Here is a 57,671-nt window from a genome sequence, read left to right as displayed (position 1 = left end):
CGTTCTCCCAGCGCCTGCTGCATGAAATCGCGCCAAATGCGCGCGGGGATCGTGCCGCCCGATACGCCCTTCAGCGGCGTATTGTCGTCATTGCCGACCCATACGCCGACCACGAGATCCTTGGCGTAGCCGACGAAAAGCGCGTCACGGTTTTCCTGGCTGGTCCCGGTCTTGCCGTAATTCGCCGCCTGGAGACGCGCGCCGCGCCCCGTGCCGCGATTGACGGCACCGCGCAGCAGGGTTTCCATATTCTCGTGGACGCCGTCGGACAGGCTGCTGCGGCCATTGATGAGACCGTCGAACCAGCCTTCTTCCTTGGCCTTGAACGCCGTGGGAACCACCGGGAAACGATTGCCCGCCACACCGGCATAGGCTGCCGTCAGTTCCATCAGGTTCATGCTCGACGTGCCGAGCGCCAGACTGGGATCGCCTTGCGGCAGCTGCGCCGTCACGCCCAGCTTGCGGGCCATGTCGATCACCGCCTTGTCACCCACTTTCTGGAACAGGCGCACGGCCGCGACATTGCTGGAATGGGCGAAGGCATCGGCCAGCGTGATCGTCTGCGAATAGGCGCCGCCTGCGTTCTGCGGGCGGTAGTAGCCGATCTCGAAAGGCGTGTTCTCTATCGTATCGGTCGGCTTCCAGCCGTCATTGAGCGCGGCGAGATAGACGAACAGCTTGAAGGTCGAGCCCGGCTGGCGCTGAGCCTGGGTCACGCGGTTGAAGGGCGACTTGGCGTAGTCCCTGCCGCCGACCATGGCCACGACTTCGCCGTTGGGACGCATCGCCACCAGCGCGACTTGCGCCTTGCCCAGCGGGGCATTCTCGATCGCGCGCCGCGCCGCGGCCTGGAGCCGGGAATCGAGCGTTGTCTTGTAGGTCTGCGCGGCATAGCTGGCTTCATCCAGGCCCCGTGCCTGCGGCAGCGCCCAGTCGGCGAAGTAGGTGCCCGTCGGCAGGTCGTTCTGCGAGCGCACGTCTAGGCGCGGCGGGCGAATGGCGCGGGCCTGCGCGGGTGTCATGTACCCGGCATCCACCATGGACAGCAGCACCACTTTCATGCGCCGCTCGGCAAGCTCGTAATTGTTGGTCGGTGCCAGGCGCGAAGGTGCCTTCATCAGCCCGGCCAGCATGGCCGCCTGCGCGGGCGAGAGGTTCTCGGGCCGGCGATGGAAGTAATGCAGCGAAGCGGCGCGCAGCCCATAGGCATTGTCGCCGAAGTAGGCATTGGAAAGATAGCGTTCGAGGATCTCGTCCTTGCTCAGCCAGGCCTCCAGCCAGAAGGCGATCAGCACTTCCCGCGCCTTGCGGGTCAGGCTGCGTTCGGACGTGAGGAACGTGAACTTGGCGAGCTGCTGCGTGATCGTGCTGCCGCCCTGGGTGCTGCCGCCGCTGACATTACTCCACATGGCACGGGCGATGCCGCGTGGATCGATGCCCCAATGGCTGTAGAAGCGGCGATCCTCGATGGCGATGAAGGCCTGGGTGACGTGGACCGGCAGTTTCTTCACTTCGACCGGCGCATCGACGATCGCCCCGTTTCGCGCGATCGGCGTGCCGTCTGCCGCTAGCAGCGTGACCTGCGGCGGCGAGATCGGTTGCAGCGACTTCGACAGCGGCGCGGTGATCGCCAGCCAGCCGATCGTCAGGAAGAACAGCATGAGGACGGCGGCAAGCCCGCGCGAGAACCACCACCAGCGGGACCGCCGCCGGCGAGGCGGACCGTCCGATGGCGAAGTTGGGTTCGGGGATTGAGAGGAAAAGTCGTCCTGACCCGGCCCGCCTTCCGGCAGCCTTTCCAGGTTATCCAACGTCAAGGCCATGTTCTTCGGCTTCGCCTGCAATTCCCGTCGATCGGGCCCACTGCGGGCCGGATTTCGCCAATACGGGGTTCCGTGGCAGCTTGCGAGGCAAAACTTGTCGCAGAATCGACAAACCGCCGAGCCACCTCGACGACGAACGACGCCCCTTCTCCTTCAGCATCGGGGCTACCCAGCACGGATAGTTACGGACCTCTCCTAGGGCTAGCCCGCTGCCAAGACACTGGCATTCGGTATTATAAGGTCCTGTAGATACATTCCCGAGGCAGTGCCCGGTACGCTTCCTTCATTCCGCTTGAAGAAGGGAACGAGCGTGACGGCACTTGCAAAGATCGAAGCCCCCAGCCGCGAAGACCGGCAGAACCACGCCCTGCTGACGCTGGAGCAGAGCCTCGCGCTCGACAGCGAGACCGCAATGGGCCTCTACGCCGCCCACCTCAACAAATACATGCTTGAGGTCTTCGACATCCTGGGCCTTGCGCATATGGATATCGAGAGCGCCGAGGGACCGGTAATCACCATGCGGAACGGCCGCAGGGTGCTCGACTACTCCGGCGGCTTCGGCGTGCTGGGCCTGGGCCACAACCACCCGCGCATCATCGCCGCCGAGCGCCTCTGCCACGATCGCAAGGTGCTGGACTGCATCAAGATCGCGCCGCACAAGCTGCAGGGCGCGCTGGCCTACAATATCTCGCGCTTCCTGCCCGAGCCGCTCAATGTTTCATTCCTAGCCGTCTCCGGCACGGAAGCCAACGAAGCGGCGATGAAGATCTGCGAGCGGGTGCAGACACCCAAGGGCAAGACCAAGTTCCTCTGTTTCAAGGGCGCCTTCCACGGCAAGACCCACGGCCCGCTCTCGCTGACCTCCGCCACCGACGTGCAGAGCGGCTTCATCATGGGCGTGCCCAAGGAAAACGTGGTCTTTGCCACTTACGGAGACATCGCCTCGGTTCGCGAGGTCATAGCGCGGGAGCGGATGCAGAAAGGCAATCGCATCATCGCGAGCATTGTTGAGACAATCCGCGGAACCTCCTGCCATGTTCCCGAGCCCGGCTTCCTGACCGAGTTCGCTGAGGTCTGCCGCGAGAACGACATCCTGACGATCTTCGACGAAGTAAAGGTCGGCATGGGACGCACCGGCAAGTTCTGCGCCTTCCAGCACGAGGATGTCGTCCCCGACGTGGTGACCCTTGCCAAGACCCTGGGCGGCGGCAAGCGCGAACTGGGCGCGATGGTGACTTCCCAGGCCCTGTTCGACCAAGCCTATGGCAACAAGAACGACTGCAACCTGCACAGTTCCAGCTTCAGCGGCATGGGCGAGACATGCGCCGTCGGCATCGAGACACTGAACGTGCTGGAAGACGAAGGCCTGATCGAACGCGCCGACCATATTGGCAGATACTTGCGAGCAGGACTTGAGAAATTGCGTGAGAAATATCCGCGCAAGATCGTCTCCCTGCGCGGTAAGGGTTGCTTTCAGGCAATCGAACTCAATTTCGGGCAGCAAATCGCTGAAAAAGCTATTGATATTCGTACGAACTCGCTTTTCGTGACGTATGAGACCGTCCTGATCGGCGCCATGGCCCGCGAGCTTTACGAGCGCCACGGAATTCTGGTGCATTTCCAGCCCGGTGCGCGCGACCTGTTGCATTTCATGCCGCCCTACATCGTCAGCGAGGTCCAGGTCGACAAGCTGATCGACGCGCTGGATGACGTGCTGGAACGCGGCGTGGCCGACGCGACGGTGCGCTTCGTGATGAAGAACATCAAGCGCGTGCTGGGCTGACGCCATGGCCACTCCCGCAGACAGCCTCCCCCTCGGCACACGCCGCTTCCACCCCGTTACGGCACCTCGACAAGGCACCCGCAGCACCTCCAGCGGAGGCTGGTTCGCCTGCGCGCTGCTGGTGCTCATGTCGCTGGTGCTCTACCGGCTGGGCAGCCACCACGGCATGACCGTCTGGCCGGACAGCACCCGCTACATGGGGATCAGCCCGGTCCCCTACGACGCACCGGTCTATCACTGGATGCTGGTCCTGCCCCACGCCCTGGGCGTGCCCTTGCTGACCGCCGCTGCGGCCTGGGCGGTCGTGACGCTCTCGGCCAATGTCGTCCTGATCTTTGCGCTCATCCGGCGCGCGGCGGGCGACTGGCGGCTTGCCGTGCTCGGCACCGCACTGATCGCGCTGGCGCCTCAGTTCGTGTCGCTTCACGCGGCCGTGATATCGGAACCGCCATTCATCACGTTCGTTCTGCTGACCCTTTGGTTCACGCTGGACTATTTCGAAGGCGGGCGGCGGCGCGACCTCCTGATCGCCTCGCTCATGCTGGGCATGGCAACCCTGACGCGCTTCACCGCCCCGCCGCTGGGCCTGGCGATCGTGCTGGTCATCCTGATGGACCCGCGCCCCTCCTTCGCCCGCCGTATCGCCGACAGCGCATTGCTCGCGATCCCCGGCGCCGCGCTGTTCTTCGCCTGGGTTGCGATAAGCACGCTGACGGTGGGCCACTCGATCGGCCGCGAGCTGCGCTTCTACGGCAACATGGGTCCTGACCAGTGGTGGGCCAATCTCGAGACCACCGCCGCCTGGATCCTGCCCGATGCCGTTCCGCTCGCGATCCGCGTGGCCCTGCTGCTGGGCGTGCTCGGTTTCGCGGGCTGGCAATTCGCCCGCCAGCTCGCCGCCTGGCGCAGCACGCGCCTAGACATCACCTGCGAGCTGCGCATTGCCTTCTCGCTGATGCTAGGCCTGTTCTTCGTGGGCTATCTCGCCTTCGTCTGGCTCTCCACGGCGCTGGAAGCCAATCTCCAGTTTGTCGGGCGCTACGGCTTTCCCGCCTATGTCGTGCTGGCCATGCTGGTTACGACCCAGGCGAGCGGACTGGACATGCGGCCCGGCCGGGCAAGGACGGCGGGTCTCATCCTGACAGCCTTTGCCCTGCTCCTCCTGGCCAGTCACGGCCTGCGCACGGGCGTGCGCACGGAGCAGGTCTTCCGCGAAGGCAACGGCTTCCTGAGCGTCGAATGGCAGGCCTCGCCAACAATGGCAGCCGTGCGCACACTCCCTGCCGGGGCGGCACTCTATTCCAACGGAGCGGATGTCGTCGCCCTGCTCAGTGACAGGTCTGCCCAGATCGTCCCGATGGAGCGCCTGCTGCGCACCAACCGGCCCGATCCCCGCAACCCGCCCGAGGCCCAGATCGCGCGCATTAGGGCGCAGGCCAATGCAGGACTGCCGGTCTACCTCATCGTCCTCGATCGGATCGACTGGCGCTTCTACCTCGCGAGCGAGGACCGCCTGAAGCGGGAACTCGCACTCGTCCCCGCGGGCGAATTTACCGACGGCCGCATCTACCGCGTCGCCTCCACGGCGAGCCGGTGAACACTCCACTCCCTCCGCCAGGAGATACCGGAAAATGCCATCGTCTGACATGACCTCGTCCCAGACCACTGCCGGTGCCACCGCGCTCACCCGCAAGACCGCGCGCCTGCGCGACTATCTGAGCCTTGCCCGCTTCGATCACGCGACCAAGCACGTCTTCGTGATCCCCGGGCTGATCCTGGCCTATGCCCTGCGCGAACCCTCGCTACTGGACGCACCGCCCCGGATTGTCATCGGCTTCGTGGTGGCGATCGCCATCGCCTCGGCCAACTATATCATCAACGAGTGGCTGGACCGGGAATTCGATGCCCATCATCCCAGCAAGCACCACCGCACGGCCGTGTCGCTGCAACTCTCGCCCGTGCTCGTCTACGCCCAGTACGCCGCCTTCGCGGCCTTCGGCCTCTTTCTCGCCTCGTGGCTGGGCACGGCGTTCCTCACCGTTTCGGTGATCTTCCTGATCTCCGGCCTGGTCTACAACGTCCAGCCCCTGCGCTCCAAGGACCGTCCTTTCATGGACGTCATCTCGGAATCGGTGAACAATCCGATCCGCCTGACGCTGGGCTGGCTGATGATGGACCCGTCCAGCATGCCGCCCGCCAGCCTCCTGCTGGCCTACTGGACCGGCGGTGCCTTCCTGATGGGCTCCAAGCGATTGTCGGAATATCGCGACATCACCGCGCTGGTCGGGCTGGAAACGCTCACCCGCTACCGCAAGTCCTTTGCGGGCTATACCGCCGAAAGCCTGGTGGTGAGCTGCCTGGTCTATGCCATGCTCTCCTCCTTCTTCCTTGGCGTGTTCCTCATCAAGTACCGCGTCGAATATATCCTGGCTTTCCCGTTCATCGCCGGGCTGTTCGGCTGCTACCTCTGGCTGTCGATGCTGCCGGACTCCATCGCCCAGCGGCCGGAGCGCATGTTCCGGTCCCGCCGCCTGATGACGACGCTGGCGGTGACCGTGGGCGCGCTGCTCGCGTTCTCCTTCATCGACCTGCCCAGCCTCGCCAGCCTCAGCAACCGCAGCTTCACCCCGGTGGACATGCTGCCCCGCCATGGCAAGTAAGGGGGTGGAAACGGTGACCGTCGTGGCCTGGAGCAAGGTGCGGCTCGTGGTGTTCGACCTCGACGGCACGCTCTACGATCAGCCGCCTCTTCGCCGTGCCATGGCGCTCGAACTGGTCAAGCACAGCCTCCGCCGCCGCAGCCTGCGCACGGTGGAGACGCTGCGCGCCTATCGCCGGATCCGGGAACTGCTCGGCCGGGTTCAGGGGGATGACTTCACCAACGAACAGTTCCGCCTCACCGCAAGACGCTGCGGCTGCTCGGAAGGCGAGGTTCGCGCGCTGGTAGAGGAATGGATCGAACGCCGCCCGCTTGCCCACCTGCCGCGTTACAAGGCGCGCGGGATCGACAGCCTGTTCTCGGCGCTGCGGGCGACTGGGCGGCGAATCGCGGTCTGGTCGGACTATCCGGCGATCGACAAGCTGGCCGCGCTCGGCCTCAAGGCGGATCATGTGATCTGGTCGGGCGACCAGGGCGTCGGCCGTCTCAAGCCCGATCCCACCGGCCTGCTCGCACTGCTGGAGGAAGCGGGCATCACTGCCGAGGAAACGCTGGTCATCGGCGACCGGATGGACCGCGATGCCGCAGGCGCCGCCGCGATCGGCGTCCCCGCCCTCATCCGCAGCGCCCATGGGGGCGGCAAGGCGATATTCCGCCGCTTCGACGATCCGCCTTTCGCGCCCATCCTGGCGGAGGCTTGTCATGCGTGACCGGGAAATGGCCCGGCCGGATGCCGTCGGCCGTTGCGTGGGCGCGCTGGTGGACGTGCTGATCGACGAGACCCGCCCTGCTCTGGAAACCTGCGAACGCGACATCGTGAAGGACTATGTCCGCGCGACCCTTGCTGCCATGCCCGACTACTTCCGCCTCGGCTTCCGGGTACTGGCGCTGGCCTTCGAACTGGCCCCGCTACCTGTTCACGGGCACCGCTTCACGCGCCTTGCCGCCGCCGAGCAACGCCGTCATGTCGATGCCTGGCGAAGGTCCCGGATCGGGCCGCGTCGCTCGATGATCGCCTTCTATGCGACATTCGCCTGCTACGGCCTCTATTCGCTCCCTTCCGCGCAGGACTGCGCCCCGGCTACGAGGATCGCGGCGTGAACGCGGGTAATCAGATCGAAACGGAGATCCTGGTGATCGGCTCGGGTCCGGGCGGGGCGGTGAGCGGCACGCTCTTTGCCGAGGCCGGGTGCCACGTCACCATGGTGGAGGAAGGCGATCACCTCGCGCTGGAGGCAGCGCCGCATTTCTCGCGAGAGGAGATGCTGCTCAAGTACCGCAATGCCGGTGTCGGCGTCGCGCTGGGCCGGCACAAGCTCGCCTGGGTGGAAGGACGCTGCGTGGGCGGGGGGAGCGAGGTCAATCGCGGCCTCTACCATCGCACGCCGGGATATGTGCTCGACGACTGGCGTCGCCGCTTCGCCGTGCATGACCTCGATCTTGCGGGCATGACCCCGCACTTCGCCGCCTGCGAGGCCGTGGCCCGCGTGGAATATGCCGGAAATGCCGCATCGGACATGTCCCGCCGCCTCCAGCAGGGCGCGCAGGCGCAAGGCTGGCTGGCGATCGAGGCGCCGCGCCTCTATCGCTACGACCACGATCGCGGCGGCGGGGTAAAGCAATCGATGTCGGCCACTTTCGTCCGGCGCTTCATCGAGGCCGGCGGCACCCTCCTCCCCGCCACACGGATCGCGCGTCTGCGGCGCGTGAACGGTCACTGGATCGCGGAAGGAACCCGCCGCAACCCGGACGGCACGCGCCGCGCCGTGACCTTCCGCGCCCGGATCGTGGTCGCCGCCTGCGGCGCGGTCCAGACACCTGCCCTGCTCCGCCGCTCCGGCCTGTCACACAATATCGGCGACAGCCTGCGCTTCCACCCGATGGTCAAGGTCGTGGCCGAATTCGACCACGACGTGAACCACCCCGACGACTTCGACCCGGTCCATCAGGTCAAGGAATTCGAGCCGCGCTTCGGCATGGGCTGCTCGATCAGCACCCCGGCGATGCTGGGCGTCGCGCTGTCGGGACGGGCGGACCATTGGAACCTCGTGGCCGAGCGCTGGCGCCGCATGGGCATCTATTACGTCCAGTCCGGCGGCGGCACCGCCAGCGTGCGCAACCTGCCCGGCTTCGAGGACCCGATCGTGCGCGTGCGCTTCTCCAAAGGCGATCTCTCGGTCCTCGGAGAAGGCCTGCGCCGCCTATGCGAGGCCCTGTTCGCGGCCGGAGCGCAGCGGATCTACCCCTGTCTCGCGGGCTATCCCGACCTCCATTCGCCCGGCGATCTCGCGCGCCTGCCGAGCGTGCTTGAGGCGAGCGACGGCAACATGACGTCCGTCCATGTCTTTTCGTCATGCCCGATGGGGGAGGACGACCGCGTCAGTGCCGCAAATTCCTTCGGCAAAGTCCACGGCGCGGACGGTCTCTACATCAACGATGCCTCGCTGCTTTGCGGCCCCACCTCGGTCAATCCGCAAGGCACGGTCATGGCCGTCGCCCATCGCAATGCGGCGGAGGCCCTCACCCGCCGGTTCCACTGAGAGCCCGTTTGAAAAATGCCCTGAAGGGCATTTTTGAGCGGCACCGGCCCTCTCCCCCACCCTACCAACCGCAGGATACTACCGTTGGCTGGTAGGGTGGGGGAGAGGGCCGGTGCCGCAAAATTCGCATTTCGCGAATTTTCAAACAGACCCTAACCACTCCGGCGCGTGATCTCAACGCGCCTTCAGGACCATGAGCGGCGACTGCCGCCGCATCGAGACCAGCCAGACCAGCGCGAACAACGCCGTCGGCAGCCAGAGCAAGAGGTGCGCCAGCAGGATCGTGGCGGTGGCCTGCTCGGCGGGGACTTCCACCGCCCGGTAGGACAGCATTCCGAAGAATTCGTAGGAACCGAAATGTCCCGGCAAGGCCGGTACCAGGGTGCCCAGGGTCGAGAAGGCGAACGCCGTGAGCGGCTTGAGCCAGTCCGGCAGGCTTCCGCCCAGACTGAGCCAGGCGCCCAGCATGACGAGGCTTTCGAGCAGCCAGAGCGCGAAGGACAGGAGGACCATGCCGAAGAGGCGCCCCGGATTGCCGCTTGCGCGTACCGCACCGGCCACGGACCGCGCGGCCTCGGCGATCCGGCCCGCCAGCGGCAAGCCGCAGCGGCGTTCACCCCATACTGCAGCCGCCTCGATCGCCGCAGGGGACAGCAGCACGAGAAAGCTAGCCGCCACGGCCACGACCAGCACGAGGCGAAACTGCATCACGATCTCGTCCGGCAGCGCGGTATCGACAAGGAACAGCGCCAGCCCAGCGACCATCAGGATCGATACGAGATCGAGCACCCGCTCCACCACCATGGCGCCCAGAACATGGCCCATCGGCAGCGAAAACCGGCGATGGAACCAGTAGATGCGGAACACGTCGCCCAGCCGGAACGGCAATATGTCGCTGATCCCGAAACTCGCGACGAAAGGCGCGACACTCGGCCCCAGCGCCACACGGCGCCCACCCGGATCGAGCAGCATGCGAAACCGCCAGGCGCGCAGGAGGAAGTCCAGCCCATAGGCGAAAAGCGCCAGCAGGAGCGGGGGCCAGTTCGCCCGTGCCAGCAACCCGCCCACTGCCGCCATGTCCACCGAAGTCCAGAGCAGCACCAGGAAAGCCGTGCCAACCAGCACACCCAGCCAGAAACGCAGCCTGTTCCCGCCCGTTTCCGTGCTTGACATCGGATCGACCGTCACGCCCCCGTCCTTCACCGGCGTCCTTCAATCGCGCTCGCTGATCTGGGACTGGTATTGGATATACAGCGTCGCCAGCGTCGTGCGGCTCGATATGTCGAGCTTGCGGTAGATATTGTGGAGATGGATGCTGACCGTGCCCTCGGTGGAGCCGACCATCCCGGCAATCGCCTTGTTCGAAAAGCCCCGGCAGACCAACGCGCTGATTTCCTTCTCACGCGGCGTCAGCCCCGCGATCTCGCCGCCGATATCGACGCCGCCGCCGCGCTTCGCCTTGGCAACGAGGTCCTCCGGCAACCACTTTCGCCCCGCCATCACCTCGTGCAGGCAATCGAGCAGGCTGTCGGACGCGTAGTCCTTGAGCAGCAGCCCCCGAACGCCCAGTTCGAGGGCCTCGGCGATCTGGCGTCCGGTCATCGTTGCCGACAGGAAGATCACCCGCACCGGCCAACCCGCCTCCTTGATCGCACGCAGGATGGCCAGTCCGCCGACGTCCGGCATCGACACGTCGAGTACCGCCACGTCCGGCCGAACATCCCGGATAACCGCCAGTGCGCGCGTGCCGCTGCCGGTCGCCTCGACCAGATCGACTTCCCCGGTCGCCTGGAGAAGATCGGCCAGACCCCGCAGCAGGAGGGGGTGATCGTCGGCAACCAGTACCCGGCAGGTCTGCAGTTCGGTGATCGTCATGCGGCTTCCTCCAGCGGGATGACCATGGTGACGCGCAGCCCGTCCGGCCGGTCATCCAGTGCGATCGAACCGCCGAGCTGGATCGCCCGGCTTCGCAGGGAAGCCGGACCGATCCCGCTGGCCGCCGGCCCCAGCCCGCGACCGTTGTCGGCCACCCCCAGTTCCAGCGCGCTGCCCACCCTGCGCGCTTCCAGGGCCACGCGGGTCGCCGCGCCATGCCTTACGGCATTGGCGGTCGCCTCGGAGAACAGCGCGATCACTTCCTCTACGAGATTGCGCGGGAGATGCGTCGCGCGGCCGTGCCAGTCGAACGCCACCGTCACGCCCCATTTCTTTTCGAGGATGTCCGCCTGCCTGCGCAGGTCCGCCACCATGTCGGTCGGCTGGTCGCCAAAGACGTCGCGCTGCTCCTCCACGAAACGACGGATGCGCCGCTGCTGCTCAGTGACCAGTTCCTCGATCCCTTTGAGGTCCTGCGCCACGGCGGGTTCGCGCGCCGCCAGGCTGCGCAGTTTCAGGCTGGTCGCGGTCAGGTCCTGAAGCACGCTGTCGTGCAGATCCTGGCCCAGACGGCTGCGTTCCTCGGCGCGGGCGCTGTCTGCCCGGCGCGCCACCAGTTCGACATGCTCCAGTTCGGAACCGGTGCGCGCGGCGATGATTTCGGTGAGCGCCAGGGCGTCCTCCGGCCTGCCGTCCGGGTCCACCGCGATCAGGGCACCACGAAAGCGCAGTCCCGAGAACCCGGACCGCACCGCATAGTCATGCGGGCGCGGACGCGGCAGACGGAGCGTATCGAGCACACGGGTAAGCCGGGTCATTTCGTCCGGCCCGACCAGGCTGGCCCGCGTGCGGTCCATGAAATCGAGCTGCGCCTCGGAAAACAGGCTGCGGAAGGTATCGGGATCCAGCGGCAGCAATTTCAGCCGCCCCTTGCGCCAGTGGGCGATGAAGCCGGTCGGTTCGTCCTGCTCGCGCCAGATCAGGATCAGGCTTTCGCACCCGGTGACCGCACCGGAATGGCCGCAAAGCTCAGCCAGCCAACCCCGGCGATCGCCCACGCCCGCGTCCATCGGCCAGCTTGCCAGCCGCGCCAGCCGTTCCCGGCTGCTTTCGCGGTAGGCCCCGAAATAGCCGAGCATGACCGCGCAGACCAGGAAATAGACCGTGCGGATGATCAGCACGTTCAGTTCGGATTCCCCGTCGAGAATGTCGGGAATGCCGATCGCGAAGAGCACGACTTCCAGCATGACCGCGCCGACCATCGCCCCCATGAAGCCCCATCGCACCGTCATGGCCAGAAGGGTGAACGGCAGGAACGAGAAGAACGGACTGGTCAGTTCGTTGGTCAGGAAAGCCAGCCAGCCGAGAATGGCCGTATCCAGGATGTGGATCCCGAAATGCACCATGCTGTCCACCGGCCTGCGGATCGGCACGGCCACGAGAAGGATCGCCATGACCAGATAGGCCGCCAGCACGTCCTGCGCCTCGGCGCGATAGCGGATCGGCTGTGTGGGATCGAGGTAGATGGCGATGAGCGCGAACACGGCGGTCACCAGACGCCCGTAGCTGATCAGCCGATTGGGATCGGTGATCAGCAATGCGTTGCGCACCCGGCTGAGGCCGGATGCCGTTGCTTCGAAAGTCCGCCCCATTTTGCCTCAGATCCCTCACGCAACGCGGCATGACGGCCGGAAGCGTCGGAAAAGACTACGAAGCTGATGCAATTCCGTCGAGTCAGCCTTCCTGCTGAGAGACCTGCGCAAAGGGGGGACCGGCCTTATCGAAATGCCCAAGGGCAAGACCGGAACTGGGGAAAGACGAGATTGACGAAGCGGATCCGGCAGCCTATCGCCAGCCCAGCATCAAGAGTCGGGATCGCGCCCGGCACCAACCTGCTCCCGAGCAAGGTGGTACCTTCGCAGACAAGCGAAGGGATGTGGCCGGACCGGCAAAAAACGGGTTATCCAGCTGCATCGCCGTCGTTCCTTCCCAGGCTCTCCAGGCCACCACGCGCGCATTCGCGTGCCAGAAGGAATGTAGTCCATGTCCGACGCTCTCCCCGCCGATACTGCCAGGCGCCATACCATTGAGGAGGGTCCTACCCAGCAGTTCGCCAGCGACAACTACGCCGGCATCTGCCCGGAAGCGTGGTCCGCGATGGAGCAGGCCAATCGTGGATCGGCGACCGCCTACGGCGAGGATGAATGGACCCGCCGCGCCGCCGACGCCTTTCGCGATCTCTTCGCCAGCGACTGCGACGTCTATTTCGCGTTCAACGGCACGGCTGCCAACTCGCTTGCCCTGGCGGCGCTTTGCCAATCCTATCACTCGGTTATCTGTTCCTCCTCCGCCCACGTCGAGACGGACGAATGCGGCGCGCCCGAATTCTTCTCCAACGGGTCCAAGCTGCTCGTCGCGCCCAGCCCCGACGGCAAGCTGACGCCCGGCGCCATCCGCGCACTCGCCACGGGCCGCAGCGATATCCACTTCCCCAAGCCCCGCGTCGTCACCATCACCCAGCCGACCGAGACCGGCCAAGTCTATACCGTGGGCGAGATCGAGGCGATCTCCGCCACTTGCCGCGAACTGGGCCTCAAGCTGCATATGGACGGCGCCCGCTTCGCCCATGCCTGCGCCGCTCTGGACTGTACGCCGGCGGAAATCACCTGGCAGGCGGGCGTCGACGTTCTCTGCTTCGGCGGCACCAAGAACGGCATGGCCGCAGGCGAGGCGGTTATCTTCTTCGACCGCGCCCTTTCCGAGGACTTTTCCTATCGCTGCAAGCAGGCCGGGCAACTCGCCTCGAAGATGCGCTATCTTTCGGCCCCCTGGATCGGTGTGCTGGAAAGCGGCGCCTGGCTGAACAATGCCCGCCACGCCAATGCCTGCGCCCGGCGTCTTGCCGCTACGGTCGCCGGTATCGATGGGCTGGAGCTGATCTTCCCGGTAGAGGCGAACGCGGTGTTCCTCGCCGCCCCAGAACCGGTGCTCGATGGCCTGCGGGCCAGGGGCTGGCGGTTCTATACCTTCATCGGCGGCGGCGCGCGGTTCATGTTCGCCTGGGATGCCGATCCCGTACAGGTGGACCGTCTGGCCGCGGACGTCATCGAACTGGCCGAGCAGGCGACAGCGTCCGTCGCCGCCTGAGCGCACCCGAAGCCGTCCTCGATGAGCGGCGGCTTCGGGGCGATACTTCAATTGTTTGTTGCTAATGCGATTGATATCATTAGCGGAAATTTCGGGAGTGGAGACTGACGGAAACCGGATGCCGATCGGCACCGGCTTTCCATGGATGAGTGATGGGTGGCGCCATCTGGGTTCGGGAAGCGACACGAGTGACGCGGCAGGTTTTGTTTCAGGTCCACTGGTTCCTCGGGATCACGGCAGGCTTCGTGCTGGCCGTGATGGGTGTCAGCGGCGCGATGCTGAGTTTCGAGCACGAGATCATGCGCGCCCTCAGCCCAGGCATCGTCACCCTTGCGCCGGGCACGACAATATCGCTGTCGCCCGACGAAGTGATTGCCCGCGCCTCGGCCCAGCGCCCCGGGCGCGCCGTCGAGCGCCTTACCGTCGAAAGCGATCCCCATGCGGCCTGGACCGTCCAGTTCGCCGCCCGCGACGGCGAGCGCCGTGGAGAGCGCAGCTATATAGACCCGCGCAGTGGGATGTTGCTGGGCCAGGCGACCGGAACCGGTTTCTTCCGCACGGTCGAAGACCTGCACCGCTGGCTGGCCCTGCCCGGCGGTCCCAACGGCATCGGCCGCCAGATCACGGCCTTCTCCGCGATCGCCCTGGTGTTCTTTGCCATTTCAGGCCTCTACTTGCGCTGGCCGCGCCGCACCTTCGACTGGCGCGCCTGGCTAGTGCTCGACCTCAGGATGAGCGGGCGCAATCTCTACCGCGCACTCCATGCCGTCATCGGTGGCTGGGTTGCGCTGGTCTACCTACTCAGTGCCCTCACCGGCCTCTGGTGGTCCTACGACTGGTATCGACAGGGGGTGCTCTACACCCTCACCGGCAAGACCAGCCGGGAGGAAGGCGGCCATGGCGGCGCGAAAGGCGAGAAGGCGGAAATCGCCGATACCTCGTCCGACGCGCCCAGCCTCTCCCGCGCCTGGCCTACCGTGATGACGGCCATGGACGGCCGCTACAGCTCGGTCGCGATCACCCTTCCCAAAGACAGCGCCGAACCTGCCACCTTCCGGGTGCTGCTGGCCGATGCCCGGCACGATCGCATGACCGACGATCTCAAGGTGGACCTGACCTCGGGCAAGCTGCTCAAGGCCGATCGCTATGCCGATCGCAAAATGGGCAAGGTCATCACCACCAGCATGTACGAACTCCACCGAGGCGCCTTCTTCGGCATCGGCGGGCGGATCCTGCTGCTGCTGACCAGCCTGACGATGCCACTGTTTACGATTACCGGCCTGCTGCTCTATTTCGCTCGCCGCAAACGCAAGCGGGCGCTTGCGGAAGTGGCCTCCGTCCATTCGGACCATGCACCGGCAAGCAGCGGCAACGAAGACATGCTCGTCGCCTTCGCCAGCCAGACAGGCGGCGCCGAACGGCTTGCGCGCCAGACGGCATCGGCGCTCGGCGGCGCGCGGGTCCTGCCGCTGTCCGCCGTAGATGAGGCCGTGCTGTCCGAAGTCGATCGCGCCCTCTTCGTGGTGAGCACGTATGGCGAAGGCGAGCCGCCGGATCCCGCGCGCCGCTTTGCCCGTCAGGTCATGGCGACGCCGCCCGGTGCCGGGCATCTCGAATATGCCGTGCTCGCCCTGGGCGACCGCGAGTACCCGCAATTCTGCGCCTTCGGCCATTCGGTGGATCGCTGGCTCCATGCCGGTGGAGGCCGCCGCCTGTTCGACATGATCGAAGTCGATGGAGAGGATGCCGATGCCCAGCGGCAGTGGCAGCAGCAGCTTGCCGCGCTCGGTGCGGAACCCGATCTGCCGGACTGGGAGCCTGCGGCCTATACCTCGTGGCGGCTGGCCTATCGCCGCCTGCTCAACCCGGGCAGCGCCGGAGGCCCGGCCTTTCTCGTCGGCCTCGAAGCCAGCGAGGGTGTCGTTGCCGAGTGGCGCGCCGGAGACATCGCCGAAATCCTGCCCGGCACCAACGACCCGGCGCGCGTTGCCGCCTATCTCGCCGATTGCGGGCTGGACGGCGGCGAGATCGCCAATAGCCGCCCGCTGGCAGAGCATCTGGCGACGGCGCTGATCCCGGATCATCCGGTCGCGGATGCCGAGGAGCTGCTGGCAGCGCTCCGCCCCCTGCCGCACCGTGAGTATTCGATCGCCTCGATACCCTCCGACGGCCGCCTCGACCTGCTCATCCGGCAGGTCGACAGGAGCGACGGCACCCTCGGGCTGGGTTCGGGCTGGCTGACATCCTTCGCGCCGGTCGGCGCAGAGATCGCCGTGCGCCTGCGATCCAACGAAGGGTTCCACGCATCGCCCGCCTCGGGCGCAGGACCGCGCCGGATGATCCTGATCGGCAACGGCACCGGACTTGCCGGCCTGCGCGGACACTTGCGCGCGGCGGAAGCGGAAGGGCAAGGCGGACACTGGCTGCTGTTCGGTGAACGCAGCCGCGACCATGACGCCCTTCTGCCGGACGAAATCGAAGGCTGGCTGGCGCGCGGTACGCTGACGCGGCTCGATCGGGCCTGGTCACGCGATGCCGATTGCGGCCGCTACGTCCAGCACCTCTGCGCCGAGGCCGAAGCGGATCTTCGCGAATGGGTGGAAAACGGCGCGGCGATCCTCGTCTGCGGCAGCCTTCAGGGCATGGCCCCGGCCGTAGACAGCGCCCTTCGAACCGCCCTTGGCGACGAGCGGCTGGAAGCCATGGCCGAAGCAGGGCTCTATCGCCGCGACATCTATTAGGATCTTAGAGACTGTTAGAAAATCCGCCGCAGGCGGATTTTGCGGCACCGGCCCACGCCCCCACCCTACCGCCCGCAGGATACTACCGTTGGGTGGTAGGGTGGGGGCGTGGGCCGGTGCCGCAAAAAATGCCCTTTGGGGCATTTTTCAAACGGGATCTTCTGCTCGGGAAACACTCCGAAACATTTTAATCATGGAACAGCGGCCCTTTCCCGAGCACTATGGGTATGCGTCAACGCAAGCGGAAAGGTACCGGCGATGGTCCGTAGGCGTAGCATAGCTCCAAGGTGGCTGCTGCCGTTGCTGCTGATCGGATCGATGGTCGCGGCTGCAATCGCGGCGGTGTTCGTCATCACTCTGGAGTGAGTATTCGCCGGTGACGATCCGCGCCAGGAGCACAGATTGCCGCATAATACGCCTCTCGTCGCAACGGTCGTCGCCGGTCTGGTCGCGGCTTTTGCCATGGGTGCCCTCGCCCATCGCCTGAGGATTTCGCCGGTCGCCGGTTATCTGTTCGCCGGGGTGCTGGTCGGCCCGTTCACACCCGGCATCGTTGCCGACAGCGCCCTCGCCAACGAACTGGCGGAACTGGGCGTGATCCTGCTGATGTTCGGCGTCGGGCTGCATTTCTCGGTAAAGGACCTCCTGTCGGTCAGGAAGATCGCGGTGCCCGGCGCCGTGATCCAGATCGCCTTCGCCACGGCGCTGGGCGCCGGACTGGCCCTATGGCTCGGCTGGAGCCTGGCCGCCGGTCTGGTTTTCGGCCTTGCCCTTTCGGTGGCAAGCACCGTCGTCCTGCTGAGAGCGCTCCAGGTCGGCAACCTGATGGACACCGAACGCGGCCGCATCGCCGTCGGCTGGCTCATCGTCGAGGATCTCGCCATGGTGCTGGTGCTGGTCCTGCTGCCGGCTCTCGCGGGTTTCGCGGCGGGCCGCGCCCAGTCGAACGTCGATCTGGCCTGGATGATCGGACTGACCCTCGCCAAAGTCGGCGGGTTCATCGCCCTCATGCTGATCGTGGGCAAGCGCGTGATCCCGGCCGCGCTGCACTGGGCCGCGCATACCGGATCGCGCGAACTGTTCCGCCTGGCCGTCCTGGCGATCGCGCTGGGCGTGGCTTTCGGTGCGGCTTACGTCTTCGATGTCTCTTTCGCGCTGGGTGCCTTCTTCGCGGGCATGGTGATGGGCGAAAAGCAACTCAGCCGCCGTGCCGCCGAGGAAACGCTGCCGCTTCGCGATGCCTTCGCCGTGCTGTTCTTCGTCTCGGTGGGCATGTTGTTCGATCCCGCTGTGGTCGTGGAGCACGGCGCCGCCGTTCTGGCCACGGTCCTGATCGTCCTCGTCGGCAAGTCGCTGGCGGCCGTGGCGATCGTCAGGCTCTTCGGCCATCCCACGCAAACGGCGCTGGCGGTGGCCGCGGGCCTTGCCCAGATCGGCGAGTTCTCGTTCATGCTGGCGGCGCTCGGGGTCCGCCTCGGCGTGCTACCGGAGGAAGGACGGGACCTGATCCTGGCCGGGGCGATCTTCTCGATCCTGCTCAACCCGCTGCTGTTCCGCTGGCTCGCCGGCCGTCACAGCCTGGTCAAATCGGTGGCCGCGGCCGAGCAGGAACGCCGCGCTCCGGCAGGATCCGGCGAAAGAGTGGTCCTCATCGGCTACGGCCGCGTCGGCCGACTGGTCGCGGAAGGGATCCGCAAATCCCCGCGTGACCTCGTCATAGTGGAAGAGCGTGCCGACCTTGCCCGTGCGGCGCGCGAGGCGGGGCACGATGTCGTCGTGGGCAACGCCTCCAGCGACGACGTCCTCGATAGCGCGGGTATCCATGAGGCGACGAGGCTGATGATCGCCATCCCGGAAGGTTTCGAGGCCGGTGCGATCGCGCAGCGCGCGCGTCAGCTCAATCCCGAGATAGAGATCCTCGCCCGCGCCCATTCCGACGAGGAGGTCGAGCATCTCGAGAAGATCGGCGCCGATCATGTGGTGATGGGCGAGCGCGAGATCGCGCGCAGGCTGCTGGAATTGCCGGGTACGGGACCCCGTCGGAAAACCTGATCGGCAGGCCCGCTGGATCCTCCTTCTGGACACGCCATTGGTGGATTTTTCCTAATCTATCCGGGCGCTGTCAGCGCAAGCGTGTTAGTTGCCGAAACCATACGGCTTAGCACTTCAAACATCGGAAGAAGGCCGGGCCACTCTCAAGAGCGCCTTAACACTCCGTGACGTTCCTGTACTTTGATACAGGGGCAGAATGCGGAGATAAGTCATGGAAAAGCCCGATGTCTTCACCGGAACCGAAGGAGAGAGCGACCGCCGCTCGTTCCTGACGGCCTGCGGGAAATACTCGCTGCTGGTGCCGCCGACCATGACCATGCTGCTGTCCACCACGTTAACCTCACCCGCAATCGCCAAGTCCGGCGGCAGCGCCGGTGGGGGCGGAGGTGGCGGTGGAGGTGGCAGCGGAGCTTCAGGCGGCGGTGGAGGCGGTGGCGGCGCCGGGGGTGGTTCCGGCGGCGCTGGTGGCGGCGCGGGCGGCGGCGGTCCCCTCGCCCGGGCGGACAATATCTGCAACACCGGCGAAGCTTCCACCGAGACCCTTGGCGATCGCAACCAGCTCGCTTCGGTTCAGGATCTCGACGTCCGCGCCCGAACCTGGAAGGCAACGTGCTGCAGCGATCTCGAACCCCGGACGCGCCGACCTTTCCTGGCCCGCGTGCAGGCCCGTCTCGGCAAGGCCAGCGGCAATGTCGCCGCCTCGAACTGCCAGCGCGTCTGAGCGGTAATGTCGATCCGTCCTAACGCTCGCGCATGGCTTCCTTCGCCTTGTTGATGGGCTTCATCAGGTATTGCAGCACGGTCTTGCGGCCGGTCCTGATCTCCACGGTCGAAACCATGCCCGGCATGATCGCGTATTCGTGCCCGTTCTTCGCCCGCAATGTGGAGCGCTGGGTCCGCACATAGACGCGGTAGTAGACCTGGTCCCGGTGGACTTCGTCCTGCAGCGTATCCGGCGATATCCGGTCCACCGTACCCGCCAGCGTTCCATAGATCGAAGGATCGTAGGCCGTGATCTTCACGGTAGCGGGCTGACCGGGGCGGATGAAGGCGATGTCGCGCGGCGATACGCGCGCCTCGATCAACAGCTGATGTTCCAGCGGCACGATCTCCATGAGCGAGCCGCCCGGCTGGATCACGCCGCCGATCGTGGTGACTTCCAGGTTCTTCACGATGCCGCGCACGGGTGAATAGAGCACCGTGCGATCAAGCTGGTCCCGGCGACCGCCGATCACCTGGGTAACCTGATCGAGTTCGGCACGGGCCTTGGCATAGTCCGCGCTGGCGTCGATGACGTACTGGTTGCGCAGCGAATCCAGCTTGGCCTGGATTTCGTTCTCCTGGCGACGAAGCTGGATGATTTCCACCTGATTGGCGGCGCCAAGGTCCACCAGCGGTTCGGTCATGGCCAGTTGTCGGCGCGTCAGGGCCAGCGACTGGCGCAAGCTGGCCGTGGCGACATCCAGGTTCTGCCGCCGCGAGCGCATGAGTTCCATCTCGCGCGCCACCAATCCGGGCGTTTCCCTGACTGCCGCCGGGAAGTTCGGACTGCCGCCGTTGATTTCCGCCTCGAGACGCGCGGCGGTCGCTTCCAGCGCCCGCGCCTTGGCTTCTGCTTCACCCAGCATGGAACTGAAGCGCGCGCGGTCCAGCGTCGCCAGCTTTTCATGAGGGCGCACGATATCGCCCTCATGCACGAAGATGCCGTTGACGATGCCGCCTTCCAGGCTCTGGATCACTTGCGAACGCGAGGGCGGCGTGACCTTTCCGGGGCCTACCGCCACTTCGTCTAGCACGCCGAAATAGCTCCAGACGAGGAAGGCCAGGATGCCTACCGACAGGATCGGAATGATCCGCAGGCGCCCGACGGTGCGCAGCCAGCGGCTGTCCTCCTCGCCGCGCAATCCTTCAAGCAGCCCGCCGCCGGGCGTGGCCTGCAGGGAACCCGTCATGCCTGCTTCTCCCGGATTCCAGTTGGCCCCGCCAGTGCGCGAAGCACCGTCTCCTTCGGCCCGTCCAGCGCGATGCGGCCGGAATCGATGACCACGATCCGATCGACAAGCTCAAGCAGACCCGGCCGATTGGTGGTAACCACCAGCGTCCTGCCGCGCAGCCATTGCCCGAGATTGGCAACCAGCGCGCGTTCGCTGATGTCGTCCAGCGGGGCGGAGGGTTCGTCCAGCAGCAGGATGTTGCTGTTGCGCAGGAGCGCGCGGGTCAGCAGCAGGGTCTGGCGCTGCCCCCCGGAAAGCCCGGCCCCGCCCTCCTGAAGCAGCAGGTCGAAGCCCTGAGGCTGGTTCTGTACCAGCGGCAGGCCGCCGGTTACGGCCAGGGCATGGAGGATCTGTTCGTCGCTCACGCCCGGCGCGCCGATCATCAGGTTCTCGCGGATGGTGCCCAGAAACAACTGCGCGCCCTGTCCCAGATAGGCCGTGTCGCGGCGGATATCGACGGGATTGATCAGGGTAATGTTGGTGCCGTCCAGCAGCACTTCGCCGCTTGTCGGCCAGGCCAGACCCGAAAGCAGGCGCAGCAGGGTGGACTTGCCCGCGCCGATCCGCCCGAGCAGGGCCACGCGCTCGCCCGCCCGGATCGAAAGGCGGTCCACCTTCAGGGCGAGCGGCCCATCGGGGTCGTAGGCGAAAGTCAGATCCTTCACCTCGTAATACCCCTGGAGTGCCGAGCGCCGCAGCAGCCCCTTTTCGGGGTCGTGGTCGACCGGCTTCTCGAACAGGTCCTCCAGTCCCTTCATCGCCACTTTGGCATTCTGCCAGCGCGTGAAGATCTGCCCGAACGGCACGAACAGCACGAGCGCCCGGCTGGTGAGGATGGAGCAGGCGATCAGCGCGCCCATCGTCATGTCGCCGTCCATCACCTTGAAGGCACCCGCCACCACGACGGCTGTATAAGCCAGTTGCTGAAGGGTCTGCGTCCAGTTCACGAAAAGGGCGGAGAGAAAACGCTGCTCGGCACCGACGCGGGTTCCTGCAAGGGTGAGCCGTTCCCAGAGCGACTGGAAGCGTGCTTCGGCCTGGGCCGACTTGATCTCGTCGATACGCTCGATCGATTCCACGAGGATGGCGTTGCGCAGCGCGCCTTCGCGCATGCCTTCGGTGGCCAGCCTGGCCAGCGGGCGCTGCAGCAGCAGGCCGGGCAGCAGGATCAGCGCCGCCGCGCCGATCAGCACGAAAGTCAGTTGTCCGGCAAGGAACGCGAAGAGGACCAGGAACAGCAGGATGAATGGCAGGTCGATCATTGCCGAGACGGTCGTGGAAGTCAGCATCTCCCGGATCTGTTCGACATCGCGCAGCTGCGCGATCAGCGCGCCTGTCGACCGCGGCCGGGCATCGCCGCGAATGTCGAGCGCGCGGGCGAAAATGCGCGAGGATATCGCCATGTCCGCGCGCCTGCCGATCCGGTCCACCAGTTGCACCCTGGCCGTGCGCAGCAGCAATTCGAGAAACAGCGCCAGCCCCGTACCCAGCGCAAGGACCCAGAGCGTGGGGATCGACTGGGCCGGGATAACACGGTCCCACACCTGCATGGCAAACAGCGACGTCGCGAAAGTCAGGAGATTGCCGAAGACCGATCCCAGCACCACTTCGCCATAGCCGCGCCGGTCGGCCATGATGATATCCCAGAGCCACGACCGCGTCGGCGCCCGCAGGAACTCGTCAAGCCGGGCATCGCGCGAACGGGTGGACAAGGGTTCGACGAAACCCACTTTCCCCGTCGTCCGGCTTCGGAAGGCTTCAATCGGGATCTCCACCGGCGCATCGTGGCGCATTCCCGGCATGGAGACGCGGGCGCTGTGTCCGTCGCGGGCGTGGAGGATCGCAGCGCCCTGGTCGTTCAGTTCGACGATGGCGGGAAGCAGGATCTGCGGAACCTGGTCGACCGCCATGGTCACGATCTGGAAATCCAGACCCGACAGGCGGGCGGCATGAACCAGCGTCTTTTCCGCGTCCATCCCTTCCGACCAGTACAACCGGTTCGCCAGTTCCTGCGCCCCCACCGGAACGCCCTTGAGCGTACCGAGGGCAGCGACGGCGGCCGTCCAGGGCGGCGAAACGATCTCGGCACTGTCAGCCATCGAAGTCTTCCTCCTCACGCAGGCGGGCGGGCAGGCCGAGCGACGGACGCAAGGTGCCGCTGACGTTCTCGAACCGGACGCGTGCTTCCATGATGTCGTATTCCGCAACGATCCGGGCGCTGGCGGCGCGGTAGATCTCGAGCTGGGTGTTCAGCAGTTCGGTCAGTGTCCGCTTGCCCAGCTTGTATTCCTCGAAGAAGATGCGGCTGGCGGTGACGGCCTGTTCCTCCTGGTGGGCATAGGCGGAGATGCGCGCCCTGCCCGCGCGGATTTCCTGCCGGGCCGATAGCGCCTTGCCCCGCGCTTCGAGCACGGCGGCGTCTCGCGTGGCTTCCGCCGCGCGGCGGTCTTCCTCGGCCGCTTCGATCAGGTAGTGGTTGCTGCGACGATAGAGATCGCCCGTCACCGTCACCATCCCCGCGAAGGAATTGTCGCGCGTGTTGTAGGTGTAGTTGTTGCGGGTATAACCGAGCTGAAGACCGAGCCGGGGGTAGCGCTCCGCCTTGGCCTGCCCGATCTTGGAGGCCGCCGCCTGTTCCGCTTCCTCGGTGGCGACCACGGCGGGAAGCTTGTCGTAGTCCGGCTCGTCGTCACCCGTTTCAAAGCGGGATACCTGGGCTGTGGGATCCTGGTAACTCTGCGGCAGGTCGCCGATCAGGTTGAGCAATCCCGACTGAGCCACCGCCAGCGCGGTTTCGGCCTGGATCGCTTCCCCCCGCGCGCTTTCCACTCGAACGTCGGCCAGCATGAGATCGGACTTGTCCGAGACACCCGCATTCACGCGCAGCCCGATGAGGTGGCGCAGGCGTTCAAGCTCGCCGACCTGCTTTCGCGCCTCGATCGAGAGCAGTTCGTAACGCTTCACCTGGAGAAACGCGAGGGCGCCCTGTTCCGCGAGCTGATCGGCGACGGATTCCAGCTCGTATCGCCGCTGCCGCATGGTGGAGCGGGCCGCGCCGATCTCTCCCTTTGAGCGGCCGAAATCCCAGACCTGCTGCTGGAGGTAGACGCTGGGGCCCGCCATGTTCTCGTTCAGGCCCGAGGTATTGCGGCCGGAGAGCATGTTGGGGCCGAGATTGGCCTGATAGGAGACTTGCGGATACCAGGCCGACTTCGCCGCACCCAGATCGGCGCGCCCCCGCGCAAGTGCGGCATTGGCGCGGGAAACTTCCGGGTGGCGCAGCAACGTCAGGACCACGGCATCGGAAAGGTCGAGCCGCGCCGGAACCGGCGGTACACCGGAATCCTGACCTTCCATCGAGGCCTGATCCACCGGCTGCAATACGGGCGGCGACGACGCCGGCGCCGATGAAACGGGCGCGGCAGTCGGCACGACCGGCTGCCCCTGCCCTAACGGTGGCAATTCACCCGCGGCGATGGTCTCGTGTTTCTGCTCTTCCGCATGACATCGGCTTCCCATGATACCCAGGGCGGCAATCCCCACCGCCCCGGCGAACCTCCACTCCGTAATCGCCATGCTCCCCTTTCATTATTGAGATCGGTGGCAGGATTTCCGGTCAGACGATGACCATCACCGGGTGGTCGACGAAGATATCCGTCGTCCCCAGCGAGTAATGGTTGTAGGCCTCGCCGCCGATCAACGTCTGGCCCTGGAACACCGCGCCAGTCATCGTGACGCTGTCGTTCGCATCGCCGTTGATGGTCAGTTGATGGCTGCTTTCCGTCGCCCGGATCACCCCGGCCTCGGTCAGGTTTATGCGCCGTCCCGCATCGCCGATGCCCAGGTTGATCACCTCGATATTGCGGATGTTGGTGGCCGTTCCCAGGTCCAGGACCTGCCCGGTGCCGCTGTCTATCAGCAGGGTGTCGGTTCCCGTTCCGCCGTCGATCAGCGTGTCGGCCGAGTCGTAGACAAGGGTATCGTTGCCCGCGCCGCCGTTCAGCGTGTCGGCGCCCGCACCGCCGCGCAGGAAATCGCTGCCGTTGCCGCCGTTCAGCACGTCGTTTCCGGCATGGCCATAGAGGCGATCGTTGCCCGCGCTTCCGGTCAGCGTGTCATTGCCGGTACCGCCCTCGAAGACGTTCGCAGATCCGCTCGCATTCAGGAGGCTGAGATCGAGCAGCGTTCCGGTCGAGGACGTGGACGTCAGGTTGGTGGTATCGGTGGCGCTGATGCTGATCGAATTGAGCAGGTCCACGCCCAGCGTCGATACGTTCTGCTGGAAGTGGACGGTGTTGAGCAGCTCGTTCACGGCAAGATTGTCGATGGCACCGCCACCGATCGCGGTGATGGTGAGAGTGGACGTCGGCGCGACGATGCCGAGCAGGCCCGCGGTGTTGTTGACTGCGATCTGCAGGCCGAGTTCGGCGGCGAGTGCCGTCGAGGCGGTCAGGGTATAGGCCCCCAGACTGAGCGCCAGCAGCGGCGCATAGCGCACCTGCACGCTCCTGAGGTTGTTGTTGGGATCCACCGCCGTCAGCGACTGGGTATTGAGGTCGATCAGGCCGAGCGCCTCCACCCCGACCAGCCCCAGCAGCGAGGTGCCGCTGGCCTGGACGATTGGCGCCTGCGCCGGGATCGCGGTGATGCTTACCGTCTGCGAGGCGCTGCTGCCGATGTTCCCCGCCGCATCGACGACGCGCGCGACCACACTGTGCGATCCGACCGCAAGCGTGCCCGCACCGTAGAACCAGGTCGAGCCGGAGGAACTGGCGTTTACCCAGGCGCCGCCGTCGATGCGGATCTGTACCTGCTCACCCGTGCCGAGCGCGGCGCTCAGCGTGCCGCCAATGGTGGGCGAGGTATCCTGGGTGCTCCAGTCTCCCAGCGTGCCGGTGTCCGTCGAAAGCGTAGTGAAAGCGATCGTCTGGACCGGGGCCGCCGTATCCACCGTCATTCCATAAGCATTGGAAGCGGTGCTGGCATTACCGGCGCCGTCAACGGCGACGGCGGTGAAGTTGTGCGCGCCATTGGCGATCGCGGCGGACGGGGTGAAGGTCCATGCGCCGAGCGCGTTCGAGGTCGTGCTGCCCAGCAGCACGGTGCCGTCGTAGACCAGAACCACCGTATTGGCGGCAGCCGTGCCCGTCAGTTGCGGCGATGCGTCGTTGGAGATGCCGCCATTGGCGATCACGCCGGTCGTGGGAGCGACATCGTCGACGATGCTGGAGATGACGGGCGGCGGCGGCGCCGTGATATCCACCGTGACGGTGAAAGGCGCCGATGCCGTGCCGGGGTTTCCTGCCGCATCGGTGGCGATGGCCGTGAAGGCGTAAGTGCCCTCTGCCAGTGCGGTCGGCGGGCTGAAGCTCCAGTTGCCGGTCGCATCGACTTGCGCGGTGCCGATCGTCGCACCGTTGGCCAGGATCGTCAGCGTCGACCCCGCCTCCGCCGTGCCGCGCAGCAGCGGGATGGTATCGTTGGTCGTGCCGCCGTTCGCCACCGCGCCCTGAACCGTGCCGATATCATCGGTCACGCTGGCGATTACCGGCGCATTCGGGGGAGTGATGTCCACCCGCACCGTGTAGGCCGCCGAAGCGGCGCCCTGATTGCCGGTGGCATCGGTCGCGCGGGCGGTGAAGCTGTGGTTCCCTTCCCCGAGCGGCCCGGTCGGGGTGTAAGTCCAGGCACCAGTGCCGTTTGCGCTGACGGTCGTTACGAATTGCCCGTTATCGTAGATCGACACGCTGGAATTGGCCTCGGCCGTACCGGCGAGCGTCGGCATGGTGTCATTGGTGGCGCCGCCGCTTGCCACTACCCCGGTGCGCGGCAGGGCATCGTCGGTCACCGTCACGATCACCGGCGCAGGCGGCGGCGTGGTATCGACATTGACGACATAGGCCGTGGATGCACCGCTGAGATTGCCTGCCACGTCCCTCGCGGTTGCGGTGAAGCTGTGCGCCCCGTCGGAAAGCGGCGAGAGCGGCGTGAAGCTCCAGGCGCCCAGATTGTCCGCGGCCGTGGTGCCGAGCAAGACGCCGTTGTTATAGATGAAAACAGTGGCATTGGCTTCCGCCGTCCCGGTCAGCTGCGGAAGGGCATCATCGGTCGATCCGCCATTGAGAACCGGGCCGCCGACACCGGCGTCGTCGATGGCACCGCCGATCACCGGGGCAATGGGTGCAGCCGTGTCCACCGTCAGGTTGAAGGCGGCAGTCGCGCCGCTCTGGTTCCCCACGGCGTCAGTCGCCGTGATCGTCAGAGCGTGATCGCCGGACGCCAGAGGCGTGGTAGGCGTGAAGGTCCAGGCCCCGGAGCCATCGGCCTTGACGGTGCCCAGCAGGGTGCCGTTGTCGAAGATCGAGACGTTGGAATTGGCCTCGGCAGTGCCGGAAAGCGTCGGCAGGGTATCGTCGGTTCGCGCACCCGTGGTCAGCGCCGCCTGGATCGGCCCTACATCGTCCGTAACTGCAATGAGCGAGGGCGTCGGCGGCGGCTGGATGTCCACATTGACGGTAAAGGCGGTAGATGCCGCGCCCGCAGTTCCCGCTGCATTGACGGCAACGGCGGTGAGCACATGCGGGCCCTGCCCCAACGGATTGGTCGCCACGGTCCAGGCGCCGGTGCCGTCACTGATCGTCGTACCGACGAGCGTCGTGCCCTCGTAGATGTTGATGGTGAGGTTGGCCCCCGCCGTGCCGCTGAGGGTCGGCGTGGGATCGTCCGTGGCGCCGCCATTGACGATGGGGTCGGTGATCGCTCCCACATTGTCGGCACCGCCGGTGATGACCGGCGCCCCCGGCACCGAAGTCACGATCGTCAGTGCATAAGGCGCCGAGGCATCGCTGACATTGCCCAGCGCGTCGGTTGCAGTGACCGTGAAGCTGTGCGGTCCTTCGGCAAGCCCGGTAGGCGGCGTGAATGTCCAGACCCCGCCCGTCGCGATAGTGGAGCCGAGGAGGACGGCACCGTCGTAGACGTTTACTGTCGAACCGGCCTCGGCAATGCCCGAGAGAGTGGGCGTTGTGTCGTCGGTTCCACCGCCACTTGCGACATTACCGAGAAGGCCACCTGCATCGTCGTCCGCCCCGGTGATTGCGGGAGCGGCGGGCTCGGTGGTGTCGATCACAGGGGTGGCGGAGGAGGAGAGATTGCCCGCAGCATCGCGCGCAATCACCGAAACGACGGACGCCTCGTTAAGCGGCGAACCAGGTGTGTAGCTCCAGTTCCCTGCGCCGTCAGCCTGGACCGTAACGGGGGAATTTCCGCCGATCGAGATATCGACAAAGGCGTTCGCCTCCGCAGTGCCGACAAGGGTCTGGCCGTTGCTCGGATCGACCACTGGCTGTGCGGGGGGCGTAAAATCGACGGTGAAGGAAATCGCATTGCCCGCAATACTCTCCACGCCAGCCGAAGACGTGGCCGTTGCCGAAAGACTGTGCGGTCCTTCGCCGAGCGGAGAGGATAGCGTGAGGCTCCAGTTGCCGGTCGTAGCGTCGCTGGTCGTCGAGCCGACGAAGGCTCCGTTGTCGTAGACCCTGATGATGGTTCCGGCTGCTGCCGTACCCGAAACCACAGGAAGGGTTTCGTTGGTAAAGCCGCCGTCACTGACCGGCCCGAGGTTAGGCCCAGTATTGTCGTTGACTTGCACTATGACCGGAATGGGCGGCGGCGTGGTATCGATGCCATAATCGACCACGACCGTGTCCGGCCCGGAATTATTGCCCGCAGCATCGGTGGCGATTGCCGTCAGCGTCTCAGCATTCGCAGCCCGAGGCGTGAGCGTGATGCTCCACTGCCCCAGATCGTTCACTGTGGTGGTGTACGGCGTGGGGTTACCCGGTTCCGTCAGGGTGATCGTCGCCCCGGCTTCCCCGGTGCCTATTACCGTCGTGCCGTCTGTCGTCAGCATGACCGGGGCATCCGGCGCGTCGGTATCCACGATGATGGCGTAGTTGCCGGACAGCCCGCTCACGTTTCCAGCCGCGTTGGTGGCGGTGACCGCAAATGTGTGCGGCCCGTCATCCAGGCTTGCGGAAGTGAAGGACCAGTCACCGGTCGGCCCGGCGGTGGTCGTGTCCACCGGCAAACCGTCCACGTAGAGCGTGATCACGGCGTCGGGGTCAGCCGTACCGGAAATTACCGGCGTATCGTCATTGGTACTGCCTCCACCGCTGATCGTACCCGGTGTAGGTCCGTTGTCGGCCACCTGGCCGATGACCGGGACGCCCGGCGTTCCGGTCAGTACCGAGAAGACGAACGGCGCACTGGCGGCTCCGAGATTTCCGGCAAGGTCGGTCGCCGTGAAAGTGATGCTGTGCGGGCCGTCGAGCAGCGGAGACGAAGGCGTGATCGTCCAGTTACCGGCACCGTCAGCCTGCACCGTGCCGATCAGGTTCTGGCCGTCGTAGACCCGCACGGTCGCGTTGGCCTCGGCGGTCCCCGTGAACACCGGCAGAGTATCGTCGATCGTGGCATTGTTGGAGAAAGTGCCGTTGACGGTGCCCTGATCATCCGTGGCACTGACGAGCACCGGCGCTATCGGCGCGGACTGGTCCACATTGATGGTGGTGACCGAAGAGGCGTTCCCCGCCGCATCGATTGCCGTCACGGCGATCGGGGTATTGGCGGGCGTGGTCCCCGTAATGGGGTACGTCCACAAGCCGGTGCCGTCCGCCGTCACCGTGACGGGCGCGGCCGCCCCGATGACGATACTGACGGTCGCACCGGCCTCTGCCGTACCGCTCAACGTGCCGCTGCCGTTGGTGGGATTGACCAGCGGCGCAGGCGGAGGCGTGCCGTCTACCGTGAACACGAATGGCGCCGACTGCGGGCTGCTGCTTCCGGCCGCGTTGATCGCGCTGACGGTGATGCTTTGCGGCCCGTCCGCCGTGACGGTCAGTACATAATTCCATGTACCGGTCGGGGACGCCGTTACATTGGTTACGAAAACGCCGTTGCTGTAGATCGCGACCGTGGCGTTGGCGTCCGCCGTGCCGACAAGCGTGGGATTCATGTCATTGGTAAGACCGCCGCTCAGCACGGGTGCGGTATTGCCCGGCACGTCATCGTTGGCCTGGGTTATGACCGGAATGGACGGGATCGCCGTATTGACGGTGACCTGATAGCCTGGGGAAAACGCGCTGGTATTTCCGGCGGCATTGGTGGCGATAGCCGTGAAAGTATGGGGCCCGTTGCCCAGCGCTCCGGTGAGGGCAAGGCTCCAGTCGCCGTTGCCGTCGGCCGTTGCCGTGCCCAGGATATTGGAACCGTCGTAGACGGTCACTCGGGCATTGGCGCCCGCCGTGCCGACGATCACCGGCAGCGTATCGTCGGTTACACCCGCATTCCCGACATTGCCGACGATCGTGCCGACATCGTCCGTCACGCCGGTTATCAGCGGCGTCGCCACAGGGCTGACATCCACGGTGACGAGGTATGGCGCAGAGGCCGAGCCGACATTGCCCAGCGTATCCGTCGCGGTTGCCGTGAAGGAATGCGGCGTCGCGCCGAGCGGGGCGGTGGACGGAACCTGGAAGGTCCAGGCGCCCGTGCTTCCCGCCGTGACGGTACCGATCAGCACGCCGAAGTCGTAGATCCTGACCGTCGCGCCGGCCTCGGCCGTGCCGCTGATTTCCGGCAGGACATCGTCGGTCGTGCCTCCATTGGCAACCGGATCGGTCTGGCCGCCGACATCGTCGGTCACAAGGTTGATGATCGGCGCCTGCGGGGGCGTCCGGTCGATGATGATGCTGTCCGAACCCGAGACGTTGCCTGCCTCGTCCACCGCCGTCGCGATGACGGTCACGCCGTTCTGCAGCGTTCCGGCGGGCGTATAGGTCCAGGCGCCGAGATTGTTGGCCGTCGTCGTGTCGTCGACGGTGCCGTCGCCGTCGAGATCGAGTTCGATGAGGGCATTGGCCTCGGCCGTCCCGGTGAGAACCGTACCGGCGCTCGGTGCGATCACCGGAGCCGCAGGTGCGGCCGTGTCGATATTGAGCGTGAACGAACCGGAGAGCACACTGGTGTTGCCGATCGGATCGACCGCCGTTGCGGTGAAGACGTGTACACCTTCCGAAAGCGCGGAGGTGGGCGAGAACGTCCATCCGCCGCTGCCGTCCATGGTCGCCACGCCGACGGCGACGCCGTTGTCGTAGACCGTCACGGTGCTGCCGATCGCCGCCGTGCCGGACAGCACGGGCAGGACGTCGTCGGTGAATGCGCCGTCCAACAGCGGATCCTGCAAGCGGCCCACATTATCGGCTGCGGAAACGATGCTTGGTGCGGCCGGGGGCGCAGTGGAAATGGTCAGGACGAAAGGCGCGGACGCCGCGCTCGGCACGCCTGCCGCATTGGTGACCGTGGCCGTGAAGCTGTAGGTGCCGTTACCCAGCGCAGCGGAGGGCGTGTAGCTCCAGACGCCGAATGGATCGGCCGTGACGGTGGTGACGAATGCGCCGCCCAGAAGAATGGAAACCACGGCGTTCGGATCCGCCGTGCCGGACAGGACCGGCAGGGTATCGTCGGTGGAGGCACCCGTCGCCAAACTGCCTTGCACCAGGCCGACGTCGTCGAAACCGGACGTGAAGACCGGCGTGGTCGGGACCACACTGTCCACGGTCAGCAAATAGGGCTCGGAAGGCGTCCCGATATTCCCCGCCGCGTCCGTCGCGACGACGATGATGCTGTTGCTGCCCTGCGCCAACGGGGCAGTCGGCGTGAAAGTCCAGGCCCCCGTGCCGTTCGCTCCAGTGCTGCCAAGCAGTACGCCGTTGCTGTAGATGGACACCGTCGAATTGGCCTCGGCGGTTCCGGTCAGGGTCGGCTGGGTATCGTCGGTAATCCCTCCCGGGGCGATCGGCCCCTGCGGCAGGCCCACATTGTCGGCGATCTCGGCGATGACAGGCGCGGCAGGCCCGGCATTGTCGATGACCAGCGTGAAGCCGGCCCCCGGCCCCTCGTTGCCGACCGCATCCGTAGCCGTGACCGATAGCGTATGACTGCCCTGCCCGAGCGGCGCCGTGGGCGTAACCGTCCAGGCGCCGGTCCCGTCGGCCTGCGCCGTGCCGATCACGGTCGCGCCGTCGTAGAGCGTGATCAGGGCGTTGGGTTCGGCAGTGCCGGTGAAAGTCGGCTGTCCGTCGTCGGTCGAGGCGCCGCTGACGAGCGGCCCCCTGTTCGCACCGACATCATCGGTGACCGCGCTGATGACCGGCGCGATCGGCGCATTCGCGTCCACCGTTCCAAGCGCGGGCAACGAGGTGTTCCCCGCGCTGTCGGTCGCCGTGACGGAAATCGGACCACTGCCGAGCGGCGCGGAAGGCGTGTAAGTCCAGACGCCCGAGGCATCGGCCTGGGTGGTATCGTCGAAGGTCCCGTCATTATCGAGGTCGAGATTGACGGTCGCATTAGCCTCTGCCGTGCCGGTGATGGTCTGGCCATCCGAAGGATTAACGACCGGCGCCGCGGGCGGCGCGGTATCGACGGTGAGCGTAAAGGCCGGAGACGGCAGACTTTCATTGCCGGTGCCGTCGGTGGTCGTGACGGTCAGGCTGTGCGGGCCATCGGACAGCGGCGCGGTAGGGGTGAAGCTCCAGGTCCCGGTTCCGCTCGCATTGGTCGTGCCCAGAAGTACGCCGTTGTCGTAGACGGAAACCAGTGCATTGCCTTCCGCCGTGCCGGTCAGCACTGGCTGGGGATCGTTGGTCGCATCACCGTCTGCCAACGGACCCTGCGCCGGGTCGGCGCCATCGGTCACCGCGCCCAGCACGGGGATGGGCGGCGGCGTGGAATCGATGCTGTCCTCTACCGTTACCGTTGCGGGGCTGGTCGCATTGCCTGCGGGATCGACGGCGATCACGCTGACCACCGTCCCATCTCCCAGCGGTGCAGGGAACGTCACGCTCCAGCGGCCGTCCGTACCGGCCGTCGCGGTCTGTTCCGGCGTGCCGTCGCCATTGGTATCGACAAGGACGGTCGCACCGGCCTCGGTCGTCCCGCTCAGCGTAGTGCCGTCTGTGGGATTCACCACCAGCGTTGCCGGAGGCGAGAGATCGATCACGACGCCGTAGAAGGTTGAAGGACCGCTGATGTTGCCCGTCTCGTCCGTCGCGGTAACGGCGAATTCGTGCGGACCTTCGGCCAGGGCGCCCGTCGTCAGACTCCAGTTGCCGGCCGGATCCGCCGTCAGGGTGCCGATCAGCGTTGCGCCGTCGTAGACCCTAACCGTGGAGCCCGGCTCGGCCGTCCCGTTGATCGTCAGGGTCGGATCGTTGCTGACACCGCCGCGCGCGACAAGGCCGGTGACGCCTTCGGCATCGTCCAGCACTTCGACAATGCCCGGCGCCACGGGCACGCTGGCATCGACCGTTACTGCGGCAGGTGCCGAGGCGTTACCCGCCGCATCGCGTGCCGTGACGGTAATTGCCGTACCGTCAGGGATCGCGCTGCCGGGCACGTAAGTCCAGTTGCCCGCGCCATCGGCCTGCACGAAGGCATCCGCCGTGCCGTCGCCGTTGGTATCGATCTCGACCGTCGCACCGACTTCGGCGGTTCCCGAAAGCATCGTACCATCGGTGGGCCTCAGCGTCGGCGCCCCCGGCGCGCTGGTGTCGACCGAGAAGAGGAACGGCGCGGACGGCGCACCGCGATTGCCCGAGGCGTCGATGGCCACGAACGTCAGCCTGTGCTGTCCTTCGCCCAGCGGGCTGGTCGGCGTGAAAGTCCAGGCGCCGTTGAGCGCGACCAGCGCCGTGCCGATCTGGGTCTCGCCATCATAGACGGCAATGGTGGAACCGGGCTCGGTCGTGCCGCCGAATGTCGGCGTGGTGTCGTTGGTCGCCCCACCTTCGGCAATCGGGACGATCACCGGAGATGCATCGTCGCTAGCCCCCGAGACGACGGGAGCGGCGGGCGGCGTGGTGTCTATCCCGTCATCGACGGTGGCAGTTCCCGCACCCGAGGTATTGCCCGCCGCGTCCGTTGCCGTGGCGCTGACGACCGTTCCGTCGCTTAGCGGGCTTGGCAGCGTGACGCTCCAGCTGCCGTTTTCGCCCGCCGTTGTCGTCGCATCGGCAACGCCGTCGCCGTTGGTATCGACGCCGATCGTCGCGCCCGCCTCGGCCGTGCCGGAAATCGTGGTGCCATCGGTCGGACCGAGGACCGGCGCCGCAGGCGGCAGCGTGTCGACAGAAAAGGCATGGGGCGCTGAAGCCGCGCTCTGGTTCCCGGCGGCATCGACGGCGACGAATGTCAGGCTGTGCGGCCCTTCGCCGAGCGGCGTGGCGGGCGTAAAGCTCCAGCTGCCATCCGGGGCGACGACTGCCGAACCGATCAGGATTCCGTTATCGAAGACATCGACCCTGGAGCCAGGCTCGGTCGTGCCCCCGAAAGTCGGGGTGGTATCGTTCGTGGCCCCATCCGGCACGATAGTGTCAGTGACCACCGGCACCGGCGGCGGCGTCAGGTCCACGCCGTTGACAACGGTGACGCTGCCCGCACCGGAACTGTTCCCCGCCGCATCCGTGGCGATGACGCTGACCACGGTGCCGTTGCCCAGCTGCGAGGGCAGAGTGACGCTCCAAGTGCCGTCCGCACCCGCGGTCGTCGTCTGGTCGGGAACACCGTCGCCGTTGACGTCGATGGCAATCGCCGCGCCCGCCTCCGCGGTGCCGGAGATCGTCGTGCCGTCGCTAGGGTCGAGCACGGGAGCGGCCGGGGGCGCTGTATCGATGGTGAAGGCATATGGCCCGGAGGCCGCGCTCTGGTTTCCGGCCGCATCGGTTGCGGTGAAGGTCAGGTTGTGCGCGCCTTCGCCGAGCGGAGCACCGGGTGTGAAGCTCCAGGTGCCGTCAGGCGCGACGACGACCGAGCCGATCTGCGTGCCGTTATCGAAGACACCGATCGTGGCGCCGGGCTCTCCGGTGCCGCCGAAGGTCGGCATTGTGTCATTGGTCGCGCCGCCCGGTTCAACGGCCTGCGTTACCGAAGGCGCAGCAGGTGGGGTGGTGTCCAGGCTGGTGTCTACCGTGACGGTTCCGGCAGGCGATGCATTCCCCGCCGCGTCCGTCGCCACGACGCTGACGACGGTGCCGCCCGCGAGGCCCGCAGGCAAGGTTACGCTCCAGTTTCCGTCCGCCCCGGCGTTGGTGGTCGCATCCGCGACCCCATCCCCATTGGTGTCGATGCCGATCGTGGCCCCTGCCTCGGCCGTGCCGGAAAGCGTGGTACCGTCGGTCGGGTTGACGGTCGGTGCGGCAGGAACGCCGGTGTCCACCGTGAAGCCGAATGGCGCGGTCGCGGCGCTCTGGTTACCCGCCGCATCGGTCGCGGTGAAGGTCAGGCTATGGGCGCCGTCGCCAAGCGGTGTGGAGGGCGTGAAACTCCAGTTGCCGTCCGCTCCGACGGTAGCCGTGCCGATGCGGGTGCCGTTGTCGAAGACGGTCACGGTCGCGCCGGGTTCGCCGGTTCCGCGGAAAGTGGGCGTGGAATCGTTGGTCGAGGATCCCGCGACCAGCGGCCCGGTTACGGGTGCGGCATCATCACTGGCGCCGGAGAATACCGGAACTGCGGGCGCCGTGGTATCGGGCGGGGGATTGCCCGTGCCTCCGCCGTTCCCGCCCCCTCCGCCGCCGCTCGCCGCTGCGGCCACGCCGCCGCCGACTGCCAGCGCGCCGAGCCCGATGAGCAGGCCATTGCTGATGCCGCCGCCTGCTGCAGCACCGCCGGCCGCGCCCGCCGCTGCGGAGCCTTCCAGAGGCGCGAAATCGTAGCTGAGCGCTTCCGTGGAGAGATCGCCCGGCGCGACGCAGGAGGCATCGCCCAGGTTGACCAGCCATTCCGACCCGCTGGCAGGATCATCCAGAAAGAGTTGCCCGAGATCCTGCGGAGAACAGCCGAAATAGCCTTCGAGACGCAGCGTGGATCCGTCGGCGAACTTCAGGATCAGGTCGTCACCCTCTCGAACCATCGATGTGACCGAACTGGGCGGGGCAGCGATCCTGACGTTGGAATCCGCAGGAACGGGTATCCGGGATTCACCATCGCGTGCGACGGAAGTGGTTGTCGCCTTGGTGGCGCGATTCACGATCTCGACCCGCTTGTCCATCTGGCTGCTCCCAACATGGATGCACCACCGCAAGGTAGTGCAATCGTTGATCACGAAGACGGCCCGCAGACACGGACGAGAAGGAGGGGTGAAATCAGTAAGGCAACAGAACTAACCAAATCCCGTTCAAGTCAATGCAGCGAACTTATCTGCACGAACAGGATCTATACGCCCCTCCAAACCATCAATACGTCAGCGACCCAATCCCATGGCAATGAATAACTCAGGCAATCTCACCTAGTTACGCCCTGCAACGTATCCTGTAGCCCGATGTTTCCCGCAATGGCGAAACGACTTGTCGCAAATGGTGGACGTCTCGACGCCGCGCCGCGCAACATGACGCAAACCGGCGCGTTCCGGGCGCATGGGTAAAGCCCCCATAAATGGGCCGACGCAGAAGCTTAATAATTGATTATGCTTGATTAAATCGAAATGCGATTTTCGCGGACAGCACTTTGGCGCAACATTTTACATCCGTTCCGACTTCAAAAAACCAAGCCAAAACGGTTTTTGTTTCCGCCACTTGCGGGCGCGCATTTGGGCCCTCACAGCATCTCAGCGCCCCGTGTGGCGCACTGTCTGAGGTCGATAGCGAAGCAAACGGCAACGGGTCGGGCGGAGACACCGCCCGACCCGTTGATTCGAATTACCGGGAACCCGGCTCCTCAGTCGGTGGTGACGAGCTTGCGCGTGCGCCGATAGAGCCCATGCACCAGCACGAAGAACAGCAAAGTGCCGCCGACAAGCGCCGGTACGGCAAAGCCTTCGCCCACGAGTGCCAGCGGCGCATCGCTGCCCGAGGCCGCGACGATGCCGGCGAACCCGACGCCCCACAGGCTCTCGCCGACAATCAGGCCGGTCGCCGTGAGCACGCCCATCCGCTCCGCGAACTCGGGATCGCGCTGCCTGGAAGCCCATCGATCGTAGAAGAACCCGAGCACCGAGCCGATCACGGTCGGCAGGATGACGCTCATGGGCAGATAGATGCCGATGCCGACGCCGAGCGGCGGCAGGCGCAAGCGGCCCATCGCGCCCAGCACTTCATCCAGCACGATGAAGGCGACGCCCGCCGCTGCGCCCCAGCCGATCATCGTCCAGTTGAGATTGCCGCCCAGCACGCCCTTCGCCAGGGTCGAAATCAGCGCCGCCTGGGGTGCAGGCAAGGCATTGGGGCCCGCGTTGGCCGCGCCGGCAAAACCGAAGGCGGTGTTCAGGAGATCGAGCACGGGCGGGATGACCAGCGAGCCGAAGACGACGCCGATCACCAGCGCCACCTGCTGCTTCCACGGCGTCGCGCCGATGAGCTGGCCGGTCTTGAGGTCTTGGAGGTTGTCGTTCGAGATGGTCGCCACCCCGAAGACGATGCCGGTGACGATCAGGGCATAGGCGACCAGCGCATCGGTGGTTCCCGGAGGCTGGTCCCGGCCGAACAGCCCGACCAGCATGAGCGAGGCCGCCACCACCGAGAGAATGCCGATGCCGGAAACCGGCGAGTTCGAGGCCCCGATCAGGCCCGCCATATAGCCGCAGACCGCCGCGATCAGCAGGCCGATCACGAGAATGAACAGCAGTGCCCCGGAAATCAGCAGCATTTCCGATCCGGCCAGCGGGCCGCTGCCGATCACGCTCCACAGCAGGATCGCGATCGGCACCAGCATCGCCAGAGTGCCGAGGAAGACGATCGAGATCGGCAGGTCCTGCTCCTCCACCGCCAGCGCCTCGCCGGTATGACGCGCGCGGCTGGCCGCCATGGCCGAGCGGACGCCGCCGATCACCGGACCGGCGATGCGCAGCAGCGTCCATACCGCCGCCACGCCGATCACACCGGCGCCGAAGAAGCGGACATTGTCGGAAAACACCGTCAGCGCCCAGTTTTCCGCGCCGCCCGGCAGCGGGTTCTGGGCCGTCAGAATGGGCAGAAGCACCCACCAGCCCACGACAAGGCCAAGGAACATCGCCATCCCGACCGAAATCCCGACGAGATGCCCAACGCCCATGAGCGCGAAGGACAGGCCGCCGGAAATGCCGGTGGCGCCGGGCCCCGCGCGGAACCAGACCGAAGCCTCTGCCACCACCAGCCGGGTCTGGGTGAGGATCGCAAAACCGGCCGACGCGAGGGCGTTCCAGAGCAGCACGGAAAGGCCCTTGGCGCTCTCCGCCGCGCCCTCGCGCGATTCCGACCCGACGCGCAGCACTTCGGCGGCCGCATGGCCTTCTGGATAAGGGAGCGGCGTATCCAGCACCAGCGCACGGCGCAGCGGCACGGAGAACAGCACGCCCAGAATGCCGCCGGTGCCCGTGATCGCGGCGGTCGTCCAATAGGGGAAGCCCTGCCACCAGCCGATCATGACCAGTCCGGGCAGCACGAAGATGATCGCCGCTAGCGTCCCCGCCGCGCTGGCCACGGTCTGGACGATATTGTTCTCGAAAATCGTCGAATCCCGGAAACCGCGCAGGATCGCCATCGAAATCACCGCCGCCGGGATGGACGTCGCGAAGGTCAGGCCGACCTTGAGGCCCAGATAGACATTGGCCGCAGTGAAAAGCAGCGTGATCACGCCGCCAAGCAGCACGCCGCGCAATGTCAATTCGAGCGGAGATCCCGCCCGCGCGCCGCCAGTTTCGTTAGCCATCTGTCCCCGTTCGGTCGATCATGAATGCGAGATCCGCTGCCATATTGTTGCGCGCAGGTCCAGCGCGCGGCGGTTCAAATCCCCACTGGTCAAATCCCCGGTTGGCGATCCAACCGGCGACAATAGCCCGCCACCACGAGGAGAGCCGTCACCGCCACTCCGGCGCCGAGTACCATGTCGATCAGATAATGCGTCCCCTCCACCGGCGTGGAGAGCAGCATCGCCAGATTGAGCGCCAGGACAGGCCAGCGCAGGCCTCTGACCGGCCAGGCTGTGGCAATGTAGAGAACCGCCGCCGCCGTGTGAAAGCTGGGCGCGGAAACGATGCCGCGCAGATGCCCCAGGTCGACCAGATGCACGCTGCGCTCCCGCAATGCCGGAATGAGCCCCTGCTGCCAAAGCTCGCTTTCCGGCATGTAGGCGACAGGCTGGTGCCAGAGATAGGAAAACGGCCCTACGGCAGGCATGAGGCTGAACAGGACCAGCGTGATCACGGCGGCCAGCCAGAACCCGGCGAGAAACCTGTAGGCCTGCTGCCGGTCTCCCCGCCTCGCGGCCGCCCACAGGATCATCGCGGGCGTTACGTAGATGCTGCGATAGGCGATCGTGCCGAGGACCTGAAGCACGGGATGTGCCGCCACCAGTCGGTAGCAGGCCAGCCAGTCGAACCCGAGCACCTCGTCGATATCTTGCAGGGCTGCATCGGCATACCCGTGGGTCAGCGCCGCCACCGGATAGCTTGCCGCCGCGCCCATGAGCGAGACGAGCGTGAACAGCGCGGCATATTCGCCGAACTCTGCCGCGTTCGAAACAGCGCGCCGCGGGGACCTGCCACCCCATCCGATGCGCAGAACCAGCGCGGCCATTCCCGCTGCGTAGAAGGGAAGGTTGTCCTCGCGCCATGGGTCGATGTGCAGCTCCGCCCGGCCAAGAAGCGCCCAGACCGCCGCCAGGCTGAAACCCAGGGCGATCAGGAAATGCCGCCTGATGGCGCGGCCCGGTCTCTCGGCATCTGCTTCCCTGCGCCGTGACCGGGGAGCATCCACAAGCCGCCCCGCTTCGGACAGCGCAGACGGGGACAGGACGGGCTCCATCATGGTCATGACATCAAATCCGGGAGGTGCGCAGCGGTGTGCTGGAACGGATCGTCTCCAGCCCGACTGCCCCTGAAGCCCGGATTAACCGAGGAGCCCTTTCCACATTAACTCTTCGTCACGTTGTTTCCCGGCCTCGGCTCGGAACCTCCTCACCATGCGACCGTTGTGAAGATCACTGCCCTCAGAGGCAGGCTGCGCGAGGATCCTTACCCCCACCCCCTTTCGGATCCCGCTCCTTCATCAAGGCCGCCCCAGGGTCCTATCAGGATCCGGCGGGCGGCCTTTCCATGTTTTTCCACCGCGCCGCGCTTGTTGTCCGCGAAAACCCTCTCTAGAGGCCCCGCCCGGTCCTCGCCTCTAAACATCGCAGGACCGGAGGGCGGACCTGCATTGCGCAGGGCCGCCCTCCTCTCTTTTCAGCACCGGAAAATCAGGTCCAGCGCCAGCACCGCGAATTCAGGCGCGGTGCCCCATGATCTCAGCGTAGCGCGCCTCGGCCACGCCGTAGAAAGGCCCACAATAGCGCACCAGCCCGGCACGATCACGGATCTGCACTAGTCCCCGCTGCGCCCGGATCCAGCGCTCGGCTTCGAGATTGTGAATGGCGTGGGTGATGCTTGCACGGCGTACACCCAGGATAATCGACATGTTTTCATGCGTCAGCGGCAGATCGTCGCTGCCGATGCGGTCATGGTACATCAACAACTTGCGCGCGAGGCGCTGCTGTACGGTCGCTCGTACCGCTGCGCTGGCGGCAAGGCTGAACTGCACGATCTGCGTCTGGATGTACCGCAGGAGGTATCCCAGCAAGACAGGGCTGCCTTCCAGCAAACGGCGGAATTCGTCGCGCTCCAGCGACAGCGCCTCACCCTCGATCTGCACGCAGCTGTCCCGCTGCGGCAGCAGCTTGCAGATTGCGCTTGCCCCGACGATGCCTTCGCGGCCCACCACCCCCACTTCGAGCGGCGCGGGAATATCGCCCGTCTCGAGATTGGAGACGACACCGGATTCTATGAAGTAGATCCTGTCCTGAAGTTGGCCCCGTCGCTCCAGATAGCGCCGGGCGGCCAAAGTCTCCCGCCGCAGCAGCGGCATCAGCCGCTCCCGGTCGGCAGGCATCATTCCCTTCAGCAAACTGTTGCCGCGCCTTTCGTTTTCCTGTCCGCCCTTCATCGGCAGAACCCTCCCCCTGGGCCGTGCGGCCTAGAGATATTCTATTTTATTAGGAAGGCACAACGGCCTGATCCAGCTATTGTTCCAAAATCGGGACATCGCCCATCATTTATTACAATTTGATTTTGTTATGCATTTACGAGCGGCTTCGGAACTGTGCCATTCTGATTAACTGACGCCAATGTACGCGGCCGTACAGAGTTTTCCTCTTTTTGAAGCCCTCCCGCCATTGTAAACAGGCATCGAAAGACGGTCAAAAGGCTGCACATACAGTAACAATTATACGATTTGTTCGGATAGGGGAGCAAGGCGTGAAGTAAGCACGCTCCGCCTTGCTGTGAGGAGGAACAATATCATGAACTTCGATGCAAAGGCGGAGCGATGGACTGCGCACGCTTCATCTCATGTTGCGCCGCCTCCGCACCGATCATGGTCGCGTTCCGACGGCGATCCCCGGCCCGCACTCTCTCCGGCTGAATCGCAGGCACTTCAGCAAAGGCTCTGGGCCGTGATCGACGGCGTCTAGGCTTCCCGTTACAACCAATTCCCAATAGCAAAGGATAACGGATGATCGAGTTCGCAGGCCTTGAGCAAGGCATGGACCGTGCAAGATCGATGGGTGAGCAACTGGCGTCCACCGCCCGGATCGCGTCCGAACGGATGGTCGAGAACGGGCAGGAAATCCAGGCGCAAGTGGCAAGCCAGATATCCGCTGCGGGCAACCGGCTGCTGACCTGCCTCGACAGTCTGGCAAAAGCGGGAGATCCCGCCGCCGCCTCGCAGGCCGGTGCGTCCTTCGTAGCCGAATCCCTGCGGGCCTATGGCGAGAACATGGCGAAATGGAGCGATCTGCTGCTCCGCGCCTGCCGTGTCGATTTCGCGCCCGGAACCCCGAATTCCGTCGCCGCGGAGTAACCCGCGAGACCGATATTTTTCCGGGACGGACGTCCCCGGAAGATCACTGAGCGACCCTGACTGGGCCTCGTGCGTAAGATGCGTACGAGGCCTCGTTTTCGTGCGTCAGCGCTGGCATGGCCGGAAGGTCATGCTACGACAGCAATCGTTGACAAATATTCGTGGCCGCCGCGCGACCGCCTGCCCCTTCCCGTTCCTATGAATAGTTTCAAGCGCACCGCAGCGCCGTGGAAAGAAGAGGTTCAGGGTCGTGGAATTGTTCGGTCTTCCGCCATACGAGGGCATCGCCACGCTCGTTTTTCTTGCCCCGCCGGTAGAACTGGCCCTCAGATCCCACCGCAATGCGAAACCCGCTTCGGCGGAGTGGCTCTCGCGCCAGTTCGACCGCATCGACGACGAGAATCTGCGCGCCAGAACCGCCGTGGAACTGCGCAAGCTCGTCGATGCCACGAAGGACATCCGCCGCGCGGACTTCCTCACGGCCATGGACAATGCCCGCGAGGCATTGCTCGCATCGGTAGAGGATCATCGCGCTCCGGCGCCGAACTGACCGTCCCGTTTCTTCTCAAGCGGGAAAATCGGACCTGCGGACTTTCCCGTTGATCATCACATGATCGAATACGATGTCCTCCACGCCGGTCGTTCTGAGCTGCGCGTCCGCCAGTTGCAGGTCGAAGTTCCTGAGCGTCAGGCCGCGAATTTCCGTTTGTCCGGGATTGGGCCGAACCGTGCCGAGGGCGCCGAACCGCCCTGTCAGGCCGGAAAACTCCAGCCCCCGCACCGATGACTTCGGCGGCGCCATGCCCTTGAAATCGGTGTATTGGCTCCAGGGCTCGACGGCCATGACCGTTCCCGCCCGGTCGTCCAAGCGGATGTTGCGGAAGCGGATATCCTCGTAACGCTGGGGCGTGTCGGCCCGCAGCTTCAGCCTTGCCAGCACCATCCGGCCGGTCACCCGGCAATTCTCGACAATGACGTCCCGAACGACGGTCGCCTCGCTGCCGCAGGCAAGCGCATGATGGCCGCGCCGGAAATGGCAGTTGCGCACGCGCAGCCCTTCCACGGGAGGACTGTCACGATCCTCCAGCGCGCCCGGTCCTTTCGATCCCTTTGCCGCGATGCAGTCGTCGGTGACCGAAAAATAGCATCCATCCACCGTCACCTCGCGGCAACTGTCGACATCGATGCCGTCACTGCTGGGCGCCTGGGCGTAATCGTCGGGAACCTCGAACCGCGCGCCCCGGACCAGAACATGCTCGCACTTGTAGAGATGGAGGTTCCAGAACTGCGAATCCTTGAACGTGACGCCGTCCACCAGCACGTTCTTCGAATTCTCGATCAGGGCAAGACGGGCACGAGGCAGGCCGATATTGGGAAACTCGCCGGGGACCGGCGCTGCGTTGCGCAGCTTCCAGAACAAGTCCCAGACCGTCCTTCCCGCACCGTCCAGCACGCCCCGGCCGGTGATGCGCAATCCGTCGCAGCCATCCGCATTCAGCAGGGCCGGGGTGAAGCGTTCCTCGAAATGCCCTTCGATCCGGGTACGCCGGAGCGGGAAATTCGACATCTGCGTACTGCAACGCAGCACGGCACCTTCCGCCAGGTGAAGGTTCACGCCCGGTTTGAGAAACAGCGCCCCGCTGACGAAAACACCCGCAGGTACCAGCATGGTTCCGCCGCCTCGTGCCGAGAGACTGTCGATCGCCGCCTGAATGGCCCGGGTATTGACCGTAAGGCCGTCCGGTCGTGCGCCGAAGTTCAGGATCGATACCGGCTCGGCAGGCGCCGCCACGGCCGTCACGCTGCGGGCCAGTAGCGGCAATGCCAGAGCGGAAAGCGCAAAAGTACGGCGATCGAAGGGGTCAAGGGACATCGTTGCTCCGGCCAGATCACAAACGCCGCACAGTCTGCGCGAGGCCCGATCCCACATCGTGTGATTTGCTCCCACGGTACATCGCAGCGCGAGGGAAGCAATCCCCGCCGTCCACCGAGCAACGCCCGGACGATGCTGCAACTGCACATGCAAATTTGTCTATTGCGCTGCATCGCAACATGAGCCAACAAGAACGGGCCTTTCAGGCATCCTCTCCCAAAACTTTTCAAGCCGGTCCATGGACCGGCTTTCTTTTTGGAGGTTACAGACGCGCCGCTCACGCCGCGCTGTCATGGCAGGAGGATTTGGGGCAAGATGGCGCCATGGCGGCGCTGAACATCACCCGACCTTCAGAAGCGGTGCGAAAACTTCTCGTGCGGCAGGTTCGCGCGGTCTTCCATGACGCCAAGCGGGGCGAAGCGCCGCTCCTGCCTTCCGATCATGCCCTGTTCGAGCAGGACAGTCCGATCCGCATGGTCCATGCCGATGTCGTGGCGATGATGGTCGGCGGTATGCGGGCACTGCTGCTGCAGATGCTCCACCCGGCCGCGCTTCAGGGCGTTCTCGACCATTCCGATTTTCGCGACGACGTGCAGGGGCGCTTGCGCAGGACGGCACGCTTCATTGCCGTGACGACATATGGCGACCGCCGCGACGCGGCCCGCGCCGTTGCGACGGTGAACGCGATACATGCGCATGTGACAGGGCACCTGCCCAGCGGGCAACCTTATTCCGCCACCGACCCGCGCGTACTGGCCTGGGTCCATCTGGCGGAAACGACCAGTTTTCTGGAAGCCTATCTGACTTACGCCGACCCCGGCATGCCGCCGCGCGCGCAGGATCGGTACTTCGAGCAGACGGCCGTGGTGGGGGAAATGCTGGGCGCATCTCCAGTACCGCGCAGCCGGGCAGAGGCGCACTCGCTCATGGCAGAGTTTCGGGGCGATCTCAGCGGCGGAACTGCCGCCCGCGAAGTCGCGCGCTTCCTGCTCGAAGGCGATGAGGGGCGACGCCCCGGCCGCGTGATGCGCACATTGGGAACGGCAGCGGTGGATCTCCTGCCGCCTTTTGCCCGCACAATGCTGGCGATCAAACGTCCGGGCCTGACCGGGCTTCCGGCCCTGGCGGGAACGCTGGCGATGGCCGGAACGATACGCTGGGCCTTCGCCAAACCGCAATGAACCGTACGGAGCGGCCCGTTCAGGCTGCCAGCGGCAGTTCGCTCGCGGCCGGTGCTTCGACCGTGGCTTCAACGGAAACCGCCGGTTCCTGCGCTTCCTGACCTTGCGACAGCGCGGGCATGTAGCGCTCGGCCACGACGACATCACGGCGATAGGCGAAATAGAGGGACATCAGCGAGAACATCGGAAAATACCTTGGAGGCAGCAACGTGCTGCATTGCAACATTGCCAATATGTGACTCGATATCGCCATTGCTGCAAATGCAAGCAAATCCAGTTTGATTGCATATTTTGCAATTTTAATTCGCTGAATGTTGCCGAGTCCGCATGCGTGAACTGCAATCAAACTTCCGCGTCGCACCTTCGCAGGACGATGAGCGCTGCATTGCACCACCGGCAATTTTGCGTGTGCGAAACGAAATCGAAAAAGGCGCCGGAGACGGTTCTCGTCTCCGGCGCCTGATCTGGATCCTCGCAGCTACGCCGTCAGGAAATCATTCCTCGTCGGGATAGGGACCCTTGCCGCCGTCCTTGATCAACTGATCGACACGCTGGTCGATCAGCGGAAGCGGCACGCCGCCCAGTTCCAACACCGCATCGTGGAAGGCGCGGATGTTGAATTTGGGACCGAGCGCGGTCTCAGCCTTCTTGCGCGCATCGACGAAAGCCAGCTGACCCATGTAGTAGGACAGCGCCTGACCCGGCCAGGATATATAGCGGTCCACTTCGGTCTCGATCTCGTGATCGGAAAGCGCGGTATTGTCCCGGAAGTACTGCTGCGCTTGTTCACGGCTCCAGCCCATGGCGTGGATGCCGGTATCGACCACCAGACGCGAGGCGCGCCAGGCCTGATAGCTCAGCATGCCGAAGCGGTCGTAGGGCGTTTCGTACATGCCCATGTCCTCGCCCAGCGCCTCGCAATAGAGCGCCCAGCCCTCGCCATAGGCGGAGAGATAGGTGTCGCGGCGGAAGGCGGGGAGGTCCTTGTTCTCCATGGCCAGCGGCATCTGCATGGCATGGCCCGGCGCGGACTCGTGCAGCGTCAGCGCGACTTGCGAGTAGAACGGACGGCTCGGCAGATCGTAGGTATTGACGAGGTAGATCCCCGGACCGCCGCGACCGCCGGTATAGAACGGTGCGATGTCATCCGGCACCGGCTTGATGGCAAAGCGGCTGCGCGGCATGTGGCCGAAGAACTGGTCGGCCTTGCCGTCGAACTGCTTGGCGATCCAGGCCGCGCGGTAGAGCAACTCGTTCGGGGTCTTGGGATAGAACTGCGGATCGGTGCGCAGGAAGTGCAGGAAGGCCTTGAGGTCGCCTTTGAACTCCACCTGCTGCATCACCTCGTTCATCTGCGAACGGATGCGCGCCATCTCGCTGAGGCCGGTCTCATGGATCTGTTCCGGCGTCCTGTCGAGCGTGACGAACTCGGCGATCTTGGACTGATAATAGGCCTTGCCGTCCGGCAGGTCATAGGCCGCCAGCGTCTTGCGCGCGCCCTTCTCGTATTCATTACGCATGAAGGCGAGCAGCTTGACGTGCGCGGGGACCACGCCATCCGTGATCAGCTTGCGGGCCTCTGCGCGCAGCTTTTCCTGCTCGGCGGCAGGGATCGTCGCGGGCAGCTTGCGGAACGGCTCGTAGAACGGCGAAGCCTCGACCGACTTGGCCTGGGTTACCAGTTCGATGCCCTTGTCACGCCCGGTCAGCGTGATCTGCGGGCCAGTGAAGCCGCGCTTCAGGCCGGCGCGCATGTTCTCGATCTGCTGGTCGTAGTAGCGCGGGATTTCGCGCAGCATTTCGAGGTAGTTGTCGGCGGCGGCCTTGTCCTTGAGCGGATTGCGCGCCCAGTCGGCCAGATCGCCCCAGAAGCTGGTGTCGGCGTTGAACGGCTTTTCGTAGTCCCGGAAGCGCTGCGAGGCCAGAAGCGCGTCGACCTGGCCCTTGTAGACCGCGAAGTTCACGCGATTGGCGGGCGAGAGCTGCTTCTGGTCGATAGCCGCAAGCTGGCCTTCCACCTTGGTCCAGCAGGCGAGACGGTCTGCCTGCGCCTTGGGACCGAGGTCAGGCAGGACGATCTTGCTGTCCTTGGGCGTATCCTCGCAGGGGCCGATCTGCTTCTGGCGCCATTCGTATTCGGCGGTATAGATCGCCTCGAAGGCCTGATCCGCCGTCTGCTTCTGGGAAACCTTCGCGGCGGGAACGGCCGCTGCCGTGCCCGAAACCGCAGGCATGGCGACCAGCGCGGCGCCGGCCATCATCATGGCCCGGCCAACCGAATTCTTCACGTCATTTCCCCTTTCGAGAACCTCGAGAATGTCCTGATGAAGCTTGGCGGGAATGCGCAGCCCCTCCTTGTCGGATTGCGCGCGCGCGATCAGGCGGCGCGATCCCGGCAGGCGAGCGCCCTGCCCTTCGATCATGTCGAACATCGCTTCCGCCCGGCGCAAGTGTTCTTCCACACCCGCGCCAAGGAAGCCTGCCGGATCAATGGCGATGATGAACTCGCCGCCGATCGGAGAACCGCCGCGATCGCCGTCGGCCGCCATCGATTCCGCGCTGGTCATGTCGCCTATCAGCGGTCCCGCGATCAGTTCGACCATCGCCGCGAGCGCAGAGCCCTTGTGTCCGCCAAAGGTGCGCATGGCGCCGTCGAGCACGGCCTTGGCGTCGCTCGACGGATTGCCGTCCGCGTCATAACCCCAGTCGAGCGGAATTTCCTTGCCTGCCCGGCGATGCAGTTCGATCTCGCCCCGCGCGACCGCGCTGGTGGCGAAGTCGAAGACGAAGGGCGCGCGATTTGGACGCGGCCAGCCGAAGGCGATCGGATTGGTGCCGAACACCGGCTTGGTCCCGCCCGCCGGCGCCACCCAAGAATGGCTGGGCGTAAAGGCGAAGGCGACGAGGCCGTGCTCGGCCAGCGCCTCGACCTCGGGCCAGAGCGCGGCGAAGTGAACCACATTGTTCAGCGCCATGGCGGCGATGCCGAACTTCCGTGCCTTCTCAACCAGCAGCGGCATGCCGCGCGCGAAGGGAAGCTGGGCGAAGCCGCCCTTGCCGTCGACGCGGACCAGAGCCTGCGCCGGTTCGGTCACTTCGGGCACTGCATCGGGCACCACCACCCCGCGCTCGACCGAATTGGCCGCGACGAGAAGGCGGTAGAGCCCGTGCGAAGTGCAACCGTCCCGCTCGCCCGACACCATGGTGTGGGCGACGGCGGCGGCGTGGTCGGGCGCAAGGCCCCAGGCTTCGAGCACGGTGCGGGCGAGTTCGTCCGCCTCCGCGATCGTCAGGGCAACGTCTTCACTCAAGGGCAGGCTCACTGGGAAAGGCTCACTTCTTGGCAGTAAACAAACGCACGCCGAAGACCGGACCGGCCGAGCTGCGGTCATGCGGCACGAAGCGCACCTTTACGCTGCTCTTGCCCTTGGTGAGAGCCTCGGGCAGCGGATAGTCCACATCGAAGAACTTGCCGGCGGCATCGTTGTCGAGCTTCTGGGTGGCGATCTTCACGTCGTCCACGAGAATGTCGAACACGCGCGAACGCTCGCTGCCCCAATAGCTGGCCTGAAGCAGCAGCGGGCCGGGCTTCACCTTCATCTTGAACTCGAAGAAGCCGCCCGAGCGGGCATCGCGTCCGTTGCGGCCGCGATAGGAGACCGGGTAAGAGATTTCCGAGGTCAGTTCGTGGTCGCGCTCGGGCTGCATTTCACCGAGGTGCATGACGTCGATCGAGCGGGCGGCGATGTCCTTCTGGCGTGCCTGTTCGGCCAGGAACGAGGCTTCCTCGGTCTTCCAGCCGCTCTCGGTGAAGCGCTTGAAGTAGACCGCGCTGCGGCGATCGTACTGGCTGTAGAACGGCACGAACATGCGGTCGCCGGGGCGAACGATGCCGGTGGTCTGGAAACGCGGACGGTCCGAAACGATCGGCTTGAACGCCGCCAGCGGATTGTCACCCACCATGGCGGGCTCGACGCCTGTGAACTCCATCTCGGCAGGACCAAGGTCCGCCGCCATGACCATCGGGCCGCGCACGACCGCCACCACGTCCTGCGATCCTTGCGCGGTTTCGAGGCGCAGTTCGAGCGGCAGGTTCAGCGCAATCACGTCACCTTTCTTCCAGCGGCGGTCGATCACGGCATAGCCGCCGACCGGCGTGGCGGGCACTGCCGCACCGTTGACGGTCACGGTGGCCTTGCCGTTCGACCAGCCGGGAATGCGCAGTGCAACGGCGAACTTGCCCTGCTTCACCGCATCGAGCGTGATCTTCACGTCGGACTTGAAGGGGTATTCGGTGGCGATGGTAAAGGCAGCGCCCTTCGCCTTCCACTGCCCGGTCGCGGGGATGTAGAGGTTGACGAAGAACGTGTCATCACCTTCCCAGAAGATGGAATCGCCATGCTTGGCATGGCTTTCCATCCCCGAGCCGACGCAGCACCAGAAGGCTTCCTCGCCGGGCCCCGAATAGCCGCGCGGCGCGCCGCTCATCATCGGCGTCATATAGGTGAAGCCACCGGTCTCGGGGTTCTGCGCCGACATGACGTGGTTGAGGTGCGCACGCTCGTAATAATCGAACAACGCGCCGTCGGGCTGCCACGAGTAGAGCTGACGCGTCAGCTTGAGCATGTTGTAGGTGTTGCAATGCTCACAGGTCGATTCCGTGAGGTGCAGCGCCACGGTGTCGGGCTCGAAGAAGTATTCGCGGTCGGCATTGCCGCCGATCACGTAGCTGTGGTGCTTGGTCACGCGTTCCCAGAAGAAGCGCGCGGCGCGGCCGGGTTCGTCCTTGCCGGTCAGCTCGTGAATGCGCGCGAGACCGATCAGCTTGGGCACCTGGGTGTTGGCGTGAAAGTTGGCCAGCTTGTCTTCCTGCGCCACCAGCGGATCGAGCACCTTCTTGTCGTAGATGCGTTCCGCCACCTTGAGCCAGCGCAAGTCGCCGGTCTGGGCGTAGAGTTCGGCATAGCTTTCGTTCAGGCCGCCATATTCGCAGCCCAGCAGTTCCTGCATCTGCTTGTCGTCGAGCGCGGCGAAGACCTTCTCGAAATAGCCGCCGAGGCCGATGACAACCTGAAGCGCCTTGGCATTGCCCCAGGCCGCATTGATGTCGAGCAGGCCCTGGAAGTACTTGTGAACGGTATAGAGCGGCGACCACGAGCCGTTGAGGTCGAACCCGCCCGACTTGATTTCGCCGCGCATGACCTCTGGGAAGATCTCCTGCCCGTCGACGACCTTCCCGTCCTTGGTCTTGCGACCGAGCGCACCGATGTAGCCGTCCGTGCGCTTCGCCTGGCATTCCGCCAGTTCATCGACGATGTAGTCGGCGCGGCGGCGGCATTCCGGGTTGCCGGTCTGCTGCCAGGCCAGGACCAGTGCGGTCATGTAGTGGCCCAGCGTGTGGCCGGCGATCGTGTCCGATTCCCAGCCGCCGTAGATCGGCGCCTTCGGTTCGAGACCCGCGTACTTGCGGAAGTTGTGCAGGAACCGGTCGGGGCTGAGCGACATCAGGTAGTCGACATTGACCTCTACCGCCGTAGCATAGTCGGACGGCGCAAGGCGCACGTCGGTCAGCGGCAGGGGCTTGGCCTTGATCGGCAGCTTGGGAGCGATAACGGCTGCAAAGCCCTTGAGAGGAACAGAGCAAATGGCGAGCGCCGCCACGCCAGCCATCCATTCGCGCCGATTGGCCTGCATTTTTAAAACCCCTATCGAATATCGTATACGGTATTGATAAACCGAGGGGTCCCGAAGTCAATCCTTTCTTTGTCGGAATTCCGCAAAGTCAGCGGCGAAGCGCCACCTGGGTATCGGCATGGGCCAGTTCGATAAGCGTAATCATCGCCTTGCGGGCCTTCGCCGGGTTCTGCTCGGCAATCTGCGCATAGAGGGCATAGTGCTCGGGCATGGGATCGCGCGGACTGTCCTTCTTGGCGTGCTTGATCGTGGTCGTCGATGCGATCGCGGTCGAGATCGAATTGGACAGGGCCTGCAACATCTCGTTGCGGGTGGCCTCCATCAGCAGCTCGTGGAAACGGATATCCGCCGCCCGCCCCTTGGGGCTGGTGAGGGTGTAGCGTTCCATGGCCTCCAGGGCATTCGCCATATCCAGCAACTGGCGCTCGTCGCGGCGCAGGGCGGCCATTTCCGCCGCTTGCGGTTCGACGACGAGGCGCAGTTCGAACAAGTCGCGCAGGAATTCGTCGCTGGCGCCGCACTGGATCTGCCAGGACAGCACATCGGGGTCGAGCAGGTTCCACATCCGACGCTCGTTGACGCGGGTTCCGGCCTTGGGGCGGCTGCTGACCAGCCCCTTGGCGGTCAGCATGCGGAACGCCTCGCGCAGGACCGAGCGCGATACGCCCAGCAGCTCGGCATGCTCCACTTCGGCAGGAAAGACATGCCCGGCAGGATAGCTGCCATTGACGACTTGCGTGGCCAGACGCTGCGCCACCGCGTGATGCAAGCGCCCGCTCATAAGCGGAAGCTGTTCCCCAGTTTCACCCGACCCATCGTTCGGATTCTTATCGGCCATCATGCTCGCTCTCGTCATTTGTCATTGGTCTGCGAGATTGAAACCAATTTAGCCAGCCCAAAATGAACAGATTATATATCGTATATTTTTAGAGGACTTCAAGAAGCCGGAAAACGCAGGACCACGCTGAGGCCCGGCCGGTTGTCGTCGAATAGGAGCCGGGCACCGTGAACCTGAGCGATGGCGGCCACCATGCTGAGGCCCAGCCCCTCTCCCGGCACGCTGCCCGAACCGGGCGCACGGTAGAACGGTTCGGTCACTCTCATCAGGTCGTCGGCGGCAAGGCCGGGGCCGTTATCCGATACCGCCAGCAGAAGCTCGCCCTGCGCCCTGCCTGCCCGTACATCCACCCGGCTGCCATCCGGAACATGCTTGAGCGCATTGTCGAGCAGGTTGGACATGGCCTGAAACACCATGTCCAGATCGAGATCCGCCACCAGCGGCCTGCGCGCATCCAGCACGAGATCGATGCCGCGACGTTCCGCCTCTGGCTGATAGAATTCCACCACGTCTTCCAGTAGTTGCACCACGTCGGTACGCTGGATCTGAAGCACGGCCCTGCCGCCCTCCAGCCGGGAAATGCGAATCAGCGCTGCCAGGATGGCCCTCAACCGATTGGCCTCGACAATGGCCTGGGAGATCGCCTCGGCTATGGCCGGAGAAGCGGCGGGATCGTTGCCGATGTCGTGTTCCAGCACTTCCAGCTTGCCCGCCAGCCGCGCCAGCGGCGTGCGCAATTCGTGCGCCGCATTGTCGGAAACCCGCCGCACCGTCTCGAACAGCCTCTCGATCCGCGAGAGCATCAGGTTGAGCGTTACCGAAAGCCGCTCGAAATCGTCGTTCGTGCCGCGTACGGGGACACGGCCTGACAAGTCCCCCTCCATCACCTGAAGCGCGGTCCGCGTTACCGTGTCGATACGCTTGCCGATGGCATGGCTCATCAGCCAGCCGCCGGTTATGCCCAGCGCCAGCGAGCCGAACAGCATCCACAGCGCGCCGGTGCGCAGGAGATCCTCGTCATCCACGATATCCTGGACATCCCGCCCCACGATCAGGCGGCTGCCGTCGGGCATCGTCCGGTCGCGCACGAAGGCGGAGTGATCGATCTCGAACCCGTCCACGAACCTGTCCGCCTCGATCACGGAAGGATCCCTCGTCGGCGCGGGCGGCCAACTTGGGAGATTGGCGGAGACGATCTCTCCATCGGGCGCGACCAGGACATGGAACGGCATGCGCAGGGCGGACGTATGGGCGCGCACCTCCAGCGCCTTGCGAGCGGCATCGATCCCCGAACGGCGATAGACCGCGCCGATATCCCGCGCCTCCCGGTCGACTGCGGCGCGCAGCTCGGACATCGGCCGGATGACCCGCCACCAATAGCCCGCACCGAACAGCAGGGCCACCGAAAGGCTGAACAGCAGGGCATAAGTCAGGGCCAGCCGGAAAGACAGGCTGCGCAAAAGCCGGGTCATCGCCGCCCTGCCCCAGCTTCGTTCGGCCCGCCCTTATTCAGGACGCATGACATAGCCCAGCCCCCGGATCGTGTGGATCAGCGGCGCCTCGTCGTTCTGCGCGATCTTCTGGCGCAGTTTCGAGATGTGCTGGTCGATGATATTGGTCTGAGGGTCGAAATTGTAGTCCCAGACATTCTCCAGCAGCATGGAGCGCGTGACCACGCGCCCGGCATTGCGCGCGAGGTAGGCCAGGATGCGCAGTTCCCGCAGGGTCAGGTTGATCCGCCGACCGGCCCGCGAAACCACATGGGCGACGAGATCGATCTCGAGGTCGCCCACCCGCAGATGGTCCCCCGGTTCGGTTACCGCCGCACCCCGGCGCCCCAGGCTTTCGACCCGGGCCAGCAGTTCGGACATGGCGAAAGGCTTGGCCATGTAATCGTCCCCGCCCGCGCGCAGCCCCCGCACGCGTTCGTCGACATCGCCGAGGGCGCTGACGATCAGCACCGGCGTCGCATTCTCCGTCGCGCGCAGCGCCGCCAGCAGCTTCAGCCCGTCGAGCGAAGGCAGCATGCGGTCCAGCACAATGACGTCATAGTTCTCGCAAGTGGCCTGTATCAGGCCTTCGCGGCCGTCCGCACGGTGCTCGACCAGATGCCCAGCCTCGCGCAGGCCCGCCGCAACGTGGGAGGCCAGACTGTCATCGTCTTCGACTAGCAATATCTGCATGGTTCCGGGTATCCGCACGGTAGCTGAGGCTGCTCGTACCGTTACCGCCGCCCTGCGTCGAGAGCGCTGGCCTACCCGCAAGCCCTCGAACATGGGCAAATACAAATATTCCCGCAATCAAGCCGCGACATAAATGCGGCAATGGGGCAGGATGCCCGCAACGATTGCCGCTCCGCCGCCGCCCCTCATGCCCTCGCCGGCCTCGACCCTGAAGGGCGCCAAGCCCGGCCTTATCCATGTGCTGGCGATCGGCGGCGCGCACCAGTTGCCGCATATCGTCCCGGTCGCCTGCGAACTGGAGCGGCGCCATCCCGGCACGGTCACCATCTTCGTGCCCAAGCCCGGCGACGCCCGCGCGGTCCGCGATCTGGCGGCGGGCATGGGCCTGCCGCTGCCCGCACTCGTGGAAATGCGCCTCCCCAAGGCGCTCAATGCCATCACCCCCGGCTTCCTCCGCAAGCTGGCGCGGCTGCTCTACTGGTCCCCGGTCCTGCGCGACGCGGAACTGATCCTCTGCGCTGAACGGACTTCGACGATCCTGCCGCGCCTGTGGAAGGAATGCCCGCCGCTGGTCCATATTCCCCATGGCGCGGGCGACCGTGCGGTGGGCTTCGAGAAGCGCTTCGAACTGTTCGATCACGTCATCGTCTCCGGCGCCAAGGATCGGGACCGCCTGCTGGAGGCCGGGCTCGTCACGCCGGAAAACTGTACGGCAGCGGGGCCGATCAAGCTGGCCGCGATGCTGCGCACCGGGATCGACCGCGCGCCGCTCTTCGCCAACGCGCGCAAGACCATCCTCTACAACCCGCATTTCACGAAGAAGCTGAATTCCTTCGACGCCTTCGCAAGAAAGCTGATCGAGGCGGTGGTTCGTGACGGACGCTACAACCTTGTGGTCGCCCCGCATGTGCGCATGGCCTCGCGCTGGTCGGCCGCGCATCGCCGCGAATGGGAAGCCCTGGCCGTGCCCGGACAGGTCATCGTCGACCTCGGCTCGCCCCGCTGCAACGACATGACTTATACCTGCGGCGCCGACCTCTACATCGGCGATGTCAGCAGCCAGGTCTACGAGTTCCTGATCCGCCCGCGCCCATGTCTCTTCGTTAACGCCCACGACGCGCAGTGGCGGGACTGCGAGGACTATGCGATGTGGCACTTCGGCGACGTGATCGCTGCCGATGCCGATCCCATCGCCGCCATAGACCAGGCCTTCGCGGATCACCGCGCCTATGTGGCCTGGCAGAAGGAACGGATGCGCTATTCGATCGGCGGCCTCGACTGGAAGCCGGACGGCACGCCCTTCATCGCCGGAGAAGACCCGATCCGCTTCGCTGCCGATATCGTGGCACGCGCCGCCGGACTTCAGCCCGCCGCTGCCTGAAGGCCTTCCTCATTGCGCGCAGCCAGGCTGCCCGCAATGAGGAGCCATGTGCCTCAGCTCATCCCGCCCATGGCACGAACGTAGGCAACATTCGCCCGCATCCGCGCGGTCTGCACGCTGATCCACGATCGCTGGGCATCCAGCGCATCGGTCTGCGCGGTCACCACTTCGAGATAGTCCGCAGCGCCGTCGCGGTAGCGCGAAAGCGCGATCTCGCTGGTGCGCTGGGCCGCCTGCGCCGCGTCGCGCTGGGCCGATGCCTGCGTTTCCAGGTGATGCATTGCCGCGATCGCGTCTTCCACGTCCTGGAAGGCGCCGAGCACGGTGGAGCGATAGTTCGCCGCCACTTCCTCATACTCTGCCCGCGACATCTTCACCTGCGACTTGCGCGCGCCGCCGTCGAACAGGGTCAGCAGGGCCGACACCGGGCCAAGCGACCAGAACGTGTTCGGCGTGCTCAACAGGTTGCCGTGGGTCGTCTGCCACCCCGCGCTGCCGCCGAGACCGATCGAGGGGAACCACGCTGCCTTCGCCACGCCGATACGGGCATTGGCCGCGAAGACCCGGCGCTCCGCCGCGGCAATGTCCGGGCGGCGCTGGAGCAGTTCGGAGGGCACGCCGACGGCGACTTCCGGCACGTCGAGCGGTTCGCTGCGCATCGGCAGCGAGAACTCGGCGGGCGTGGTGCCGATCAGTGCTGCCAGCTCATGCTCGGTCGCCGCACGCTCGTTGGCGACGGCGGAGACTTGCGCCTTGGCATTGCCGAGCACGGTGCGCGCACGGTTGACGTCGATGCCCGAGGCGATACCGCCCGAGTGCCGCGTATCGGTGAGCTTGAGCGCACGCTCGAAGGCTTCGACCGAGCGGTTCAGCAGGTCCGCCTGCACGTCGAGACCGCGCAGGCGCAAGTATGCGTCCGCCACCGAGGCCTGAAGACTGAGCCGCGCAGAGGCGAGATCACCACTGGACGCCGCAGCTTCGGCATTGGCCGCCTTCACCGAGTTGCGGACCCGCCCCCAAAGGTCGACTTCGTAGGACAGGCTGCCGCCGACCACGAAATTGTCGTAGGTGCGCGCCGTGCCGGTCGAGAGAGGACGCCCCGCCGAAACGCGGTCGCGCGAAGCCTCGCCGCTGACGCCGACCGTGGGATAGAGGTCGGACGCAGCGACGCCGGCAGAGGCGCGCGCCTGGTCGTAGCGGGCGAGTGCGGCGGCCAGCGTCGGGCTGGCGGCTTCGGCGCGCTTTTCAAGATCGTCGAGCGCGGGATCGCCGAACATCGTCCACCAGTCGCCGCGTGCCTCCCCGTCGCGCGGGGCGGCCTGCGACCAGCCCTCGATTTTTTGGCCTGCGACTTCGCGGAACGCGGGCGGCGCGGCGGTTTCGGGCGCGTGGTAGTCGGGCGCCATCGAGCACCCGGCCATCGAACATCCGGCGAGAAGCAGCGCCGCGACTGCGCGGAGCCTAGCCGCCATGACCGGCGCCCTTCGCGGCCGTGGGAGCGGCAGGCTTCGGTGCAGCCTTCTGGATCTTCACCTGATCGCCGCTGCGCATGGAGTCCGGCGGGCTGTCCACCACGCGATCGCCCTGCTTGACGCCGACCGAGACCACCACCGTCTTGCCGAGATCGCGCGCGATCGTCACCGGGCGCACCGTCACCCGGTCGTTCGCGCCGACCACGGCCACGCTCGGGCCGTTGTCGGTATAGAGGATCGTGCTGCCTGGCAGGGTCAGGCCCTGCACGCCGCCGGCCACGTCGAAATGCGTCTCGACGAAGGCGCCCGGCTTCAACGAACCGTCGCTGTTGTCGGCCTGGACTTCGACGAGGACCGCGCCGGACTGGGCATCCACCGCGCCCGCGCTGCGCGTGACAGTGCCGGGGAACGTGCGTCCCGGGAACTCCGGCAGGGTCAGGTTGGCGGCGACGCCCTGCTTGACCTGCGCCGAATAGATCTGCGGCACCCGCACATAGATGCGCATGCGGTGGACGTCGGAGACGGTGAACAGCGGCTGCGCGGCGGCATTGCCCGCCACGACCAGCGCGCCGATCTGCGCCGAGCGGCTGGTCACCACGCCCGCGAAAGGCGCCGAGAGGCGCGTGAAGCCGCGCGTGGCCTCAAGCTCGCGCACACTGGCGAGCGCAGCATTGGCCAGCGCCGTCTTGGCGGCGAGATCGCCCGCCTTCTCGTCCACTTCCTGCTGCGAGACCGCGTCCTGCTTGAGCATCGCGCTCCAGCGCTTCGAGGTCGTGGCGGCAAGGCGCTGGTTGGCGAGCGCGGTCTGATAGTCCGCCTTGGCCTGCGCCAGCTGCTGGTCGACTTCCGGTGCATCGAGCACCGCAAGCGTCTGACCGGCGGCAACGCGGTCACCGATATCGGCCTGCCAGCTGCGGACATAGCCGTTGGTACGGGCATAGATCGCAGCGCTGTTGAAGGCCTGCGCAGTGCCGGGCAGCGCAAGGCCGCCCGCGTCGCCCGCGCCCGCCGGGGTGACGATCGCCACCGTCGGCACGGCGGCATCCTCGGCCACGGCTTCCAGTTCGCGCGTGGCACTGAGGCGGGTGGCGATGCCTGCGCCGACCACGGCCAGCGCGATCACCGCCGCGCCGATGCCGACACGCTTCAGGGTGCGGGTTTCCGGCCCGGTGGACGGGTTGGCGGGTTCAGAGGTCGAATCATGCATGGGCGGCCTGCACTTCCTGGGGGGCAGCCTTCTCGCGGCGACGGCCGTGGACGAAGGCGAAGACGGTGGGAACGAAAAGAAGGGTTGCGATAGTGGCGCAGATCAGGCCGCCGACGACGGCGCGGCCGAGCGGGGCGTTCTGCTCGCCGCCCTCGCCAAGGCCGAGCGCCATGGGCCCCATGCCGATGATCATGGCCAGCGCGGTCATCAGGACCGGACGGAAACGGACGAGGCCCGCCTCCATCGCCGCCTTCACCGGATCGCCCAGCTCGGCCAGCTTTTCGCGGGCGAAGCTGACGACGAG

Annotated in this window: 35 protein-coding genes and 1 riboswitch (2 of these 36 cut by a window edge); of the genes, 14 read left to right on the top strand and 21 right to left on the bottom strand. The window is 65.6% G+C overall.

Going from position 1 to position 57,671, the window contains the following annotated elements; translation table 11 throughout:
- Window positions 1–1,823, bottom strand: the 5' portion of a protein-coding gene (locus NTCA1_RS07340; protein WP_133084073.1) for a transglycosylase domain-containing protein. It extends 271 nt beyond the left edge of the window; only the first 1,823 of its 2,094 coding nucleotides appear in the window; the start codon lies at window positions 1,821–1,823; its stop codon lies off the left edge, out of view.
- 310 nt (window positions 1,824–2,133) lie between these two features.
- Here NTCA1_RS07340 and NTCA1_RS07335 point away from each other — a divergent pair, with 310 nt between their 5' ends.
- The 6 genes from NTCA1_RS07335 to NTCA1_RS07310 are packed head-to-tail and all read left to right on the top strand — an operon-like array spanning window position 2,134 to window position 8,805.
- Complete coding sequence (locus NTCA1_RS07335; RefSeq protein WP_159829688.1) at window positions 2,134–3,606, top strand: aspartate aminotransferase family protein; 1,473 nt, start codon at window positions 2,134–2,136, stop codon at window positions 3,604–3,606.
- Window positions 3,607–3,610: 4 nt separating this feature from the next.
- Window positions 3,611–5,203 carry a glycosyltransferase family 39 protein gene (locus NTCA1_RS07330; protein ID WP_159829686.1) on the top strand — a complete coding sequence of 531 codons (1,593 nt, stop codon included), beginning with the start codon at window positions 3,611–3,613 and terminating at the stop codon, window positions 5,201–5,203.
- 34 nt (window positions 5,204–5,237) lie between these two features.
- Window positions 5,238–6,266 carry a UbiA family prenyltransferase gene (locus tag NTCA1_RS07325; protein ID WP_201282429.1) on the top strand — a complete coding sequence of 343 codons (1,029 nt, stop codon included), beginning with the start codon at window positions 5,238–5,240 and terminating at the stop codon, window positions 6,264–6,266.
- A complete protein-coding gene (locus NTCA1_RS07320) occupies window positions 6,256–6,975 on the top strand; it encodes an HAD family hydrolase (protein ID WP_159829684.1) in 720 nt (239 codons plus the stop codon). The genes NTCA1_RS07325 and NTCA1_RS07320 overlap by 11 nt, the downstream gene beginning before the upstream one ends.
- A complete protein-coding gene (locus tag NTCA1_RS07315; RefSeq protein WP_159829682.1) occupies window positions 6,968–7,366 on the top strand; it encodes a hypothetical protein in 399 nt (132 codons plus the stop codon). The genes NTCA1_RS07320 and NTCA1_RS07315 overlap by 8 nt, the downstream gene beginning before the upstream one ends.
- Window positions 7,363–8,805, top strand: a complete 1,443-nt coding sequence (locus tag NTCA1_RS07310) for a GMC family oxidoreductase (protein ID WP_201282428.1) — start codon at window positions 7,363–7,365, stop codon at window positions 8,803–8,805. The genes NTCA1_RS07315 and NTCA1_RS07310 overlap by 4 nt, the downstream gene beginning before the upstream one ends.
- 174 nt (window positions 8,806–8,979) lie before the next feature.
- Here the strand turns inward: NTCA1_RS07310 and NTCA1_RS07305 are convergent, their stop codons facing one another.
- From NTCA1_RS07305 to NTCA1_RS07295, 3 genes are read right to left on the bottom strand one after another with little or no spacing between them, the layout of a single operon-like run.
- Window positions 8,980–9,993, bottom strand: a complete 1,014-nt coding sequence (locus NTCA1_RS07305; protein ID WP_159829680.1) for a lysylphosphatidylglycerol synthase transmembrane domain-containing protein — start codon at window positions 9,991–9,993, stop codon at window positions 8,980–8,982.
- A gap of 24 nt (window positions 9,994–10,017) precedes the next feature.
- The gene (locus NTCA1_RS07300; protein ID WP_086491132.1) at window positions 10,018–10,680 is read right to left on the bottom strand and encodes a response regulator transcription factor; all 663 of its coding nucleotides are present in this window, start codon (window positions 10,678–10,680) and stop codon (window positions 10,018–10,020) included.
- Window positions 10,677–12,332, bottom strand: a complete 1,656-nt coding sequence (locus tag NTCA1_RS07295) for a sensor histidine kinase (protein WP_086491133.1) — start codon at window positions 12,330–12,332, stop codon at window positions 10,677–10,679. The genes NTCA1_RS07300 and NTCA1_RS07295 overlap by 4 nt, the downstream gene beginning before the upstream one ends.
- A 202-nt stretch (window positions 12,333–12,534) precedes the next feature.
- Window positions 12,535–12,646: riboswitch (SAM-I-IV-variant riboswitch) on the top strand.
- 77 nt (window positions 12,647–12,723) lie between these two features.
- Here NTCA1_RS07295 and NTCA1_RS07290 point away from each other — a divergent pair.
- The 4 genes from NTCA1_RS07290 to NTCA1_RS28455 all read left to right on the top strand — a co-directional run bounded on the left by NTCA1_RS07290 (window position 12,724) and on the right by NTCA1_RS28455 (window position 19,341).
- The gene (locus NTCA1_RS07290) at window positions 12,724–13,827 is read left to right on the top strand and encodes a low specificity L-threonine aldolase (protein ID WP_159829678.1); all 1,104 of its coding nucleotides are present in this window, start codon (window positions 12,724–12,726) and stop codon (window positions 13,825–13,827) included.
- Between the two features lie 188 nt (window positions 13,828–14,015).
- Window positions 14,016–16,568 (top strand): sulfite reductase flavoprotein subunit alpha, encoded by a 2,553-nt coding sequence (locus NTCA1_RS07285; RefSeq protein ID WP_159829676.1) that lies wholly within the window; start codon window positions 14,016–14,018, stop codon window positions 16,566–16,568.
- A 402-nt stretch (window positions 16,569–16,970) separates the two neighbouring features.
- Window positions 16,971–18,620 (top strand): YbaL family putative K(+) efflux transporter, encoded by a 1,650-nt coding sequence (ybaL, locus tag NTCA1_RS07280; protein WP_159829674.1) that lies wholly within the window; start codon window positions 16,971–16,973, stop codon window positions 18,618–18,620.
- 211 nt (window positions 18,621–18,831) lie between these two features.
- Window positions 18,832–19,341: a hypothetical protein gene (locus NTCA1_RS28455; RefSeq protein ID WP_201282427.1), complete on the top strand. Its 510-nt coding sequence runs from the start codon at window positions 18,832–18,834 to the stop codon at window positions 19,339–19,341.
- A 19-nt stretch (window positions 19,342–19,360) separates the two neighbouring features.
- Here NTCA1_RS28455 and NTCA1_RS07270 read toward each other — a convergent pair whose 3' ends face one another.
- From NTCA1_RS07270 to NTCA1_RS07240, 7 genes are all read right to left on the bottom strand, one after another.
- Window positions 19,361–20,572: an HlyD family type I secretion periplasmic adaptor subunit gene (locus NTCA1_RS07270; RefSeq protein WP_086491137.1), complete on the bottom strand. Its 1,212-nt coding sequence runs from the start codon at window positions 20,570–20,572 to the stop codon at window positions 19,361–19,363.
- Window positions 20,569–22,713: a type I secretion system permease/ATPase gene (locus tag NTCA1_RS07265; protein WP_159829672.1), complete on the bottom strand. Its 2,145-nt coding sequence runs from the start codon at window positions 22,711–22,713 to the stop codon at window positions 20,569–20,571. Before NTCA1_RS07265 ends, NTCA1_RS07270 begins: the two co-directional genes overlap by 4 nt.
- Window positions 22,706–24,190, bottom strand: a complete 1,485-nt coding sequence (locus NTCA1_RS07260) for a TolC family protein (protein ID WP_236549154.1) — start codon at window positions 24,188–24,190, stop codon at window positions 22,706–22,708. Before NTCA1_RS07260 ends, NTCA1_RS07265 begins: the two co-directional genes overlap by 8 nt.
- Window positions 24,191–24,230: 40 nt before the next feature.
- A complete protein-coding gene (locus tag NTCA1_RS07255; RefSeq protein ID WP_159829670.1) occupies window positions 24,231–35,720 on the bottom strand; it encodes an Ig-like domain-containing protein in 11,490 nt (3,829 codons plus the stop codon).
- A gap of 665 nt (window positions 35,721–36,385) precedes the next feature.
- Window positions 36,386–38,353, bottom strand: a complete 1,968-nt coding sequence (locus tag NTCA1_RS07250; protein WP_159829669.1) for an OPT family oligopeptide transporter — start codon at window positions 38,351–38,353, stop codon at window positions 36,386–36,388.
- 89 nt (window positions 38,354–38,442) lie between these two features.
- Complete coding sequence (locus NTCA1_RS07245; RefSeq protein WP_236549153.1) at window positions 38,443–39,456, bottom strand: phosphatase PAP2 family protein; 1,014 nt, start codon at window positions 39,454–39,456, stop codon at window positions 38,443–38,445.
- 450 nt (window positions 39,457–39,906) lie between these two features.
- Window positions 39,907–40,623, bottom strand: a complete 717-nt coding sequence (locus NTCA1_RS07240; protein WP_159829668.1) for a Crp/Fnr family transcriptional regulator — start codon at window positions 40,621–40,623, stop codon at window positions 39,907–39,909.
- A 567-nt stretch (window positions 40,624–41,190) separates the two neighbouring features.
- Here NTCA1_RS07240 and NTCA1_RS07235 point away from each other — a divergent pair.
- Together NTCA1_RS07235 and NTCA1_RS07230 are read left to right on the top strand one after the other, a co-directional pair.
- On the top strand, window positions 41,191–41,538 hold the full coding sequence (locus NTCA1_RS07235; protein WP_159829667.1) for a hypothetical protein: 348 nt from the start codon (window positions 41,191–41,193) through the stop codon (window positions 41,536–41,538).
- Window positions 41,539–41,788: 250 nt separating this feature from the next.
- Window positions 41,789–42,088 carry a hypothetical protein gene (locus tag NTCA1_RS07230; RefSeq protein WP_086493199.1) on the top strand — a complete coding sequence of 100 codons (300 nt, stop codon included), beginning with the start codon at window positions 41,789–41,791 and terminating at the stop codon, window positions 42,086–42,088.
- Window positions 42,089–42,103: 15 nt separating this feature from the next.
- Here the strand turns inward: NTCA1_RS07230 and NTCA1_RS07225 are convergent, their stop codons facing one another.
- Window positions 42,104–43,411: a glycoside hydrolase family 28 protein gene (locus NTCA1_RS07225; protein ID WP_159829666.1), complete on the bottom strand. Its 1,308-nt coding sequence runs from the start codon at window positions 43,409–43,411 to the stop codon at window positions 42,104–42,106.
- Between the two features lie 323 nt (window positions 43,412–43,734).
- Between NTCA1_RS07225 and NTCA1_RS07220 the strand changes: the two genes are divergently transcribed.
- The gene (locus NTCA1_RS07220; protein ID WP_159829665.1) at window positions 43,735–44,592 is read left to right on the top strand and encodes an oxygenase MpaB family protein; all 858 of its coding nucleotides are present in this window, start codon (window positions 43,735–43,737) and stop codon (window positions 44,590–44,592) included.
- A gap of 19 nt (window positions 44,593–44,611) precedes the next feature.
- Here the strand turns inward: NTCA1_RS07220 and NTCA1_RS07215 are convergent, their stop codons facing one another.
- From NTCA1_RS07215 to NTCA1_RS07190, 6 genes are all read right to left on the bottom strand, one after another.
- A complete protein-coding gene (locus tag NTCA1_RS07215) occupies window positions 44,612–44,938 on the bottom strand; it encodes a hypothetical protein (protein ID WP_159829664.1) in 327 nt (108 codons plus the stop codon).
- Between the two features lie 148 nt (window positions 44,939–45,086).
- Window positions 45,087–47,903 carry a DUF885 family protein gene (locus NTCA1_RS29080; RefSeq protein ID WP_159829663.1) on the bottom strand — a complete coding sequence of 939 codons (2,817 nt, stop codon included), beginning with the start codon at window positions 47,901–47,903 and terminating at the stop codon, window positions 45,087–45,089.
- Between the two features lie 22 nt (window positions 47,904–47,925).
- Window positions 47,926–50,286 carry a glycoside hydrolase family 127 protein gene (locus NTCA1_RS07205; RefSeq protein WP_236549152.1) on the bottom strand — a complete coding sequence of 787 codons (2,361 nt, stop codon included), beginning with the start codon at window positions 50,284–50,286 and terminating at the stop codon, window positions 47,926–47,928.
- A gap of 88 nt (window positions 50,287–50,374) precedes the next feature.
- Window positions 50,375–51,067, bottom strand: a complete 693-nt coding sequence (locus NTCA1_RS07200; protein ID WP_086493195.1) for a FadR/GntR family transcriptional regulator — start codon at window positions 51,065–51,067, stop codon at window positions 50,375–50,377.
- Window positions 51,068–51,222: 155 nt separating this feature from the next.
- A complete protein-coding gene (locus NTCA1_RS07195) occupies window positions 51,223–52,596 on the bottom strand; it encodes a HAMP domain-containing sensor histidine kinase (protein WP_159829662.1) in 1,374 nt (457 codons plus the stop codon).
- A gap of 33 nt (window positions 52,597–52,629) precedes the next feature.
- Window positions 52,630–53,307: a response regulator transcription factor gene (locus NTCA1_RS07190; RefSeq protein WP_159829661.1), complete on the bottom strand. Its 678-nt coding sequence runs from the start codon at window positions 53,305–53,307 to the stop codon at window positions 52,630–52,632.
- A 151-nt stretch (window positions 53,308–53,458) separates the two neighbouring features.
- Between NTCA1_RS07190 and NTCA1_RS07185 the strand changes: the two genes are divergently transcribed.
- Entirely contained in the window at window positions 53,459–54,688 is a 1,230-nt protein-coding gene (locus NTCA1_RS07185; RefSeq protein ID WP_236549151.1) for a glycosyl transferase, read from the top strand.
- Between the two features lie 53 nt (window positions 54,689–54,741).
- Here NTCA1_RS07185 and NTCA1_RS07180 read toward each other — a convergent pair whose 3' ends face one another.
- The 3 genes in view from NTCA1_RS07180 to NTCA1_RS07170 are tightly spaced (each overlapping or abutting the next) and all read right to left on the bottom strand, a layout consistent with a single transcriptional unit that may run on beyond the window.
- Complete coding sequence (locus tag NTCA1_RS07180; protein ID WP_086493192.1) at window positions 54,742–56,160, bottom strand: efflux transporter outer membrane subunit; 1,419 nt, start codon at window positions 56,158–56,160, stop codon at window positions 54,742–54,744.
- On the bottom strand, window positions 56,150–57,367 hold the full coding sequence (locus NTCA1_RS07175; protein WP_159829659.1) for an efflux RND transporter periplasmic adaptor subunit: 1,218 nt from the start codon (window positions 57,365–57,367) through the stop codon (window positions 56,150–56,152). Before NTCA1_RS07175 ends, NTCA1_RS07180 begins: the two co-directional genes overlap by 11 nt.
- Window positions 57,360–57,671, bottom strand: partial view of an efflux RND transporter permease subunit gene (locus NTCA1_RS07170; RefSeq protein WP_159829657.1) — the final stretch only. It continues 2,886 nt past the right edge of the window; the window shows 312 of its 3,198 coding nt (coding positions 2,887–3,198); the start codon falls outside the window, past its right edge; the stop codon is at window positions 57,360–57,362. Before NTCA1_RS07170 ends, NTCA1_RS07175 begins: the two co-directional genes overlap by 8 nt.

It is taken from the genome of Novosphingobium sp. TCA1, from assembly GCF_009811895.1.
Classification (GTDB): domain Bacteria; phylum Pseudomonadota; class Alphaproteobacteria; order Sphingomonadales; family Sphingomonadaceae; genus Novosphingobium; species Novosphingobium panipatense_A.
The sequence above is the reverse complement of the archived record's forward strand: the minus strand, read 5'-3'. Positions and strand labels throughout refer to the sequence as shown.

What these genes read in the sequence shown, in the direction of transcription:
- NTCA1_RS07330 (WP_159829686.1), top strand. Translation starts at nt 3,611, where the DNA reads ATGGCCACTCCCGCAGACAGCCTCCCCCTCGGCACACGCCGCTTCCAC.
- NTCA1_RS07325 (WP_201282429.1), top strand. Translation starts at nt 5,238, where the DNA reads ATGCCATCGTCTGACATGACCTCGTCCCAGACCACTGCCGGTGCCACC.
- NTCA1_RS07320 (WP_159829684.1), top strand. Translation starts at nt 6,256, where the DNA reads ATGGCAAGTAAGGGGGTGGAAACGGTGACCGTCGTGGCCTGGAGCAAG.
- NTCA1_RS07315 (WP_159829682.1), top strand. Translation starts at nt 6,968, where the DNA reads ATGCGTGACCGGGAAATGGCCCGGCCGGATGCCGTCGGCCGTTGCGTG.
- NTCA1_RS07300 (WP_086491132.1), bottom strand. Translation starts at nt 10,680, where the DNA reads ATGACGATCACCGAACTGCAGACCTGCCGGGTACTGGTTGCCGACGAT.
- NTCA1_RS07295 (WP_086491133.1), bottom strand. Translation starts at nt 12,332, where the DNA reads ATGGGGCGGACTTTCGAAGCAACGGCATCCGGCCTCAGCCGGGTGCGC.
- NTCA1_RS07290 (WP_159829678.1), top strand. Translation starts at nt 12,724, where the DNA reads ATGTCCGACGCTCTCCCCGCCGATACTGCCAGGCGCCATACCATTGAG.
- NTCA1_RS28455 (WP_201282427.1), top strand. Translation starts at nt 18,832, where the DNA reads ATGGAAAAGCCCGATGTCTTCACCGGAACCGAAGGAGAGAGCGACCGC.
- NTCA1_RS07270 (WP_086491137.1), bottom strand. Translation starts at nt 20,572, where the DNA reads ATGACGGGTTCCCTGCAGGCCACGCCCGGCGGCGGGCTGCTTGAAGGA.
- NTCA1_RS07265 (WP_159829672.1), bottom strand. Translation starts at nt 22,713, where the DNA reads ATGGCTGACAGTGCCGAGATCGTTTCGCCGCCCTGGACGGCCGCCGTC.
- NTCA1_RS07260 (WP_236549154.1), bottom strand. Translation starts at nt 24,190, where the DNA reads ATGGCGATTACGGAGTGGAGGTTCGCCGGGGCGGTGGGGATTGCCGCC.
- NTCA1_RS07255 (WP_159829670.1), bottom strand. Translation starts at nt 35,720, where the DNA reads ATGGACAAGCGGGTCGAGATCGTGAATCGCGCCACCAAGGCGACAACC.
- NTCA1_RS07250 (WP_159829669.1), bottom strand. Translation starts at nt 38,353, where the DNA reads ATGGCTAACGAAACTGGCGGCGCGCGGGCGGGATCTCCGCTCGAATTG.
- NTCA1_RS07245 (WP_236549153.1), bottom strand. Translation starts at nt 39,456, where the DNA reads ATGACCATGATGGAGCCCGTCCTGTCCCCGTCTGCGCTGTCCGAAGCG.
- NTCA1_RS07240 (WP_159829668.1), bottom strand. Translation starts at nt 40,623, where the DNA reads ATGAAGGGCGGACAGGAAAACGAAAGGCGCGGCAACAGTTTGCTGAAG.
- NTCA1_RS07235 (WP_159829667.1), top strand. Translation starts at nt 41,191, where the DNA reads ATGATCGAGTTCGCAGGCCTTGAGCAAGGCATGGACCGTGCAAGATCG.
- NTCA1_RS07225 (WP_159829666.1), bottom strand. Translation starts at nt 43,411, where the DNA reads ATGTCCCTTGACCCCTTCGATCGCCGTACTTTTGCGCTTTCCGCTCTG.
- NTCA1_RS07220 (WP_159829665.1), top strand. Translation starts at nt 43,735, where the DNA reads ATGGCGGCGCTGAACATCACCCGACCTTCAGAAGCGGTGCGAAAACTT.
- NTCA1_RS07205 (WP_236549152.1), bottom strand. Translation starts at nt 50,286, where the DNA reads ATGCAGGCCAATCGGCGCGAATGGATGGCTGGCGTGGCGGCGCTCGCC.
- NTCA1_RS07200 (WP_086493195.1), bottom strand. Translation starts at nt 51,067, where the DNA reads ATGAGCGGGCGCTTGCATCACGCGGTGGCGCAGCGTCTGGCCACGCAA.
- NTCA1_RS07195 (WP_159829662.1), bottom strand. Translation starts at nt 52,596, where the DNA reads ATGACCCGGCTTTTGCGCAGCCTGTCTTTCCGGCTGGCCCTGACTTAT.
- NTCA1_RS07190 (WP_159829661.1), bottom strand. Translation starts at nt 53,307, where the DNA reads ATGCAGATATTGCTAGTCGAAGACGATGACAGTCTGGCCTCCCACGTT.
- NTCA1_RS07185 (WP_236549151.1), top strand. Translation starts at nt 53,459, where the DNA reads ATGCCCGCAACGATTGCCGCTCCGCCGCCGCCCCTCATGCCCTCGCCG.
- NTCA1_RS07180 (WP_086493192.1), bottom strand. Translation starts at nt 56,160, where the DNA reads ATGGCGGCTAGGCTCCGCGCAGTCGCGGCGCTGCTTCTCGCCGGATGT.
- NTCA1_RS07175 (WP_159829659.1), bottom strand. Translation starts at nt 57,367, where the DNA reads ATGCATGATTCGACCTCTGAACCCGCCAACCCGTCCACCGGGCCGGAA.